The organism is Listeria farberi (genome assembly GCF_014229245.1).
Classification (GTDB): domain Bacteria; phylum Bacillota; class Bacilli; order Lactobacillales; family Listeriaceae; genus Listeria; species Listeria farberi.
Map to the genome: position 1 here is coordinate 57,672 of NZ_JAARZJ010000012.1, position 49,947 is coordinate 107,618.

General features: G+C 37.4%; 57 protein-coding genes, 1 pseudogene and 2 riboswitches (1 of these 60 cut by a window edge). Of the genes and pseudogenes, 5 read left to right on the forward strand and 53 right to left on the reverse strand.

Annotation, left to right across the window (positions count from 1 at the left end):
- The 31 genes from HCB45_RS11465 to pduA (HCB45_RS11615) all read right to left on the reverse strand — a co-directional run.
- On the reverse strand, window positions 1-59 hold the 5' portion of the coding sequence (locus tag HCB45_RS11465) for a cobalamin adenosyltransferase family protein (protein WP_185607697.1). The gene continues 697 nt to the left of window position 1, outside the view; only the first 59 of its 756 coding nucleotides appear in the window; it begins with the start codon at window positions 57-59; the stop codon falls past the left edge of the window.
- A 166-nt stretch (window positions 60-225) separates the two neighbouring features.
- Window positions 226-510, reverse strand: coding sequence for a BMC domain-containing protein (locus HCB45_RS11470; protein WP_003719393.1), 285 nt, complete (start codon window positions 508-510; stop codon window positions 226-228).
- 31 nt (window positions 511-541) lie between these two features.
- On the reverse strand, window positions 542-2,002 hold the full coding sequence (locus HCB45_RS11475) for an acetaldehyde dehydrogenase (acetylating) (protein WP_185619958.1): 1,461 nt from the start codon (window positions 2,000-2,002) through the stop codon (window positions 542-544).
- The gene (locus HCB45_RS11480) at window positions 2,002-2,523 is read right to left on the reverse strand and encodes a BMC domain-containing protein (protein ID WP_185619960.1); all 522 of its coding nucleotides are present in this window, start codon (window positions 2,521-2,523) and stop codon (window positions 2,002-2,004) included. The genes HCB45_RS11475 and HCB45_RS11480 overlap by 1 nt, the downstream gene beginning before the upstream one ends.
- A 14-nt stretch (window positions 2,524-2,537) precedes the next feature.
- Window positions 2,538-3,191 carry an ethanolamine utilization microcompartment protein EutL gene (eutL, locus tag HCB45_RS11485; protein WP_003724716.1) on the reverse strand — a complete coding sequence of 218 codons (654 nt, stop codon included), beginning with the start codon at window positions 3,189-3,191 and terminating at the stop codon, window positions 2,538-2,540.
- Between the two features lie 22 nt (window positions 3,192-3,213).
- On the reverse strand, window positions 3,214-4,095 hold the full coding sequence (gene eutC / locus HCB45_RS11490) for an ethanolamine ammonia-lyase subunit EutC (RefSeq protein ID WP_185318527.1): 882 nt from the start codon (window positions 4,093-4,095) through the stop codon (window positions 3,214-3,216).
- Between the two features lie 19 nt (window positions 4,096-4,114).
- On the reverse strand, window positions 4,115-5,479 hold the full coding sequence (locus HCB45_RS11495) for an ethanolamine ammonia-lyase subunit EutB (RefSeq protein ID WP_003761786.1): 1,365 nt from the start codon (window positions 5,477-5,479) through the stop codon (window positions 4,115-4,117).
- A gap of 41 nt (window positions 5,480-5,520) precedes the next feature.
- Window positions 5,521-6,942, reverse strand: a complete 1,422-nt coding sequence (eutA, locus tag HCB45_RS11500; RefSeq protein ID WP_185619962.1) for an ethanolamine ammonia-lyase reactivating factor EutA — start codon at window positions 6,940-6,942, stop codon at window positions 5,521-5,523.
- An 89-nt stretch (window positions 6,943-7,031) separates the two neighbouring features.
- Window positions 7,032-8,489: a GAF domain-containing sensor histidine kinase gene (locus HCB45_RS11505; RefSeq protein ID WP_185318525.1), complete on the reverse strand. Its 1,458-nt coding sequence runs from the start codon at window positions 8,487-8,489 to the stop codon at window positions 7,032-7,034.
- Window positions 8,482-9,063: an ANTAR domain-containing response regulator gene (locus HCB45_RS11510; protein WP_185318524.1), complete on the reverse strand. Its 582-nt coding sequence runs from the start codon at window positions 9,061-9,063 to the stop codon at window positions 8,482-8,484. The genes HCB45_RS11505 and HCB45_RS11510 overlap by 8 nt, the downstream gene beginning before the upstream one ends.
- A gap of 275 nt (window positions 9,064-9,338) precedes the next feature.
- Window positions 9,339-10,478 carry a 1-propanol dehydrogenase PduQ gene (locus tag HCB45_RS11515; RefSeq protein ID WP_185318523.1) on the reverse strand — a complete coding sequence of 380 codons (1,140 nt, stop codon included), beginning with the start codon at window positions 10,476-10,478 and terminating at the stop codon, window positions 9,339-9,341.
- Window positions 10,479-10,861: 383 nt separating this feature from the next.
- A riboswitch (adenosylcobalamin (AdoCbl) riboswitch) is annotated at window positions 10,862-11,011 on the reverse strand.
- A 55-nt stretch (window positions 11,012-11,066) separates the two neighbouring features.
- Window positions 11,067-11,942: a GHMP family kinase ATP-binding protein gene (locus tag HCB45_RS11520; RefSeq protein ID WP_185318522.1), complete on the reverse strand. Its 876-nt coding sequence runs from the start codon at window positions 11,940-11,942 to the stop codon at window positions 11,067-11,069.
- The gene (gene cobD, locus HCB45_RS11525) at window positions 11,932-13,017 is read right to left on the reverse strand and encodes a threonine-phosphate decarboxylase CobD (RefSeq protein WP_185318521.1); all 1,086 of its coding nucleotides are present in this window, start codon (window positions 13,015-13,017) and stop codon (window positions 11,932-11,934) included. Before cobD ends, HCB45_RS11520 begins: the two co-directional genes overlap by 11 nt.
- Window positions 13,018-13,030: 13 nt before the next feature.
- Complete coding sequence (locus tag HCB45_RS11530; RefSeq protein WP_185318520.1) at window positions 13,031-14,224, reverse strand: acetate/propionate family kinase; 1,194 nt, start codon at window positions 14,222-14,224, stop codon at window positions 13,031-13,033.
- Between the two features lie 63 nt (window positions 14,225-14,287).
- Entirely contained in the window at window positions 14,288-14,992 is a 705-nt protein-coding gene (locus HCB45_RS11535; RefSeq protein ID WP_185607695.1) for an MIP/aquaporin family protein, read from the reverse strand.
- Between the two features lie 27 nt (window positions 14,993-15,019).
- Window positions 15,020-16,138, reverse strand: coding sequence for a 1-propanol dehydrogenase PduQ (locus HCB45_RS11540; protein WP_185619964.1), 1,119 nt, complete (start codon window positions 16,136-16,138; stop codon window positions 15,020-15,022).
- Between the two features lie 15 nt (window positions 16,139-16,153).
- Complete coding sequence (locus HCB45_RS11545) at window positions 16,154-17,563, reverse strand: aldehyde dehydrogenase family protein (protein WP_185607694.1); 1,410 nt, start codon at window positions 17,561-17,563, stop codon at window positions 16,154-16,156.
- 6 nt (window positions 17,564-17,569) lie between these two features.
- Window positions 17,570-18,565, reverse strand: coding sequence for a cob(I)yrinic acid a,c-diamide adenosyltransferase (locus HCB45_RS11550; protein ID WP_185619966.1), 996 nt, complete (start codon window positions 18,563-18,565; stop codon window positions 17,570-17,572).
- Window positions 18,566-18,579: 14 nt separating this feature from the next.
- Complete coding sequence (locus tag HCB45_RS11555; RefSeq protein WP_185318515.1) at window positions 18,580-18,843, reverse strand: EutN/CcmL family microcompartment protein; 264 nt, start codon at window positions 18,841-18,843, stop codon at window positions 18,580-18,582.
- A 4-nt stretch (window positions 18,844-18,847) separates the two neighbouring features.
- Window positions 18,848-19,327 carry a PduM family microcompartment protein gene (pduM, locus tag HCB45_RS11560; protein WP_185318514.1) on the reverse strand — a complete coding sequence of 160 codons (480 nt, stop codon included), beginning with the start codon at window positions 19,325-19,327 and terminating at the stop codon, window positions 18,848-18,850.
- Window positions 19,324-20,163: an ethanolamine utilization protein EutJ gene (gene eutJ, locus HCB45_RS11565; protein WP_185607692.1), complete on the reverse strand. Its 840-nt coding sequence runs from the start codon at window positions 20,161-20,163 to the stop codon at window positions 19,324-19,326. Before eutJ ends, pduM begins: the two co-directional genes overlap by 4 nt.
- Window positions 20,164-20,183: 20 nt before the next feature.
- Window positions 20,184-20,819 carry a phosphate propanoyltransferase gene (locus HCB45_RS11570; RefSeq protein WP_185607691.1) on the reverse strand — a complete coding sequence of 212 codons (636 nt, stop codon included), beginning with the start codon at window positions 20,817-20,819 and terminating at the stop codon, window positions 20,184-20,186.
- A 3-nt stretch (window positions 20,820-20,822) separates the two neighbouring features.
- The gene (pduA, locus tag HCB45_RS11575) at window positions 20,823-21,098 is read right to left on the reverse strand and encodes a propanediol utilization microcompartment protein PduA (protein ID WP_003719364.1); all 276 of its coding nucleotides are present in this window, start codon (window positions 21,096-21,098) and stop codon (window positions 20,823-20,825) included.
- Window positions 21,099-21,123: 25 nt separating this feature from the next.
- Window positions 21,124-21,561, reverse strand: a complete 438-nt coding sequence (locus tag HCB45_RS11580; RefSeq protein ID WP_185318511.1) for a BMC domain-containing protein — start codon at window positions 21,559-21,561, stop codon at window positions 21,124-21,126.
- 12 nt (window positions 21,562-21,573) lie between these two features.
- Window positions 21,574-21,921: a glycerol dehydratase reactivase beta/small subunit family protein gene (locus HCB45_RS11585; protein ID WP_185318510.1), complete on the reverse strand. Its 348-nt coding sequence runs from the start codon at window positions 21,919-21,921 to the stop codon at window positions 21,574-21,576.
- A complete protein-coding gene (locus HCB45_RS11590) occupies window positions 21,918-23,738 on the reverse strand; it encodes a diol dehydratase reactivase subunit alpha (protein WP_185607689.1) in 1,821 nt (606 codons plus the stop codon). The genes HCB45_RS11585 and HCB45_RS11590 overlap by 4 nt, the downstream gene beginning before the upstream one ends.
- Before the next feature lie 44 nt (window positions 23,739-23,782).
- Window positions 23,783-24,295, reverse strand: coding sequence for a diol dehydratase small subunit (locus tag HCB45_RS11595; RefSeq protein ID WP_185318508.1), 513 nt, complete (start codon window positions 24,293-24,295; stop codon window positions 23,783-23,785).
- A gap of 16 nt (window positions 24,296-24,311) precedes the next feature.
- A complete protein-coding gene (locus HCB45_RS11600) occupies window positions 24,312-24,971 on the reverse strand; it encodes a propanediol/glycerol family dehydratase medium subunit (protein ID WP_185318507.1) in 660 nt (219 codons plus the stop codon).
- Between the two features lie 37 nt (window positions 24,972-25,008).
- On the reverse strand, window positions 25,009-26,673 hold the full coding sequence (locus HCB45_RS11605) for a propanediol/glycerol family dehydratase large subunit (protein ID WP_003761744.1): 1,665 nt from the start codon (window positions 26,671-26,673) through the stop codon (window positions 25,009-25,011).
- An 18-nt stretch (window positions 26,674-26,691) separates the two neighbouring features.
- On the reverse strand, window positions 26,692-27,495 hold the full coding sequence (pduB, locus tag HCB45_RS11610) for a propanediol utilization microcompartment protein PduB (protein ID WP_003736321.1): 804 nt from the start codon (window positions 27,493-27,495) through the stop codon (window positions 26,692-26,694).
- Complete coding sequence (pduA, locus tag HCB45_RS11615) at window positions 27,488-27,775, reverse strand: propanediol utilization microcompartment protein PduA (protein WP_003719356.1); 288 nt, start codon at window positions 27,773-27,775, stop codon at window positions 27,488-27,490. The genes pduB and pduA (HCB45_RS11615) overlap by 8 nt, the downstream gene beginning before the upstream one ends.
- Before the next feature lie 301 nt (window positions 27,776-28,076).
- On the opposite strand from pduA (HCB45_RS11615), the gene HCB45_RS11620 reads away from it, so the two are divergent.
- Entirely contained in the window at window positions 28,077-28,961 is an 885-nt protein-coding gene (locus HCB45_RS11620; RefSeq protein ID WP_185318506.1) for a PocR ligand-binding domain-containing protein, read from the forward strand.
- Window positions 28,962-29,113: 152 nt separating this feature from the next.
- Window positions 29,114-29,305: riboswitch (cobalamin riboswitch) on the reverse strand.
- Window positions 29,306-29,369: 64 nt separating this feature from the next.
- On the opposite strand, the gene cobC is transcribed toward HCB45_RS11620, so the two are convergent.
- The 9 genes from cobC to HCB45_RS11665 all read right to left on the reverse strand — a co-directional run bounded on the left by cobC (window position 29,370) and on the right by HCB45_RS11665 (window position 35,460).
- On the reverse strand, window positions 29,370-29,945 hold the full coding sequence (cobC, locus tag HCB45_RS11625) for an alpha-ribazole phosphatase (protein ID WP_185318505.1): 576 nt from the start codon (window positions 29,943-29,945) through the stop codon (window positions 29,370-29,372).
- Complete coding sequence (gene cobS, locus HCB45_RS11630; protein ID WP_185619968.1) at window positions 29,946-30,692, reverse strand: adenosylcobinamide-GDP ribazoletransferase; 747 nt, start codon at window positions 30,690-30,692, stop codon at window positions 29,946-29,948.
- 1 nt (window position 30,693) lies between these two features.
- Entirely contained in the window at window positions 30,694-31,251 is a 558-nt protein-coding gene (gene cobU / locus HCB45_RS11635; RefSeq protein ID WP_185619970.1) for a bifunctional adenosylcobinamide kinase/adenosylcobinamide-phosphate guanylyltransferase, read from the reverse strand.
- Window positions 31,244-31,987 (reverse strand): alpha-ribazole kinase, encoded by a 744-nt coding sequence (gene cblS / locus HCB45_RS11640; RefSeq protein ID WP_185318502.1) that lies wholly within the window; start codon window positions 31,985-31,987, stop codon window positions 31,244-31,246. Before cblS ends, cobU begins: the two co-directional genes overlap by 8 nt.
- Window positions 31,988-32,011: 24 nt before the next feature.
- A complete protein-coding gene (locus HCB45_RS11645; protein WP_185318501.1) occupies window positions 32,012-32,443 on the reverse strand; it encodes a EutP/PduV family microcompartment system protein in 432 nt (143 codons plus the stop codon).
- A gap of 5 nt (window positions 32,444-32,448) precedes the next feature.
- Window positions 32,449-32,799 carry an ethanolamine utilization microcompartment protein EutS gene (gene eutS, locus HCB45_RS11650; RefSeq protein ID WP_185318500.1) on the reverse strand — a complete coding sequence of 117 codons (351 nt, stop codon included), beginning with the start codon at window positions 32,797-32,799 and terminating at the stop codon, window positions 32,449-32,451.
- A 147-nt stretch (window positions 32,800-32,946) separates the two neighbouring features.
- Window positions 32,947-33,501 carry a BMC domain-containing protein gene (locus HCB45_RS11655; RefSeq protein WP_185318499.1) on the reverse strand — a complete coding sequence of 185 codons (555 nt, stop codon included), beginning with the start codon at window positions 33,499-33,501 and terminating at the stop codon, window positions 32,947-32,949.
- Complete coding sequence (locus HCB45_RS11660) at window positions 33,498-34,862, reverse strand: 4Fe-4S dicluster domain-containing protein (RefSeq protein ID WP_185607686.1); 1,365 nt, start codon at window positions 34,860-34,862, stop codon at window positions 33,498-33,500. Before HCB45_RS11660 ends, HCB45_RS11655 begins: the two co-directional genes overlap by 4 nt.
- A gap of 118 nt (window positions 34,863-34,980) precedes the next feature.
- On the reverse strand, window positions 34,981-35,460 hold the full coding sequence (locus HCB45_RS11665) for a precorrin-2 dehydrogenase/sirohydrochlorin ferrochelatase family protein (protein WP_185318497.1): 480 nt from the start codon (window positions 35,458-35,460) through the stop codon (window positions 34,981-34,983).
- A gap of 91 nt (window positions 35,461-35,551) precedes the next feature.
- Between HCB45_RS11665 and HCB45_RS11670 the strand changes: the two genes are divergently transcribed.
- The 3 genes from HCB45_RS11670 (at window position 35,552) to HCB45_RS11680 (ending at window position 37,088) form a co-directional block, all read left to right on the forward strand.
- Window positions 35,552-35,959, forward strand: a complete 408-nt coding sequence (locus HCB45_RS11670) for a VOC family protein (protein WP_185318496.1) — start codon at window positions 35,552-35,554, stop codon at window positions 35,957-35,959.
- Window positions 35,960-36,085: 126 nt separating this feature from the next.
- Entirely contained in the window at window positions 36,086-36,658 is a 573-nt protein-coding gene (locus HCB45_RS11675) for an ATP-dependent Clp protease proteolytic subunit (RefSeq protein WP_185318495.1), read from the forward strand.
- 64 nt (window positions 36,659-36,722) lie between these two features.
- Window positions 36,723-37,088, forward strand: coding sequence for a nuclear transport factor 2 family protein (locus tag HCB45_RS11680; protein ID WP_185619972.1), 366 nt, complete (start codon window positions 36,723-36,725; stop codon window positions 37,086-37,088).
- Window positions 37,089-37,106: 18 nt separating this feature from the next.
- On the opposite strand, the gene HCB45_RS11685 is transcribed toward HCB45_RS11680, so the two are convergent.
- From HCB45_RS11685 to HCB45_RS11700, 5 genes and pseudogenes are all read right to left on the reverse strand, one after another.
- Window positions 37,107-38,687 (reverse strand): leucine-rich repeat domain-containing protein, encoded by a 1,581-nt coding sequence (locus HCB45_RS11685; RefSeq protein WP_185619974.1) that lies wholly within the window; start codon window positions 38,685-38,687, stop codon window positions 37,107-37,109.
- A 290-nt stretch (window positions 38,688-38,977) separates the two neighbouring features.
- Window positions 38,978-39,313 carry a CPCC family cysteine-rich protein gene (locus tag HCB45_RS15415; RefSeq protein WP_312025796.1) on the reverse strand — a complete coding sequence of 112 codons (336 nt, stop codon included), beginning with the start codon at window positions 39,311-39,313 and terminating at the stop codon, window positions 38,978-38,980.
- A gap of 15 nt (window positions 39,314-39,328) precedes the next feature.
- Window positions 39,329-39,718, reverse strand: a pseudogene (locus HCB45_RS15420) (GNAT family N-acetyltransferase); the annotation flags it as partial.
- 303 nt (window positions 39,719-40,021) lie between these two features.
- Complete coding sequence (locus HCB45_RS11695; protein WP_185607684.1) at window positions 40,022-41,161, reverse strand: immunity 26/phosphotriesterase HocA family protein; 1,140 nt, start codon at window positions 41,159-41,161, stop codon at window positions 40,022-40,024.
- Window positions 41,158-41,532 (reverse strand): MerR family transcriptional regulator, encoded by a 375-nt coding sequence (locus tag HCB45_RS11700; protein ID WP_185619976.1) that lies wholly within the window; start codon window positions 41,530-41,532, stop codon window positions 41,158-41,160. Before HCB45_RS11700 ends, HCB45_RS11695 begins: the two co-directional genes overlap by 4 nt.
- A gap of 66 nt (window positions 41,533-41,598) precedes the next feature.
- Between HCB45_RS11700 and HCB45_RS11705 the strand changes: the two genes are divergently transcribed.
- Window positions 41,599-41,907 carry a putative quinol monooxygenase gene (locus HCB45_RS11705; protein ID WP_185619978.1) on the forward strand — a complete coding sequence of 103 codons (309 nt, stop codon included), beginning with the start codon at window positions 41,599-41,601 and terminating at the stop codon, window positions 41,905-41,907.
- 36 nt (window positions 41,908-41,943) lie between these two features.
- Here HCB45_RS11705 and HCB45_RS11710 read toward each other — a convergent pair whose 3' ends face one another.
- From HCB45_RS11710 to HCB45_RS11745, 8 genes are all read right to left on the reverse strand, one after another.
- Window positions 41,944-43,593, reverse strand: coding sequence for an amino acid ABC transporter ATP-binding/permease protein (locus tag HCB45_RS11710; RefSeq protein ID WP_185619980.1), 1,650 nt, complete (start codon window positions 43,591-43,593; stop codon window positions 41,944-41,946).
- 1 nt (window position 43,594) lies between these two features.
- The gene (locus HCB45_RS11715; RefSeq protein WP_185619982.1) at window positions 43,595-45,310 is read right to left on the reverse strand and encodes an ABC transporter ATP-binding protein/permease; all 1,716 of its coding nucleotides are present in this window, start codon (window positions 45,308-45,310) and stop codon (window positions 43,595-43,597) included.
- A 314-nt stretch (window positions 45,311-45,624) separates the two neighbouring features.
- Window positions 45,625-46,080 (reverse strand): MepB family protein, encoded by a 456-nt coding sequence (locus tag HCB45_RS11720; RefSeq protein WP_185619984.1) that lies wholly within the window; start codon window positions 46,078-46,080, stop codon window positions 45,625-45,627.
- A gap of 4 nt (window positions 46,081-46,084) precedes the next feature.
- A complete protein-coding gene (locus HCB45_RS11725; RefSeq protein WP_185619986.1) occupies window positions 46,085-46,519 on the reverse strand; it encodes a GNAT family N-acetyltransferase in 435 nt (144 codons plus the stop codon).
- Between the two features lie 49 nt (window positions 46,520-46,568).
- On the reverse strand, window positions 46,569-47,099 hold the full coding sequence (locus tag HCB45_RS11730; protein ID WP_185607677.1) for a hypothetical protein: 531 nt from the start codon (window positions 47,097-47,099) through the stop codon (window positions 46,569-46,571).
- Between the two features lie 84 nt (window positions 47,100-47,183).
- The gene (locus HCB45_RS11735) at window positions 47,184-47,474 is read right to left on the reverse strand and encodes an immunity 53 family protein (protein WP_149056251.1); all 291 of its coding nucleotides are present in this window, start codon (window positions 47,472-47,474) and stop codon (window positions 47,184-47,186) included.
- Window positions 47,475-47,587: 113 nt separating this feature from the next.
- On the reverse strand, window positions 47,588-48,268 hold the full coding sequence (locus tag HCB45_RS11740) for a uracil-DNA glycosylase (protein ID WP_185318484.1): 681 nt from the start codon (window positions 48,266-48,268) through the stop codon (window positions 47,588-47,590).
- A gap of 149 nt (window positions 48,269-48,417) precedes the next feature.
- Complete coding sequence (locus tag HCB45_RS11745; RefSeq protein ID WP_185619988.1) at window positions 48,418-49,833, reverse strand: leucine-rich repeat domain-containing protein; 1,416 nt, start codon at window positions 49,831-49,833, stop codon at window positions 48,418-48,420.
- Window positions 49,834-49,947 lie beyond the last annotated feature (114 nt).

Genomic DNA, 49,947 nt, shown 5'->3' on the forward strand with positions numbered 1-49,947 from the left:
GTTTTTAAATCGGTGTGTAAGTAGGCTTTTCGTAACTCATCTTCTGTCAAAATAGCCAAAGAACCACATCCTTTTATCCCATTTACAATTGGTGTTAGTAATGATGGGAAGCTTTGTCTTGCTTAAATCCGGTAAAAAGCGGAAGTTTCGGGCAATTTCTGAGTCTGATGGAACCCTTATGCCTTACGCTCACGCTTTTTTCCTGATTTATGTTAAAATTTCTTCTTATTCAGCACTTTTTGGTAGAATAGCATCTACTTCGCTGTGTGGACGTGGAATTACGTGTACAGATAGTAATTCACCAACGCGTTCTGCTGCTGCTGCGCCTGCATCTGTTGCTGCTTTCACTGCGCCAACATCGCCGCGAACCATAACTGTTACTAGACCGCCACCAACTTGTTCTTTACCCATAAGTGTTACGTTAGCTGCTTTCACCATTGCGTCTGCTGCTTCTACTGCTCCTACTAAACCTTTAGTTTCGATCATACCTAATGCGTTTGCGTTTGCCATTTTAAAATTCCTCCAATTAGTGTTTTATTTTTTATTTTAATTCTGCTAAAACTTTTTCGACTAAACTTTGGATGAGTGCGTCTGCATCAACCGGAAGTTCAGATGTTGCTTGGTTTTCTTCTTTACGAATATCTTCTAACTCTAAAACGCCTGTAGCGATGCGACGAATGTTGAAAAGATTTTCAGGTCCAATATTATCAGATGATGAACTTCCTCCAACTGCCCCACAACCAAGTGTTAAAGCAGGTACAAGATTGGTTGTTGCGCCAATTCCGCCAAGTGCTCCTGGTGTATTAACTAAGAGACGGGAAACTGGTTTTTTCAGTGCGAATTCGCGGATAATTTCTTTATCTTCTGAGTGGATGATTAAAGTATGTCCAGCTCCTTCATGATAAAGAATATCCATGCTAAGTTCGCAAGCTTCTTGCCAAGTATCTGCTGTATAGAAAGCCAAGATTGGAGCTAATTTTTCTCTTGAGTATGGAATTTTAGCACCAACTTTTGTTTCTTCAGCGATAAGTACTCTTGCGTCAGCTGGAACAGTTAGGCCAGCTAGGTTAGCGATATGTTGTACGCTTTTACCTACGATTGCTGGATTCATCGAACCATTTGGACGTAAGATGAATTTACCAAGTTGAACAGCTTCTGCATCGGATAAGAAGTGTGCTCCTTGTTTTCTAAATTCAGCTATGACAGCTTCTTTATTCACACGTTCCACAACGACAGATTGCTCAGATGCACAAATTGTGCCGTTATCAAATGTTTTGGAATCAAGAATATGTTTCACTGCGCGAGGAATGTTAGCGCTGCGTTCGATAAATGCTGGGCCATTACCTGGGCCAACTCCAATTGCTGGAGTACCAGATGAATAAGCCGCTTTTACCATTGCAGAACCACCTGTTGCAAGGATAACTGCTGTGTCTTTGTGTTTCATCAGTTGATCTGTTCCTTGGATTGTTGGAACAGTCATACAGCTGATAGCGCCTTTTGGACAACCAGCTTTTTCTGCTGCTTCACTAATAATTCTCACTGTTTCTAGAATTGCTTTTAGTGCGTTTGGATGTGGAGAAAATACGATACTATTTCCGGCTTTAATGGAAATAAGTGTTTTGTAAATAACAGTGGATGTAGGGTTTGTTGATGGAATTAATCCTGCAACTACGCCTAGTGGAACTGCAACCTCCATTACTTTCTTTTCGTTATCTTCTTTTAACATACCAATGGTTTTCATATCTTTGATGTAATTGTAGACGTGCTTGGAAGCGAAGACGTTTTTAATTACTTTGTCTTGCCAAATTCCAAAACCAGTTTCTTCATGTGCCATTTTTGCGAGTTTTTCGCGAGCATCATAACCGGCATCAGCAATCGCTTTTACAATTGTATCAATTTGTTGTTGGCTCATTGCAGCAAGTTCTTTTTGCGCTTTGTTAGCTGATTCAATGAGGTTACGAACTTCTTGGATTGAGCGTAAATCTTTATCTTCTAGTGCCACTAGTTTTCACTCCTTCCATAAATATCTTTTAATGCATGAACAAGTTTATCCTTGTTCGCATATTTAATCTTGCTTTTTGGGATAGGCACATTATCTAATGTGTAAGCAAGTTTCCTTAGATCAATAACTTTCATTGCGCGAAGTTTTTTCTCTGCACTTTTTGTGTTTGTGTTCACTTCTACGACTTGTTGAATAACTTCTTTTGGTTCTTCTTGTTCGACTTCTTTTGGTTGTGTTTTAACTTCTTCTTGAGGAACAAAAAGTGCTTTTGTATCTTCGCTCATTCTTGCGATAACATGGCTTGATACTAAACAACCTAAGTCTTCTGTTGCAGCTTTCCCTGCTTCGATAGCTGCATTTACTGCACCTACATCACCAGTTAATTCAACCGTAGTTAAACCACCACGAATGACTTCACATTGAATCAGTTCGACATTTGCTGCTTTTAAACAAGTATCAGCGGCAACTACAGCACCAAGGAAACCAGTCACTTCAATTAAACCAAGCGCTTCATTTGGCATCTTTTAGCACCACCTTAATATTGAAGTGGATTTTCAGCCACATTTTCTACTGCCATTTTGAACGCATCACAAGCAGCTTTACATGCAGATTGGCTACCTGTTAGAAGTGCTCCACCGAAGTTAGTTTCGGATGGTGGTCCGTAAAAAGCTCCGATTGTTACGTCTGCTGCTTTTAATGCTGCATCTAACGCATACATAGCTTCCAGTGGAGGGGCGATTAAGTAAGCAATCGCTTCACCTTCAGCAACATTCGCTTCTTTTGAAAGGAAAGTACCAGTTCTTGAAACACAGTGCGCGAAGTAAGGTACGCTATCATCTTCATTTGCACTAACAAAGCTAGCACCATTTTCGATGAAATCTACTGCTACAGAAAGACCACTTTTTACTTCCGCAGGGCTTGGTCCGGCAATAATACCGATTACTTCACCAGCAAATTTTGTGGATGCATTTCCAGCACCAGCATACATACTTTTCGCATAAACAACATCTACTTCAGCTGCTTTGGTTGCTTCGTCAAGCGCAGTGTATGTAACATCATCACAATCAGATGTAATAATACCCAGACTTCTTTGATGCGGTTTTAAGTCTAATTGTTTAAATAGACCATTATCTACATTTGATACAACTTTGACACTTAAAACGGATGCAGGTAATTTATCATTTTTCATGAAGTTTCCTCCTCTAACTAGCTTATTTTAAATCAATACCAGAACATTTTTTCTCAAGCATATTGTGAATTAATTCAGCAATGTATGCTCCTGCTTCAACTGGTGGAGTTCCGCCACTATGAATGTTAGAAATAACAGTACGACGAGCTTCTGGCATACCAATTGTTGGTTTATAAGCAATATATGCACTCATGGATTCAGCTGTTACTAGACCTGGACGTTCACCTACAAGTAAGCAAACTACATCTGCCCCAGTAATTTCGCCGATTTGATCCATAGAAGGTACTCGACAATGTTTAACAAAAATAATGTTATCAAAATCTAGGTTATACATTTTCAACCCTTGTTTAATGGAAGGTAAGATGTCTTTGATATTAGCTTCAACTGCCGCTGAGCTAAGTCCATCACCGACAACGATTTGTAGTTTCGCATTTTTCGTCGTATTCGCACGAATTATTTCTACCATTTCATCGTCAAATTCACGGCCTAAGTCTGGGCGAGTTAAGTATTCATCTTTATCATGACATTTTGTGTTAACTGGAATAAAGTTCATTTCTTTCACTAAATCCTCAGAAACATAAGAGAACACGGAATCTTGTGCAACAGCGTGGTCCGCACGGAAACGAAGAATTGTTTCTGTTTTATAACGTGGACCAGCGCGCCATAAACCAAGTCGAGCTGGGGTCATTTGTTTCATTTTCAAATAGCCTTCGCGGTCAGCTGGTTCTGGTACTAGTAATTGTTTTTTAATATCAACTTCTGTAATATCAGGGATAGTTCCTTCAGTTACAACAGTTTCAGTAACGGCTTTTGTTGGTGCCGCTGCTACCGTTTCAGTAGTTTTAGCCCCTGACATTTCCGTTAAAATGCCTTCAATCATTTGTTTTAATTCTTGTTCGTTCATCGCTTAGTTCCTCCCTTCCTTATTTTAGGAAAATAGATGCATCTCCAGCACGGCTTGTTAATTTACCATTTTCACTGAATCCCATTTTTTCCATCCACTGATCAAATTCTTTAATTGGTTTTAGGCCAAATAATTCACGTAAAGTGGCTGTTTCGTGGTAACCAGTTGTTTGGTAGTTAAGCATAACGTCATCACCATGAGGAATCCCCATGATAAAGTTACATCCTGCTGCTGTTAGAAGTACGGATAAGTTTTCTACGTCGTTTTGGTCGGCTTTCATATGGTTGGTATAGCAAACGTCACAACCCATAGAAATACCAGTTAATTTACCCATGAAGTGATCTTCTAGGCCGGCGCGAATTACTTGTTTGGAATCGTATAAATACTCAGGTCCGATAAATCCAACTACTGTATTCACTAAGAATGGATCAAACTTCTTCGCAAATCCATAGCAACGAGCTTCCATTGTTACTTGGTCTACGCCGAAATGTGCGTCAGAAGAAAGTTCAGAACCTTGTCCTGTTTCAAAGTACATTACGTTTGGCCCAGTTGCAGCACCACTTTGAAGAGCTAATTGTCTTGCTTCTTCAATAGTTGCTCCGTCAAAACCGAAAGCTGTATTACCTTTTTCAGAACCTGCGATAGATTGGAATACCAGACCAGTTGGAGCACCGCGACGCATTGCTTCCATTTGAGTCTTCACGTGCGCTAGTACACAAGTTTGTGTTGGCACATCCCATTTACTGCGGAATTCTTCAAATTTATTAAGTAAACGAACTACGCTATCAGTAGAATCATCTACTGGGTTAAGTCCGATTACCGCATCCCCAATCCCGTAAGTTAATCCTTCCATTAAAGAAGCAAGGATACCATCAGGATCATCAGTTGGATGGTTTGGTTGTAGTCTAGCGGAGAATGTTCCTGGAAGACCGATTGTTGTGTTCGCATGTGCGATAACACGAATTTTTTTCGCGCCATAAATTAAATCTAGGTTGGACATTAATTTTGTTACAGCAGCAATAATTTCTGATGTTAGGCCGCGTGCAACACGTTTAATGTCAGCATCTGTTGTTTTATGGTCTAAAATCCATTCCCGTAATTCTTCCACTGTCCAGTTTTTAATGGAATCATGAATACGTTCATTTACTTGGTCTTGAATAATACGGGTTACCTCATCTGTTTCATATGGGACAACCGGATTATTACGTAAATCTCCAAGCGTCATTTTAGAGAGCACCACTTTAGCAGCTACACGTTCTTCTGCAGATTCAGCAGCAACTCCGGCTAAACGGTCGCCCGATTTTTCTTCGTTTGCTTTTGCCAACACATCAGTGATGGATTTGAACTGGTATGTATGGCCGAATAAATTCGTTTTTAAAATCATTCGATAAATCCTCCTCTCAAAATTAAAGCTATTTATATGGATCAGTTAAAGACTAAGGTTTTTACTACTACTGGTAGCACTTTCCCGTCAGCAACTGGTTTTCCTATATCAATATAATCACCATTATCAACTTTGACACTATCCAAACAAATTAGTGGATAGCCGGCTGGTAAATGCCCGAAAATACTTTGTCCGAGGGCTTTTGCCATGTCGTGCCAAGTAATGATAATTAGCGGATGACCAAGTGCGATTGGTTCTTTCATTCCCTCACAAATTGCCTTTGCATATTCTGTTACTTGCTCGAAACTAGGGCTATTCTCCCCTTCAATTGCAAGTGCAATCCGTTCCATATCTTCATCTATTTTGAACCAGTTGAGTTTTTCCTTGATGACTTCTGCCATATTTTCATTTTCTTCTTGTTTGGCAAGTTTCAAAATCGGAATGTTTTTTACTGGGAAAATTTTCTCGGTATAAGTGATTGTGCTACCGCTAATTTCTGCTGTGTGTGAACCGGCTCCTACCACAGTTGCCCGTATGGTTTCGACAGATTCGATATACTTTTTTTCGGTCATCAAGCTAGATTCAGCTATTGACTTTCCGAGTAAAAGTCCGATGTCTCCATATCTAAATGGATCACTTAGCGCACCAGTTGAAATGCAGTCTGCAACGCCTCCGGAAAATGATATACATTCAATTTCAGTAAGAAATTTCAATCCTTTATTTGTGATGATTGTTTCGTAAAAATCATTCGGAGCGCCTAGGCCAACACTGTTTTTAAGTAACTCTACCATTTCACCTAGAATTGGTTGTAAATTTTCTGGCGAGGTTTTCTCACCTATCGTGATTGGATAACCACGTTTTTCTATTAAAGCTTGAATTTTTGGCGCAATATAGGTGATTTTTCTTGTTTCACGGTCCACTTTGATTAACCGACCACCAATATCAAGGCATGCTGTATCAATAAGTTCACCACGATCAAATAGCGATAAATTCGTTGTTCCGCCGCCAATATCCAGATTCACAACAGAAGTATTATTTTCTTTGGCGTAGGTATGTGCACCTGCACCTTTTCCGGCAATGATACTTTCTAAGTCAGGTCCAGCTGTTGCTACAACAAAATCCCCAGCGAAACCACTCATTGCCTCTAGAACGTTACTCGCATTATCTTTACGAGCCGTTTCACCTGTAATAATAACTGCCCCCATGCCAATTTCTTCTTTTTTAATTCCGGCATTGGCATACTCTTTCGTTACAAAATCACGAATCGCCTCTACATCAATCAAATTATCAGCAAGAATCGGTGTAAACAGAATCTCACTTCTAAAAATAATCCGCTTATCTGAAATAACAATACGCGGCACGGTGAAGCTTGATGCCATATTTTGAATTTCTAACTCGGATAAAATGAGTTGTGTTGTCGACGTACCAAGGTCAATCCCTACACTTAAAATCGTTTCCGCCAAAACCCTCACTCCTTTCTAGCAAAAAGAAAAAGCTTAAAGACAAATAACAGTATCGTTACTTGGCTTTAAGCTTCATCGCTTTTTTACAGCTACTTCTTTGTAGCATGGATAGAATTGTATTTAAAATCAAACATTGTTTTTGTTCCGTGTTCATTCGATTCAATGGTTACTTTGCCTCGAAGTTTATCTTTAATATAACTTTTGACAATGGAAAGTCCTAGGCTTTTTTCGGATACTTTTCGAACATTAAAGCCATGACCATTGTCCGTTACTTCTGCGTGAATGATATTTTTTTCTTCTTTTATTTGTAGTAAAATTTCGCCTGATTCATTTGGATGGAAAGCATGGTCATATGAATTTTGTAATAGTTCATTCATGACAAGTGCCAGTGCCACAGTGCGATCACTATCCAAATAAATCCGTTTATCAATATCCATTCTAACAGCTACTTTTGGACAGTCAGTACAACATCTTTCAATATTGTAGGCGACTGTTTCTATGACCATATAAAGGTTAATCCCGTCTTCCATTTGCTTCGACAAAAGTTCATGAGTCGCTGCAATCGCAAGGATTCGGCTGACACTTTCATTTAGAATTTTTTGTGCCTCCATGCTTGTTGAACGTCTACCTTGAATTCGTAACAAAGAAACAACGGATTGCAAATTATTTTTGACACGGTGATGAATTTCACGAATGGCTACAGACTTAGAAACAATTTCTGCTTCCTTCACCTTAATATCCGTTATGTCATGCAAGATAAGAATAAAACGACATTCTTGTTCGTCTTCTTCTTTCACAAAAATCTGCTTCATAATAAAGTAATTCCCGGCAATAACCACTTCTTTTTTTAATTGAATTGGTTGTTTTCCTGTTTCAATTTGATACATAATTGCATCAAACATTATCTGGTCGAGGGATAAATTATCATAATGCATTCCTTGAATGTCTTCCATGTAACCAAGTCGTTCGTAGTACTGATCTGCAGCACAATTCTTTTGCTGTAAAATTCCATTACGGTCAAAAATCAAAATAGCATCATCTAGCTGATCGGTAATAGAATCCGTTAATTTACTCATAGCAGACAATGTGGTAGAAACATCACGATAAGCCGTTTCTTCATTGTCGATTTCAAAATGAGCTTTAATTTCGGCGCTAATATCATTTTCTAGAATTAGCACAGCTATAACTCGCTGTTTATTGCGAATTGGATAGACTTTTTGGCGAATAAGTACGTTTTCTTGTGTTTTTGCAAGTAAGTCATTGGAGTTCATACCCGTTTCTAGTGTTCTAAGTACACCTGGTTCATTGGAGCGTAGGGCTGTTTCTCCGATTACATTGTTTTTGTAAAGTGATTTGGTTGTTTTTGGCGGTGTATGATGAATGACAAGTGCTTCACTAGTTAGTTTATTATACACATCAATGAAAACATCTACATCTTGATACATCGAAGACTCGCTTAACGATTTTGCAGTATGTATTAATTCATCAATATCATATTCTGCCAAGTCCGTATAGCGTAAACACATTTCTCGAATCGTTTTAGTCATCGCTCATCACAATCGTTTCTGCGATTTCCATCATCGGACAACGTTTATCCATACTCAGATTACGAATCATGTTGTAGGCTTCTTCTTCTGTGATGTTGTTCTCAATCATAAGCACGCCTTTTGCTTTTTCAATTACTTTACGCTCTTCTAATTTTTTTGTGAGCTTTTCTAATTGCTGCTCTAGTTTTCTTGTTTCTCGCCCTTTGGCAATACTCATTTCAACTGTTGGAATCAAACTTTTTTCATCAAGTGGCTTTACTAAATAACCTAATGCTCCAAATCCTTTTGCTTTCTCCGTGTTTTTCGGATCACTAAATGCAGTAAGTAAAATAATTCCGCCAGCAAGACCTTCTGAAATAATTCGTTTCCCTGCTTTTAAACCGTCTAAGAGTGGCATTTGAATGTCCATGATAACAAGGTCTGGCTGATGGCTTTTGCATAGTTCGATTGCTTCAAAACCATCTGTCGCTTCCCCTACAACATTGTAGTTCGCTTCTTCTAAGATGTCTCGGATGTCCATTCTTGTAATAGGTTCATCATCGGCTATTACAATTCTTCCATTCATTCTTGTCACGTCCTCTTCTTCTGCTATTGATTGATTTGTCACAATGAAGGACAAAATCATTCTATAGAAGCATTTACTTGAGCGAAAGAGTAAAAGAGCTAGAGAAAAAATTTCTCCAAGAAAATAGAAAGAGCCCCTTAAAAATATTGTGCAATATTTTTGAGGGAGCCCCGTTGCTCTGCTATATTTATAATTCCACACGTCTTTGTGCTCGGTTCTATTATAAAGTAGCATGAAAACGATGTCAATAGGTTATTTGATTCCTGTTGTGAAATAAATAACTTTTATGCCAACATTTTTTCAAGAATAGCACTAACATCGGTTTCTGTCGGCGTTCTTGGATTAGTTGCAGTACATCCATCGTTTAATGCACCTTCTGCGATTTGAGCAATATTTTCATTTAAATCCGTACGGCTAACTCCACATTCTGTTAATGTAGTCGGCATGTTGAGTTTCTTTTGGAGTTGTTTAATGGCGTTAATTAAGCTACGTACACCAAGCCTTGTATTGGAAGCTGGCATTTTTAGTAATTTAGCAATCGCTGTATAACGTTCTGCTGCGCGATTATCTGGATTGTTACCAAAATCACTTGTAAGGCCAGCGTTATAACTAATTACATGTGGTAACAGCAATGTGTTCATACGACCATGAGGGATTTTAAATTTCGCACCAGCTGTATGCGCAATACCATGATTTAAGCCAAGAGAAGTAATGTTGAATGCCATCCCTGCAAGACAAGATGCATTATGCATTTTTTCGCGAGCTTCTAAATCATTTCCGTCTTTATAAGCACGTTCTAGGTAAGTGAAAACTAATTGGATAACTTTTTCCGCCATCGCATCTGAATAATCATTCGCTTTTGTAGATACATATGCTTCAAGCGCATGTGTTAACACGTCCATACCAGTATCCGCAGTAATTGCAGGTGGAACAGATTTCACTAAATCCGCATCTAAAATCGCTTCATCAGGCAAAATAGCATCCGTAATTAGTGGGTATTTAATCGCTTTTTCTTTGTTTGTAATAACGGAAAAACTAGTTACTTCCGAGCCAGTCCCACTAGTTGTCGGGATGACGATGAAAGGCATTGCGCGCACCGTACCAAGTTTTTGACCAAAGAATTTCATTGCTTTCGCTGCATCAATAGCTGAACCACCACCGATAGCAATCATCAAGTTGGCATCACATTCATTTAAAACTTCAATTCCTGCTACGACATTTTCAATCGGTGGGTCTGGAATAATTTCACTAAAAATCGTATATGTATTCGATTGATCAATTTTTTCCGTAATAGCATTAATCATTCCTGAACTAACCATAAATGGATCTGTTACGATGAAAATTTGTTTGTCTTTAAAATCAAGTAAACGATCTGTTGCTCCTTGTCCAATGTAAAGATCTGTTTTAAAACTAACTTTTTGCATGAGATTACCTCCTAGTTTTTTAAAATAAAAAAAGAAGCCTTGAGTAGAGAAATTTTCTCTTCCAACTCAAAGCTTCTTTGCTAAGTAAACAGTACGCCTTTGTACTGTAAAATATTTTATTTGTCCACTTTATTAAAAACCAAACCTATCGAAATGTCAAATCTTTTTTTGTAAATAGGCAATGAAGATACTTTCCTTGTATCACTCTTTTCGTCGTTGAAAAGATCATTGCCCACCATAAAACTAAGCGGTGCACATCTTTGTGCGTATGGTGCTTGATAAAACGTAGCTCGTTCAGCTTCTCGGCACCAAACCATTTACAGTGGGCTTATTTGTTATAAAAACAAATAAAAAAGCCCCAGTGAGACAACTACACTGGAACCAAGAATTATACATGCTTTGCCTCGAAGCAGTATAACCAGTTAAAACAATTAGATAAAAGACCTGACTTAGAGTGACTAACTCCTTACAGTGGCGGGACCGTGCTGGACTTTCACCAGACTTCCAGTATCTAACTGTTTGTATGAACGAATTCGTTTATCAAAGTTATTATAGCATAAAATAATCCGCTTGCAAGAAGAATTTGCTTTACGAAATAATTTGAACACCACCACGCGCGAACTCCCGGAAATAATATCGGCTATAAAAAGTCATGACATAGCGCCGTTCTAACTCAAATAAAATTTCGAGTGGATCCGTTTTTTCGAGTTCATAAAGTATACCGACAACTGTGCCACTATGCGAAACATTTACCCCCACTAAATCCAAGTTTTCAGTCACTTCTTGAATTTCTTTCCAAAATGGCTTTGGTAAAATAGTTTGATTGCACGCTGCGCTAATCGATGCTGCTTTTCCAAGTAAGCGGATTGATTTTTGTGTCACAGCTTGATGAAAATAGTCCAACCCTTTAGCTAGTTGTTGTTCGTTTTCCAGTAATTGCGCTTGATGATTATCTTGCCGGTAAGTAGCTGTTTCTAGAATGGTAAGTGGTTCTAACACAACAACGCCTAGTTTTGGCATCCATTTCGAACTTTGAATCACATCACCTTTTAAGTGATCAAACAAAGTTAACGACTCAAAAATAGTGCTATCGGTTGGCTCTAGTTTTAAAGATAGCTTGGCGATTTCTATTTCTGTAATGGATTTATTCAACCATTTTGCAGTTGCGCCGATTGTTGCGGCAATATCCGCAGTCGAACTCGCCATCCCTTTCGCGACCGGAATAGTTGATTTCACTTGTAAAGATACTTTCGGGAGCTCTCTTTTTACCGCGCCAAAATACTCGCAAGTTAACTGGAACGCATGCCAAGCTTTTGTATGCCCGGAGCTATTTAGTCCTTTTTTATCAGATAAAGTAACTTCGGAATACCAGTCGATTGGGTAAGAAATCAACTTCTCCCCGCCTAGAATAAAACCTTGCAAAAGCTCCCCACAAGAAGCTGGACATGTCGCTTTAATTTCCACTAAAAATCACCTCTAGCGCTGTTAAGAGTTTGCTATTATCAGCTCTACTTTTCACCGCAACCCGGTAATAATTTTCTGTGAGTCCTCGGTAATTAGCACAACTTCGAATAAAAATTCCTTTTAAAAGCAATTCTTTTCGTAAATCAAGAGGTTTCTCAAGATGAAAAAATATGTAATTTACACTTGGTTTGTACACGGTAAGTTCTGAAAATTTGCTTAAACCTTGGTATAAAAAGTCTCGTTCGGTGTTAATCCAATCGAATGTTTGTTTCATATAGGTTTCGTCTTCTAATAGAATTTGCCCTGCTAAATCAGCAAATGTATTAATAGACCAAGGTTCACGTATTTGTAATAAAGCTTCGGCTAAAGTATTATTTTTCGTCAGCAAATAACCGAGTCTTAGGCCTGGAATCGCGAAAAATTTCGTAAAGGCACGAATGATTGCCACATGCGGAAATTTTTCTAAATAGTTAATCATCGAAATTGTTTCATTTTCTTCTAAGAAGTCCATAAAAGCCTCGTCGATAATTAAAAATATGTTTCGTTTTTCACATAAAACTGCAATTTTTATCATTTCTTTTTGTGTAATAAGTTGGCCTGTTGGATTGTTTGGATTGCACAAACAAACGGCTTCAATATCCGTTTCTCGTTCGAGCATTTCTAGTACGATTTCCGCCGCAGCAAAATTGGTTTCTTTCGTTAACTCTGCATAAACAATTTCGGCATCGAAAAAAGCACGTTCATATTCCGCAAAAGTAGGCGCAAGTATAAGTACCTTTTGCGCCTTAGTCACTTTTGCGATTCCGAAAATCAGCTCAGTAGCACCGTTTCCAGGAATAATATTTGCTAGGTCGAGTTGATGAAACGCGGCAATTCGCGCACGGAGCGCTATGTAATCTGGTTCTGGATATTCTACCAGTTTGTCCAAATTAGTTATTATCGTTTGTTTCAAACTAGCTGGCACTCCTAGTGGATTAATATTCGCACTAAAATCAATCACCATTTCTTTTGCCAAGCCATGTTGTTTTGCTAGTTCGTTATAGTTGCCACCGTGAGAAGCCGTCGTTATTTTCACATCAAATCGCTCCTTAACTTATCGTTTGTTTTGCATACTTTTCTACATCGCGAGCAATCATTAGTTCTTCATTGGTTGGAATAATACACACTTTGACTGCTTCATCGTCATTGCTAATTATCATATCACCCGAATTATTTTTTGTCACATGGCACGTTACACCAAGATAACTTAACTGTTCAGTCACCATTTGGCGGATTAACGGGGAATTTTCACCCACTCCCGCTGTAAATAATAATGCATCGCAACCATTCATTGCGGAAGCATAAGCACCGATATAATTGCATATTTGCCCAGTGAACATACGAAGGGTTAGTAACGCTCGTGCATCGCCTTCTTTAGCAGCCATTTCAATATCTCTAAAATCACTTGAAATTCCCGATACGCCAAGAACACCTGATTCATTCGACATCATATGCATCACTTCATCCAAGCTATAGCCTAATTCATCAACTAAATATGGGATGATTGTCGCGTCAATTGTACCAGAACGGGTTCCCATCATCAAGCCGGCATTTGGTGTAAATCCCATCGAAGTATTTACTGATTTTCCAGCTTCAATCGCACAAACACTTGCCCCGTTCCCTAAATGACAAGAAATAATTTTTAATTTTTCTAAAGGTTTCTCAAGAACTTCTGCTGCTTTTCCAGCCACATATTTATGACTTGTTCCATGAAAACCGTATTTTCGAATATGGTGTTTTTCGTAAAGCTCATAAGGAAGCGCATATAAAAAGTTTTCTTCTGGAATCGTTTGATGGAATGCTGTATCAAAAACTGCTACTGAAACAGCATTAGGCAGTAATTCCCGGAATGTTTTGATACCAATGATATTGGCTGGATTATGTAGTGGAGCAAGACTTGTTACATCCTCAATGCCTTTCACTACTTCATCCGTTACAACACATGACGTGACAAAAGCTTCTCCGCCGTGCGCAACACGGTGTCCCACTCCAACAATTTCACTAAGATCATTAACTACTTGATGCTCTTTCAATTGTTCTAGTAAAATTTTAACTGCTTCTCCGTGATTATTTATCGCGCGTGTCTCTTTGATTTTTTCATTTTGAAAGGACATGTTGAAAATGGCGTCTGGTAATCCGATTCTTTCAATCAAGCCTTTAACTAAAACTTCTTCTTCTGGCATCATAAAAATTTGGAACTTCAGTGAAGAACTCCCTGCGTTTATCGCCATAATTTTGTGCATATAGCTCAGTCCTTTCTCATTTTTAAAGGAGCAAACAAAGTCTTTTTTGTTTACTCCATCTTTTTATAATAAAATATTGAATAGTCCAATGGCTAGCAATCCACCAATGATTGGCCCGACAATTGGAATCCAAGCGTAGCGCCAGTCCGATCCACTTTTATTTGGTACTGGTAGTAAAAAGTAGGCAAGTCTTGGTCCCAAATCACGCGCTGGGTTAATTGCATAACCTGTCGTTGGTCCAAAACTCATTCCGATTGCAACTACTAGAAAACCAAGTATTAATGGATTTAACCCATCTGTGAAACTATTTGCTCCAATCATCAATAAACCAAAAATGAAAGCGAATGTTGCGATAATTTCACTGATTAAGTTGAAAGGTGTATTTCTGATTGCTGGTCCTGTGGAAAAAATACCATGTGTATCAATTTCTGGGGGAGTTGCTTTAAAATGCGGATAATAGTGTAAAATAACAATCGATGCTCCGACAAATGCTCCAGCGATTTGTGCGATAATATACGGAAGAACATCTGCCCAAGGGAATGATCCACCAACCGCAAGCGCAATGGTTACAGCTGGATTTAAGTGCGCCCCGCTATATGCTCCAGCGACATAAATACCAATCATTACAGCAAACCCCCAACCAAATGTAACAACTACCCAGTTCGCCCCTTGTGATAATGATTTATTTAGTGTTAATCCTGCTAAAAGGCCATTCCCAAACATAATTAAAACCATCGTACCAATAAATTCCGCCAAATATGCTGACATAGTTTATCCTCCTTTTTAACGTACATTCTAAATAATTTGTTCTAAAATTTCTTTTAGTTCTTGATGTGTCGGTGTCGTTGGGCTAGTTGGTAAGCAAGCATCTTTCAGCGCATTTGTTGCAATTTCGTCCATTTTTGCATAGACTTTTTCTTTTGCTACTCCAGCATCTGTTAACGTTCGTGGCATTTGCATATGTTTCATCATCGCTACAATTCTTTCACGAAGTAAGCGAACTGCCGTTTCGTTCGAGTCAGATCTGGAAGCAATTCCGCAAATGCGCGCCATCTCAGCATATTTTTGTTCTGTTTCGCGATTTTTAAAGGCGTTAAAACGAATAACTGCATCCAGTAAAATCGCATTTGCTAAACCATGTGGTACGTGAAACTGCGCGCCAAGTTGATGAGCAATACTATGATTCAAACCTAAATTGGCGCAGTTAAAAGCCATTCCTGCCATAGTAGAAGCGTTATGCATTTTTTCGCGATTCGCTAAATTACGCCCATCATCGTAACAGCTCGTTAAAAAACGTAACGTTAATTGCACACTTTTTTCGCCGAGAGCATCGGTATAATCACTCGCATCTTTAGAAACATAAGCTTCGATTGCGTGTGTTAATACATCCATTCCCGTATTTGCTGTTATGGCTGGTGGCACGGTGACAACCAGTTGCGCATCTAAAATAGCCACATCTGGAATAAGTTCATCTAAGAAAAGTGGGTATTTAATTTTCGTTGTTGGATCCGTTATAACAGTTGCGGCTGTAACTTCGGATCCCGTACCACTTGTAGTTGGAATCGCTATAAAAGTGCTAATATTAATTTTTTCCAAGCGTTTTGCGAAGTAGTAAATTCCTTTTGCCGTATCAATCGCTGAGCCACCGCCAAAAGCAATCATGACTTGCGGTTGAATTTTGCCAGCTTCACTAACACCGCCAGCTACTTTTGAAATGGGCGGATCTGGAACAACATCGGTGAAGATGTGCACATTATTGGATGTATCTAATTGTCCAATTAATCCTTGAAGCCCCTCTCCATCAGCTAAAAAACGATCACAAATAATCCAAACATTTTTATTTTTAATTTCTTTTAAAACTTGTAAACTATTCGTACCAAAAGCTACTTTTGTTTTAATTTGAAAGCTATTCATTCAGTTTGCCTCCTCTTAACGAATCGAAAAACCATCTGTTAAAACACAACGGCGACGTCTAGCAAAATGACGTGCTGTAGTCGTTCCTTCTCCGGTAGGCGTTGCAATAGTGAAAGTTGTGCTACCTTCGCCTCTAAAACCTAATCCCGCAAAAGAAGGACCATTTTTTACAAAGATGGATGTTTGCATGTCTCTTGCAGCTTTGTTTAATCTAGAGATATTTTGTGAATGCATGGTTGCTGTATGATGTAAGCCTTGTTCGAGTTCAATAGCAACTTCAAGGGCTTCGTCAAAATCAGGCACTCTTACAACAGGAACGATTGGCATCAATAACTCTACTGTTGCAAATGGATGAGATTTCTCCGTTTCCACAATGATTAAACGCGGTGTAAAATCACAAGCTATTCCTGCTTCTTTTAAGATTTCTGAAGCACTTTTTCCAACTAATTTTTTATTTGTTACACCTTTATCCGTGACAGCTACTTTCTCCAATTTGTTAATATCACTTGGATTGGTTACATGTAACGCACCATTTTTTTCCATTTGGAACATTAAGAAATCTGCAATACTATCAACAGCTACAATACTTTTCTCTGCAATACAAAGAATATTATGATCAAAAGATGCACCGTCTACGATGTCAGCAGCTGCTTTTTCGATATTTGCTGTTTCGTCAACAATAGAAGGCGGGTTCCCTGCACCTGCGCCTATCACTTTTTTACCTGATTGCATCGCTTGAAGAACAACGCCTGGACCACCTGTAATAACAAGTAGTGGTACTTTTGGATGGTTCATCATTTCTTGCGCTGCTTGAATGGATGGTTTAGCCACGGTGACAATTAGATTATCAATACCACAACTTTCGCGAACAATTGTGTTTAGTTTTTCAATCAACCACAGTGAAATGTTTTTTGCCCCGGGATGAGGACTATAAAAAACGGCATTTCCAGCTGCAAGCATACCGATTGAATTACAAATCAATGTTTCCGTTGGGTTTGTGCTCGGCGCTACTGCACCAATTACACCATATGGAGAGAGTTCATACAGTGTCATACCGTTATCACCAGTAGCTACTTCTGTATATAAATCTTCTACCCCTGGCGTTTTTTCAATTGCTAACGTGTTTTTCAAAATTTTATCTGCCACATTACCCATTCCGGTTTCCGCAACTGCTCTTGTCGCAATTGTTTCAATTTCTGGATAAAGTGCTTCACGAATTGCTTTTACAACATTGCGGCGTTCTTCAAGTGATTTTTCTTTATAGCAATTCTGCGCTACAACTGCTGCTTGAACAGCCTCGTCAACTGTATCAAAAACGCCACTTTTCGCGCCTTGTGTAGTTGTTTTTGTTGGTACTTCTTTTTCTTCTGCTAATTTTTCTAAGAGAACTTTTTTCACCAGTTTTTCGAGTTCTAATGATTCCATACAGAATTACCCCTTCTCTATCATTGATAATGCTTTTTTTGCGATGTGGATGTCTTCTTCCACTGATCCACCACTAATTCCCATTCCACCAATAATCGCTCCATCTTTTCCATAGATTGGAACACCTCCGCCAAAAGTAACAATGTCACCATTTGTCAGTGTTTCTAATTGATAAAGTGGGGCTCCTGGCTGAACTGCTTCTGTTAAATTTTCTGTACTTGTTTTCATCGCTACGGCGGAATATGCTTTTTTCGTTGCTAGTTCTGCACTTACTAAGAGAGCGTGTTCCATTCGGTAATTAAATCTTGTATTGCCATGCGCATCAACTATTGCAAGTGTGATTGGAACGCCCACTTCTTCTGAGACGCTCTCCACTTGATGCATTAGTTTTTCACAAAATGAAAAAGATAAATCGCTTGTAACGGCCTTTTCTTGCCTAGTTTGCTCTAAGTATTTGGCAACAATGAGTTTTGTCGCTTTATCAAGCATTTCTCTGAAATCTTCTTCTCTAGCAAGGATATATAAGAAATCAGATAAGCGATTTACGAATTTTAATAACTCTTTTCGGATAGCTGTTTGTTCTGATAAACGAACAAGTAATCGCTCACCACGTCTAGCAATAGTCCTTGCGCTGTGAAGAAATGCTCCGGCTGTGCTTGATCCAGGAAGAACAAAACTATCGACTTTGGGCAATTTTGCGGTGTATGCATCAATGACGTCTTCCAGTCCATTAATGTCGTTTTCCGTAATGATAATTTTACTAGCAAGCGCTGATTCGTTTTCTGTTGCAAGTTCTGCACAAACATAAAACAACTGGCGCTCAATATTTCTTAATAACGTTTTATTTTCAGTAGAAGTAACGAATTTTTCTGCTACACTAATTTCTGCATTAAGCTCATCAAACGAGCCATATGTTTCAACACGGTCATCATATTTTTTCACACGATTTCCATCAAATAGTGCAGTCGTTCCCTTATCACCGGTTTTTGTATAAATACTCACGAGTTATTCACTCCCTACTTATCAAAACTATCGACAATTGCTATAATTGCCGAATCAATCGCACTATTTGGTTCTGCAAAAACACTTCTAGCTGCATTTCCACGAGCAACAAGCACATACTCTCCAATCCCTGCACCGACAGAGTCACATGCTACTTCTTCTGAACGCACATCTTCTCCATTAGCATCAACTGGTTGTACAATCATCAACTTTTTACCAGTAAGCGAATCTTCTTTTTTTGTAGAAACTACGCTTCCAGTAATTTTCGCCATAAACATAACGTCACTGCCTTTCCCGCACTGCAATATTATTTTTAGTTAAATATTCATTTGCAAGCGGTGTAATAAGCTGCTTTTTATATTTGCAAAGTGTACTTCCGCTTGGGATTACTGCGCTATCACTGTAACAAATCACTTGACCACTTGAATGAAAGAGTCTCTCACCATTACTTGTAAAAACTGGAAACATTAGTTGACTAAGCATTGTATAATCAATCCAAGGTTCGCCGTTATCGTACAGTTCAAGTTCAATCGTCACTCCATAATCGGCGGCTTTTTCAAACCAAACAGTTAGTGATTCTGCTCGATTTCCACCGAGAATTCGCTCAAGAAAATGTTTATTTACTTGTGTTAACCGAACCGTTCCGCTTTCCATAAAAATCGCGACTGGATCGTATGGAAGTTTGCTAATAGCGATAGTAGTTTTACTTGTTGCTCGAAGTTTCAAACGCTGGACAATGATTTTGACTAATTTTTCTATCATAAATTTCCGCTCCCTGAACTCATAGCAATACCAAGAGGCGTGACATACTGCGGATAATTAGGTTGAAAAACAGGCATCTTCAAATAACTTTCAAACGTATCTTTAAACTGGCTATAAAATGAAGCCCCGCCAACGATATAAAGTGGTTCCGAGGGAGATATTTCGAGATGAACACGGGTGATTTCTGCCATTTTTTCCACGACAGGACGCATCACAGAAAAATGCTCACTAGAATCTTTTTTCGCGCGTTTATTCTGCTCAGCTTCTTCTACAGGAATACCATAATATCCGGCTAAAACAAGCGTCATATGCGTTCCTCCTGTTGGTTCGTCCGCAGTATAAATCACTTCGCCATTTTTAAAGACACTAATACCAGTTGTACCCCCACCAACATCCACTACTGCACCATCTTTTAAATCAAGTACTACCGCAGCAGCGGTAGGTTCATCAATCGTGGAAAGTGCTTCCATTCCCGCACTCTCGATGACATTTGCAACTACCTTTTTATTGTTCCCTATCGTACCTGGCGGGATGGCTCCAGAAGCATGTGTCAAACTTATTCCTAAGCATTTTTCTGCTCGCTCCTTCAGTCGTGTCACAACTTCTACTGACTCGCGGTAATTGACAACAAGACCATCGCGAACAGCGTCAGCAAATTCAAACGCTCCAAAAAGTGGTACATTATTCTCGTCTAACACAATAAACACGATGGAAGAAGTACCTAAATCAACGCCAACTTTTACTTTTTGATCAGCTGAAATTTTTTGTTTGGTATCTTGATTCATTAGTGCTGCAAGCTGTTCCATCCGTTCGTTAGCTATTTGTAAAATATCCATTTCCACACCTCCTTATCAGGTCACGACTTGATTATTTTTGCAAAGCTCACGCCAGCAATATCTGCCGCGTTTGCTTCATCTGTATCAATATGCATTTCTGGGATAAATTGATTATTCACCCGAATCGTACAATTATTTAACACGAGACTACGTATTTCTGAACCTACTAAGACAGAAACTTCATCACCTTGTTTCACACCGTATTCATTCGCCACACTTTCTGGTAAATGGATGTGACGTTTCGCAATAATTGCTCCTTTTGGCAAGAAAATTTCGCTATGTTTAGAAACAAGTTTGATCCCCGGTGTTCCTTCAATATCACCAGAAACACGAATTGGAATCTTCATCCCTAACATCCGTGCATCCGTTTTAGAAAGTTCTACTTGCGAAAATTTTCGAAGCGGACCTAAAATACGAACCCGCTTCAATTCGCCTCTTTCTGAAACTACAGTGAGAGTTTGCTCAGCAGCAAATTCGCCAGGTTGCTTTAACCATTTTTTCACTTGAATAGGTTCATTTGGAAAAAGCTGGTTATAGTCTTTTTCTGTTAGATGAATGTGGCGGTTAGAGACTCCAATAGGAATCTCTGTTTCCGCACCGTTTAATCTTTCTGTTACTATTTGTTTAATTATTGCTTTTAATTCTTCTCTTTCCACGACTTATAAACCTTTTGGTAGCAAAGTTTCTACATCATTGTGTGGACGTGGAATAACGTGGATAGATTGTACTTCTCCAACATTACGAGCTGCTGCTGCGCCTGCATCTGTTGCTGCTTTTACTGCACCAACATCACCGCGAACCATAACAGTTACAAGTCCCGAACCGATTTTTTCATAACCTACAAGAGATACATTGGCTGCTTTCACCATTGCGTCAGCTGCTTCAATTGCTCCAACAAGTCCTTTAGTTTCAATCATTCCTAGTGCGTTATTCATTATTATTTCCTCCTCAAAATTAGGTTTATTTCTCTTCTTCAAAATGAATACAATCTTGTCTTGGATCACCTTTTATCCGTGGACAAAGTGGATCATGACATAAATTGCAGGTCGCTTCTACTGGTGATTCAGGTTCCGCGACTTCTTCTGTTTCAACAATCAATCCGGGTTCTTCTGGCACGATTTCTTCTTTTGGCCAAAATACTGTAAAAATCTCTTCCCCTGGTCGAGGAATGACTTTTTTCGCAATAAAACTGTCTGCGGCTATGGCGGTTTGTTCTCCTGCTTCAAGCGCCGCGTTTACAGCTGCAACATCACCTTCCACTTTCACGGTTATCCAGCCAAATCCTTTTGCCTTTTCCGTGTCAATAAGTTGGATATTTGCTACTTTTGCCATTGTATCGGCTACGGTTATCGCTGAAGCAAGTCCTTTAATTTCAATAATTCCAATTGCTTGATGCATTCCTTCACCTCCTTATTTAAAAGGTACGCCCTTGACAAGTCGCGCTGCATTCATTCCCATATTCCGCTGATTTTCCAGCGTGGCTGCGCAAAAACGATATTCCGAAAATAGCGGCTGATCTGGCGGCAAATTACGATAATGAATCACTAAATGATCATTTTTGAGCGTAATTCCAACCAATAGTGGCGAACTCGCTGAAGCTCGAAATGCCGCTTGTACTTCGTCTTTTAAAGGCATAATTTCTAATTCACATGGAATGCCTTCTTCTTCTATTCCAAATAATACTTGTTTAATGCAGTCTGGATTCGCGCTTTGATCTGCATGAAAATAAATAGCTGGTTTATTTACAACCGGAATCATACATTAGCACCACCTGACAGAATTAATCCTGTTGCAACTGCATTTCTAGGCCCTTCTTGTCCGCGAATATTTCCCCGCCCCGCAACTAAGGAATAATGAGAAAGTGCATCTGTAATTAATTGCGGAATCTCAAAATCAAGGGCTGATCCTCCGACAATTACAACAAATGGAATATCACGAATGTTCCCAGTTGGGCTGACATATTTTAGTGCACGGATGGTATTCGTTACAAAAACGCGCTCTTTAGCCGAACGACGAATTAATTTAATTTTTTCAATCGAAACGTCACCAGGAATTGGTACAAATCCGTCTGGTTTTACAATCACTACTTTCGCAAAAACACTTGGAGAAAGCGGCGTATCGAAAAATTGAACCGTACCATCTTCATGGCGAATATGGAAAATGCTTTCGACTTTAGCAAGCGGATATTTTTTTATATCTTCTGCTAAATACCGATCTTCAAGGCCAATTTCTGACTGGATAATCATCGTTACCATATCACCTGCTCCAGCTAAATGAGTAGCAATGATTTCACTTTTTCCATTTATGATTGAAGCGTCTGTTGAACCTGCTCCTAAGTCTAAAATAGCAAGTGGTGTATTGGTTCCTGGAGTAGTAAGTGCTCCGAGAATCGCTGCCTCTGCTTCTGCGCCACCAATTTTGACCGTTACATTTAGCTCTTGTTCGATTTCTGAGGCAATTGCAGCCATTTGTAAATGATCACTTTTTACCATTGAGGCAATTCCAACAGCTTGCTCCATGGAAAATTCGCCCGCCAGACCACCTTGCACATCTACTGGAACAAACGTATCTACAGCCAGCAGATCTTGAATAAAAATATCTGCCGGTAATTTATTAGTGAGCCCAGCCATAGTTTGTCGTACTTTTTCTAACATGCCGCCGATATTGGTTCCTGGTTCACCGCTTGCATTATCAAGTTTTGGCAGTGACATAATCGCTTGCATGATTTTCTCAGAACCTTCTGCCACATTTACACGTTGCGTTCTAGTTCCTGATTGAAGTTCAATATGTCCGGCTGGAATTGTTCTAGCTTTCACATCGCCTTCTGGTGTTTTAATCACAACTGCCGAACGATTACCAATTAATGCTCGAGCTACGGGAATGATGTTCTTTGTTTCATCAGAACTCAAATGGAAAACTGTCGCAATACCATACGGATTAGAAATCGTTTCTATGACTTTACCCGGAGCCGCAACTTCAACAGCCGCTAACATATCAACTGGAACTTTATCAATAAAACCAACTTCATCTACAATCGGGATTTTATGGTTTAATCGATTATGAACGAGCACTCCGTCGTCTGCTTGAAGTATCGCAGCAGTTATTTGATAACCAAGTTCGGTATAATCATTAATCAGCTGTGCGGCATCTTCAAAGTCAACCATTTTTGGGATAATCACGATATAATCAGTATCTTTTGATTTAGAAGCCACTTCATCCAAATGTACTGTAATTCCTGAGCCCATTCCAAGCCCACCTGGTGTTTTAGGATTATGTCCAATCATGGTAGACTCTGTGATAATTGTTTCAGTAATTGTTTCCATTGCTACGTCACCGATCACGGGGGTCGCTTCATTAATACGAATTTCAGCCAAATCCGCAGTTGTTGCATTTACTTTTTCTAAAGCTAATTTTAACGCTTTAAAAATCCCATGAAGGTTTTGTTTTGTTCCTTTGATACCAGTTGTGTCTGTAATAGCGCTAGCAACAAACTCTGTTTCCCTCTTGGTGTTTGCTATGGCAAGTGCCACTTCTGTTGTTGAGTTTCCGATATCAATACCTGCAATATACTTCATTCATTTCACCGCATTTCCTACATAATCATGAGCAAAGTTGAATTTTAATTATCGCCTTTTAATTTCTTACGCTCTTGATAAAGCTGTGCTGCTTCACGAACATAATTAGAACAAATCGTTGCTTGATAAACGCTCTCTAACTCATCCGCAATCGCAAGTAATTCTTCTTTTGAGGAACGGTATGGACGCATCGCATTGTAGATTTCTAAAATACGCTCATCCGGAACAACAGTTAATTCTGCTGCACGTTCAAAGTTGTTCGCGAGTGTAGCACGTCCAGCATCTCTTGCTACTTGCGCTTGCATTCTAAGTGTTTCTGCTGTTACACGAACATCTTCAGGTTTGATTGTGCCATCTAGAACACTTTTTAGCGTAATATCATCCAAAGATTTAGATGATGCTGTTTTTACAAGTTCTGGACGTTTCGTACCAAGTGGATAGTCGCGAACAGTGAGTGTATCTCCGCTTACTTTTTGAGATGTGGTTGTTGTTACTGCACCACTATTTACTTCTTGTAAAATATTTCTAACCATATTTTCTAGTGCTTCTTGATTCATCATTTTCACCTCACTATTAATTTACTTGTAGTTCGACTGCATTTTTCCCTTGAACAACATGTTTCGTTTCTTTGATATGAAGTAAAGCTGCTTTTGCTTGGAATTTCGGACGAGCCATTTGGTCATTTACCATTGGGACCGGATTTGGTGATTCACCTTTTGCATATTTCGCAGCATTTTTACCAATCGCACGGTAAGTTTCGAGTGTGATTAGTGGTGCTTGTGGGAACAACTCTAGGTTCGATAGTGGTTGTAAATCTTTTTGGTGGATTAATGCTGTACCACGCGACTGAATCCCGATACAAATACCAGAACCACTTAGTTTATCGCCTTCTACTGCGACGAAAGCTACGTCAGAAGAACGGAATACACGAACAACTCGTGCTTTTAACCCTTCTTCTTCAATGCCTGCAATCACTTCTCGTAAAATTTGTTTATGCGGAACGCCAACAATATTTTTCGTTTGATATTTACCAAAAGCTGGTGCGACCGCAATGACAACTTCATCTTTTTGTCTTCCTGGTTTCGCATCACCAACTTCTGTTAAAAAGCTTTCATCTGAAACTACTGCACTTGGCTGTTCTTTTTGGAAAGAAACTTTATCTTCTTTTAGCTGTAATTCATCTAGTACTTCTGAGATAATTCCACGAAGTACTTTTTCGTTAATTTCAACCATGTCTCTTAATCCTCCTTTATAAAAAATGGGAAGTAGCTTAGTCTAATTCGTTTGCATCAACTGCAACAGCAATATCTTTTAATTTTTCCCAGCGTTCGCCTTCTAAACGATAACCAGTTCCTGGGCCTGCGTAATCATTTAAATCGTTGACGGAACTAATGACATTCCAGTCTTTATCAATGATGGCAGATGTATGAAGAAAGTCCCCAGACACGCGTTGTTTCAGCATGTTTAGTACGCTTTCGGCAACATCATCAAATCCACCAGCAGATAACGCTTTTACGACATCCAGACCAGTAACACCACGGTCCATCATTTCAGCTGCTGCTTTAATATCTTCTACCATGTTACGTTCTGGCATATCTTTACTTCCACGTGCATACGTTGCTGCTTCTACTTCCTCATCCGTTACAGCAGGAAGACCTAATTTATCAAATACAACTTGGATTACTCGTGCAGCTTTATTTCTAACCGCTACAACTTCTTCCTCCGTCACTGGTGTTAAACCACCATCTACTTTTAAATCACGTTGTAAAATATTGTAATCATCAAAATCATCTGCATCAAAATTGGAACCCGCAAACATATTGTCATAGTTTGGAGTCGCACTATATCCAGAAGAAATATAATCAGTTCCTGGTAAAAATTGCATCAGTAAACGAGCTGTACGACGAATATCCGAGTGAGAGAACGTTTGGTCATTACCAGAAGCTACTTCTAGATCTAACATAACGGCAATTAAATTCTCTGCAAGAACTGCTCTAATACCACTTGGTACAGCTCCCGGAATTCCAATACAACTAATCGACCCATTTTGTAAACCTTGAACACCAGCTGCTTTTGTAATAAAAATACAACGGGATTCAAGATATAGCATAGATTTTCCTTCTGCATAACCCATTTGAACCTCAGAACCAGTTCCAGATGTGAAACGCATTTTTAGACCACGAGAAGCATATGCACTTGCCAAAATACCTTTAGACCAAGGTGTATCATCCCCGTCTGTAAATACAGGCTCCGTACCATAAACAGAAATCGTTTCAGCGTAACAAGTTAAGCCGCGCATACCAAGCTCTAATTCTGTTGCTTCCTCAAGAGAACATTGCGTTAATACGCCACCACGCCCTGTTTGCGAACCTACTAATAAGCTAAGTGCATTAAAAGGTGCATAACGAACTACTGCAACGGTTGTTTCTTGCTCGTCAAAACCACGAATTGCTGCTTCTGCCGCATCTGCTGCAATTTGAACAGGATTATCACGCAAGTTAGTTACGTGAGCTTGGGTTGTCGGTGTTCTACGTGAACGCATTTTTTGCATGGACATCATCATTTCGACAACGTTCATTTGCGAAACTACTTCTACAATTTTTGCCGGTGTCATTGCTGTTGTAAGTAAAACGATTTTTTCCCGCGGTACGTTTGGATCACATAGCATGTTAGCGAGCTTCACAGAGTCCATTTTCATAACTTCTTCTGCACGGGATAAATCAACGCCATACTTAGCGATGAAATGGTCAATTAAGTCAAAATCAGCTAATTTTTTGCTGTCCATTTCGACTACTTTTCCATTTTCTATTTTAATGCTTGGTTTTGGATCATTTGGACTTTCCATTGCGATTAAGCCTTCTTCAATCCATTCTTTTACAAAACCATCTTGATTAACCGGGCGTTTTGCTAACTCTTCAAAGCGTTTTGATTTCATCAGTCGTTACCCTCCGTTCTAAATGTAGGATGGACGATCATTTTTCGGTTCATCCCCTAAAGCTCCAAGTAATTTTTTACCAATTTCACGTGCAGAAATAACTGCTTGACGAACTGCGCCAGAATCTCCTGAAATACAAAGAATAACTTCATTGGAGAAACTTGTTCCATCAGCTGGTGAAGAGTAAGCAACCACATCTACATTCGCAGATTTCACCGCAGTATCAGCCATAACAACGCCAATCCCAGCTGGAGCACCAACCATAAGTCCGAATGCTTTACCTACTGGTGCGCCAAATGCAGTATTAAGTGCGTGGCTTGCGCGTGCAGTATATTGAAGTTCAATATGTCCTGCTTCGTTACCGTATACATCTCCAAAAGTTTTATCTAATTCATTCAGTGCAACTTCCACTGCACGTTTCACATCAGAAACATCGTCACCACCAAAGATAATTAAAGAACCGTGACCTGCACCGCCTTTTGTATCACGTGGTAATTCAATTTTTACTACTTCTGTATTTGTTGCTTTTACAGCTTCATCTGCTGCCATAATATGTGGGCCTGCACCAGTACGGGCTCCTAAAATACCTATAGAACGGTAAGACTTCTCAAGCTTCATTGCTTCTAAAAGTTGTCCGTCTACATTCGCAATCACTAGGCCGATTGTATCTCCAATCGCTGTTCCTACAAACTCTGTTAATTGAACTGCCTTTTCACTCATTTGACGTGATCCTCCATCCTCTACTATTTTTTCCGGGGCATCATTGACCGTTTCCATTACCTGTTTTAGAATTTCGTCAATCAGTTTATTTTGCTCACTCATCTGACTTCACCCTCACTGGTAAAATTTCTTCCACATCAGTATGCGGACGAGGAATAACATGTGTACTCATCACAGTACCTACATTTCTTGCTGCCGCCGCTCCTGCTTCTGTCGCTGCTTTCACCGCACCAACATCACCACGAACCATGACAGTAACCAGTCCAGATCCGATTTTTTCGTACCCTGTTAAAGTTACATTAGCTGATTTAACCATGGCGTCAGCGGCTTCAATGGCGCCAACTAGCCCTTTAGTTTCAACTAAGCCTAGTGCTTCTTGCATGGGTGTACCTCCTTCTCAAAATAAGTATTTTACTCTCTCAGTATAGGCAATCTAATATATAAATAGTTGCCGCTTCCAAATAAAAAAAAGAAGACGCGATTCGTGTTTTAACACAATTTTGCGCCTCCAAAAAAAATAACCACAAAAAGCCATCCAGTAATGCATGGTTTGGGCTTTTACATATGAAATTAGTCTTAGCAATATATTGTTATCTTCATGGCAAGAAAATGTAAGCGCATTATAAATATGCTATACTAAGAGCGACAGAAACATGCCAAGTATTGCCGAAAGGGGAATAGCTATGTTACTACAGTCCAAAAGCAACGAAATGCTCATTGAAAAAGTCATGGATGAGTTCTCAGCCGCAACTAGTTTAGCCTCAGTTGTTGTAGATATACACGGTACCGAAGTTTCAAGATTATGTAACTTTACTCCTTTTTGCCAACTCATTCGATCTAACCCTAAATATCGCTCCCTTTGCCAAAAATGTGATATGTTTGGTGGACTAGAAGCCTCCAAAACCGGAAAACCTTTAATTTATCGATGTCATGCTGGATTAACCGATTTTTCTGTCCCCATCGTCGTCGAAAATCAACTTAGTGGATTCTTACTCAGTGGTCAGGTTATTTGTGAAGAAAATAGTGAAGTTGGTAATATTCAAACAGAAGAAACGGATTGGAAAAACGATAAAGAACTAATATCCGCATTTCGCTCTGTCCCTGTTTTCAGTTCTAAAAAAATCAACTCTTCTGCAGAAATGCTTACAATTATCTCCCAGTATTACTTGAAATCTGAAATGGAAAAAAGCCGCGAAGAACAAAAACAAAAGATCGCCTTCCACCATACGAAAATAGTACATCATGAAGATAATAAAGAAATTCGGAAAGCACTCAAATATATCGAAAAAAATCTCAACCGTCCTATTACACTTGATGAAGTAGCAAGTCATGTATATCTTAGCTCTTATTATTTCAGTAAATTATTCAAAAAAGAAATGAATGTGAACTTCATTAATTATGTGAACCAAAAGAAAATGGCACTCGCTAAAGAAATGTTGAAAAACCCACGCTTGTCCATTGATAATATCGCTCGTAATCTTGGCTTCACTCAAACGAGCTATTTCTGTAAGGTCTTCCGAAAAGAGTTTGACGTCACTCCAAAAGGCTACCGCGAAACTTTAAAATAAGTATTTCTCAAAGTCATATTCTATATTATTTTAGAGTATGACTTTTTTGTTCCTGAAAAGCAAAAAAACTTTCATCCATTATCGAATGAGAGTTTATGCACAGCAAATAAGCTATACTACCCGCATACGCTTTTTAGGACCCCGAAAAAGAGTTGCTTCCGTCTTATTTGGCGAGTATCCTGACTTGGCTTCATCCAACTATCGAACCTTCCCATACGCTAAAAAACGTACAGTGGCTATCTCGATTTTTGTCCACCTTACAGTTGCGGGGGCAGTTCCGGCTTCACACCGAATTCCTCTTTCAGAAATGCAAACACATTCCACCAACATAAGACCTATTTAACTACCTACATCTTAACACAAACGATTTACAAAAAAAGCGTTTTCACCTGAAACAACAAAAATCTACTATTGATTGGAAATAAGAAAACGTTGAGATTTGTTGTCCCAGAGCGAATAACACCCTTGCTTGAAATCGACATCCCAAAATTGTGCTATTTTTTGATCTTGTAGAAAAAGTGCAATAGCACGTAACACACCAAGATGCCCTACAAATAACACCGTATCGAGCTTCTGCCAGTTTTCCCATTCAGCCTTAAATGTAGCTATCACACGCTCATAAAAAACCGGAAAACTTTCCCCATTTGGAAATGGAGCTATTTGCCAGTTACTACAGTAATCATCCCAAGCGACAGGAAACTTAGTACTAATTTCTTGATATGTATATCCTTCAAAATCGCCAAAATTCATTTCATTAAATGCAGGAAAACGAATTGTCTTTCGGTTACTTAATAATGCTGCAGACTGAATTACGCGCATTAAATCACTGGTAACTACTAAGTCAAATGAGTAATTAGTAAGTCTTTCTTGTAGTCGTTTCATTTGTCTTATACCATTGTCATTTAAAGCCACGTCCATTTGACCACAATATTTTTTTAGTGCATTGCAGTCGGTTTCGCCGTGCCGGACAAAAATAAGTTGCAATTACATCAACCCCCAAATTAATACTAAACAAAATAGACACACAAGTTGCCCCATCTGCCCCCCTGCACCTAGCGTATCTCCGTTCATTCCACCAATTCGCTTATATACAAATAACCGGTAAATGATTGTAAATATTAACACCCCGGCGTAAGCAATTAGCCCCACATAAGAGAAAAACAGCGCTAACACAATGAGAACAATCCCTTGGGCAATCATAATCGGCCACCAAGGAACACCTAGAAAAATCGAACCAAGTCCCTCTTTAGAACCCGCATAGGTCATTTTTGCAAAAAGCAACATTGTCACGCCTTTAGCAACCATTGGTAAAACGAAAAACAACCAGCTAATCTGCTGTATGTTTGGAACAGAAAAAAATAAAGCACCATAAAAAAGAAAATAAAAGCAAATCGCAATCACACCATTTGCGCCAACTCGACTATCTTTCATAATTTCTAGCATACGCTCTTTTTTACGCGAAGAAAATAATCCATCAGCTGTATCTGCAAGCGCATCAACATGGAATCCGCCTGTGATGATAATTTCTGCAAAAAGTCCTGCGATAATTGCAACCGGCAAAGGCATAACAAATGATACTAAAGAAAAAACAAGCCAATTCCATGCACCTATAACAATTCCAACAAACGGAAGAAGCGCACTCCCTTTTTTCAAGTTAATCTCGTCCATATTTATTTCGATAGGTAGCGGAATTCGCGTAAAGAATTGAATTAGTAAAATCAATGTTTTCATATTACTTCCACCTTTTCGGAATGCCACTCATGACAAAATAGACTTCCTCTACTTCCATTGCAATTTGCTGATTAATACGACCAATAATATCTCGAAAGACTCGCGTTAACTTATTTTCAGGTACAACCCCTAAGCCGATTTCGTTCGTAACAAAAATAAGTTTAGCGGTGGATTGCTTTCCCGCTTTTAAAATTGCGCGCACTTCCGATTGAATCGCAGCTTCTATTTCATCAGCAATCTCATTTGTCAACTCGCGCTCGCCAAGCAACGTAAAAAATAAATTAGTAACTAACATCGTTACACAATCAAGCATTATTACATCATATTGATTTCCATGTTGCTCCAAATGAGCGGCAATCCCTTTAAAAGCTTCAAAAGTATCCCAGTGTTCTGGACGCGTTGCTTGATGTTTTTTTATCCTAGCTTGAAACTCTGTATCATTTTGAAATGCAATTCCGGTCGCCACATATAAAACACGATTATATTTAGCAGCTTCTTTTTCAGCAAAACTACTTTTACCACTTCTAGCGCCGCCAGTTACAAGCATCATTTCACCCATGGTAATTCCTCAATTCTCCTAAACATTTAGCAGTCGGCAAGTCCTGCTCAAATGTTTTTACTTCACTTGCTTTAACCGCTACTAAAATAACTGAAGCTGGCCCCGCAGTTTTATTCATGGTCGCTTCATTAAAAATGCCACTAGCTTTGAAAACACAATCATTAATTCGTGCTAAAGTATTTGCTTCATAAGCCATTCCTTTCGATCCAACCGGCACAACTTCAAGTACTCTGCTGTCAGAAACTAACTGTTTGACCAAATGATAATCTGGCATCTCCGCCATCCTCTGCAAAACTTCTGCTCCTACAATCGGTTCGCCAAATGCAAATAAGACCGCAGCTTCATGCACATTTATGAGCTTGAGTGCAGCTTTAGTCGCAAAACCAGTTACAAGAACGCCTACACTAGTTTGTGTTACGTTCATATTTTCTTCAGTACTGCCATTTAATTCAATATGACCTAAATCAGCCTTAATAAGTTCGTCTTTTAGCCCTGCGATAACACGTTTACCAGTCGGATTCATTTCCGCTCCGATAACATCACTCACAGCCACTACTACAGCACCTGAAGCAAGCATTTCTAGTAGAGCAACTCTCAAAGTCAACTGAGCCGTCACTTCTGGCGCAACCCTTAAGCCATCATGCACTTTCTCACCAAACCCAGCGCTAATATCACAACTCGTCAAAACACAACCACCAGGCACATCAATTATAGATAAATCCCTCACTTGAGGCATAAAAACCCCCCCACTTAGTTAAAATTAATCTTCCAAATATGCCCGAAGCTCTTCTATTCCAGTTTCCTCTACCGAAGAAATATAAAAAATATGCTTCGCGCCGGCCATGCGTAATGCCCGCTCTGCTCGCTCAATGTCTTTGTCCGATTCCGCCAAATCCACTTTTGTAACAATCCCAATAACCGGTTTAGCAAAAATACTGGTAAACATCGGTGAAAACGTCTGCTTCTTCTCCGTTACACTCTGTAAAATCGCGATTACTGATGCATCAGCCGCAGTCACAGTGAGCGCACTATATAGTTGCCTATGTTGTACAAATTCGCCTGGCGTATCAATCATTTCTTGAAAATACTCCACCGCTTGTGTTTTTTTATATAAAATATCATATCCGTGCAATTTCTGGCACAGCGTTGTCTTACCACAACCAACTGAACCCATTACCATCATTTTCTTCAAGTAACTCAGCTCCTAGTGATTTTTGGAATTGAGAAGTCCAAAATTTCGTGTAATGAAAAAACGACTTGTTGTAAAGCTGATTCAACAGAAGAAACATCACCTGTAAGTACAACGGAACCACTAAAACGATCAATGAAGCCAATTCGTACATCTCCAGATTTAGTCGCGATGTCACTTGCGATAATCGAAGCTTCACTTGGTGTAATGGTTAAAATTCCAATCGCACTAGCACCTTCTTCTAAACCTAATTTCGTATAAATATCACGGTTTGGATTCGCGATTAAATGCGCGAGTGTCACCTGTTTACCTGGTACGTATTCTTGAATTACGCGTTCTTTATTATCCTCAAAACTCATTTTTCCCACTCCTCATCTAGACAAACTATCTCAAAATAATCCTATCATATTTAGGCGCCACTATTTTGTCAAATTGTTCAAAAGGCACGCAACCACAGTCAGTGCGTACCTTTCTCAAAAACTCTATGACAATATATTGTTATCTTTTTAATAGATTAAACTCTCAAAAACTTCTTTACGAGGTCTTGGTATAACTACTTTATTAATTAATAGTGCTTCTTCTTTAGCTGCACTAAGGCCTGCTTCCACTGCCGCTTCACAAGCTGCTGTATCACCAGTTAAAACGACAAATGACTTACCCGCAATCCCAGTCGCCAACCGAATATCCATTAGCTGAACATCAGCTGCTTTTACTGCGGCATCAGCTGCTATAATTGAACCAGAGCACGAATAATATTCCATCACACCTACTGCATTCATCTCATCTGGAACTTCCGTTTTGTTAATTGCTTTGATTACTTGGTCAGACACGCGAGGAATGACTAAGTTCCCGACGATATTTGCCGCACCTATCTTCGTTCCAGCTTCAATTGATTGAGCTACAGAATCCACTGTGCCTGCTATTAAAATATAATATTTCCCTGGACAGCTTGCTTTAGCATAAATTAATTCGGAATTGGCTGCTTTTAGCATTGTGTCAACCGCCTCAATGCCTTTCGAAATACTATTTAATTCGAGAAATCCTAATGTATCCATTTTCATGACATCACCTTCTTAATATGAACTTGTTCTTCGGTTATACGAATAATTTGACCGTCAATACTTGCATGGATATTAGCCCCAAGAGCTGTATCAGGAATCTTCGCAATCAAATCACCTTTTCTCACAATATCCCCCTCGTTCACAACCGGAATAGACGGCGCTCCAATATGCATTTTCGTTGGGATAAACACTTCATCCACATCTAAATAATGCATTGTTTCTAAATGAACATCTGCATATTGCTGTAAGCCCATTTTGATTAAAATATTTTTGGGGGCAATCGATTTATATTCGCGCATCGGGTCAGGCGTAAATTCTTTTTTATCGGTTTGATAACGAACACCTTGTTTTAGAAGTTCTTTTTTCACATGAATGTTTACTTGGCGCGGAGATAATCCCATCGGACACGCAATCACCTCACAAATACCACATTCACAACAAATCATCGCTTCTTCCCAAATCGGATCTGGTTTAATATCCGTTATATCCTCTGCAACCGCAAAATGACGCATAACTTTATGCGGATGAATATCATGACCTAATTGCTTTCTCGGGCATAAATCCGAACAAAGCGAACACTGAATACAAGCTGATTTTGTTTCATTGAAAATTTGTTCCACTGTTTGGTAATGTAACTTGTGCAGATAACCTGTATCCTCTGCAACAATCAAGCCAGACGTAGTTTTTGTCACCACTTTTTCAGAAATGGTGGATTGGTCATTCAATTTACCCATCATCGGTCCACCATCTAAAAACAAGTACTCTTCCAAATTAGTTCCGCCTGCCGCTGCTAAACAAACCTCAAATGGCGTTCCAACAGGGACATCCAACAGCTTTGGTTCTCCTACCGCTCCAGTTACTGTCAACTGTTTACGAACGACCGGCGCGTCATCTTGAATCGCATGGAAGACGTTCCACATTGTCGAGACATTCGATACAATACAGCCAACCATTAGTGGAATACCGCTTGGTGGTACAACACGGCCTGTCACTTCAAATACCATGACTTGTTCATCACCAGTCGGATAAACATTATCCATCTCATGAATTGTCACGCTTGCATCTAGTTCTGTAATTGCTGACCTAAGAGCCGCAATTTCTTCTGTGTAATAACGTTTTGTCGCAATAACGGCAAATTCTGCACCTACTTGGCTTTTAACCATTTCAATTGCTTTAATCGTTTCTACTGCATGGTTTCTCATGACAAAATGATCGGTTTTTAGTAGCGGCTCACATTCCGCCGCATTAATAATTAAGTATTCCACTTCACCGCTAAACTTGGCATGGGTCGGAAAACCCGCTCCACCACAACCAACAACGCCAGCATCTTTAATCTTTTCTAAAATGGACATTTGGCTCAACACCCTCTTAATAGTTTTTCAGTATACTTCAATGATAGAGCGTTTACATTTCAAAATCTATAGTAAAATTTTGCAACCTAAAAGAGAGCAATATAATAGAATAAAAAACCTACTAAAATTAGTAGGTTTTGTCTGTTTTATGTCGATTGGCAATTTCGTCTGTTTTTAAATTTTCAATTAGCTGGCTTACTTCTCTTTTTATTTTCTTGGCGTATCCTGGATTGCCACCATCCGTTGAAATACCGACTAGCAACTCATTTTTTGATACAGTTGCCATATTGAAAAAATCGGAATTCTTTTGCTCTGTCGTATCATTCACTAGTTGCTCTGGCAGATGATCTTTCAGTATCATTTGATTGACTTCTGGGTTATTCGTACAAATGAATATCAGAAAAGCGCTATCAAGATGCTCTGCCCGGTAAGCTTCCTCTTTTACCTGTACTTGAAGCTCTTTAATCTCTGGCAAAACATCTAACCCAACAATTAAAATATCAGCACCGGTATGAAGCAGCCCCTTTACTTTACGAAGTGCTACCTTCCCGCCGCCAATTATGACAACCCTTTTCCCTGTAATATCAAGCATTATCGGATATTTCATCATCAAGCCCCCGCACATTTTTCTTCATTTTAACACATAATTGAAACATTTTTCGGGTATAGTTAAAATAATTCAAAAGGAGGTAGAATAAATGTTTAATCAAGCGAAACGAATCTCCACATTTTTCACTTTTAATGGAAATGGTGAGGAAGCATTTCAATTTTATTTAGACACTTTCCCTGATGCAAAAAAGGTCTCATTAACCTACTTCACAAAGCCTGAGCAGGGCGGTGATATTGGCAAGGTTCTAAATGCTACTTTTGAAATAAAAGGAGCTTCATTCATGATTATGGATATGACAAATAACGCCTCGCCAGCCTTTAGTTGGGCTACTACAACACTTTATTTTGCAGATACAGAAGAGGAATTTGATTCCCTTTTTGAAAGATTAGCTAAAGAAGGAAGCGTAATGATGGGCCCAGAAGAAGTGGAAGCCCTTCGAAAAGTCGCCTGGGTTACAGATAAGTTCGGGATTACCTGGCAATTAGTATTGGCATAAAAAGAACACGAAAACGCCCTCTAAAGCGTTTTCTTTTTTAGTTCAAAACGTTTGACCATTTTCGACCATTATGATAAGATACCTATATTACAAATAAACGAAGACTTTTCAAGGAGGAATTTTTTCATGGCAGACAATAAAAATAATGAAAATATCGCGAATATCCTTACACAAAAATTAATTGATACACGAACAGTTTTAATTTATGGAGAAATTAATCAAGAGTTGGCTGAGAACGTTTCTAAGCAACTTTTGCTACTAGAATCTATCAGTGACGAACCAATTACAATTTTTGTAAATAGCCAAGGTGGTCATGTTGAAGCAGGCGATACCATTCATGATATGATTAAATTCATTAAACCTGTAGTGAAAGTCGTTGGGACTGGATGGGTTGCAAGCGCAGGCATTACTATTTACCTAGCTGCTGACAAAGAAAACCGCTATAGCCTACCTAACACTCGCTATATGATTCATCAACCAGCTGGCGGTGTTCAAGGTCAAAGTACAGAAATCGAAATCGAAGCAAAAGAAATTATCCGTATGCGCGAAAGAATTAATCGCTTAATCGCAGAAGCAACTGGTCAAACATATGAAAAAATTTCTAAAGATACCGACCGTAACTTCTGGCTTTCTGTCAATGAAGCAAAAGATTACGGCATCGTTCATGAAATTATTCAAAACCGTGATGGAATAAAATAACACAAAAAGGTTCACTTCATTTTGTAAGTGAACTTTTTTATTATCTTTCAAAAGGAGTATCAAAATGGAATTAACCAAAACAAATTTTCAAAAGCTTGACCAAATACATTTATCCTTCGAAAATCGTCATTCAATGGCTGAAATCATCGCTATTTTAAGTGAATCATACATTGAAATCACTAAAAACGGAGTGATTAAAGACTATGCTTATTACAAATCGCTTGAAACGCTTGGAGATAACACTTTAGAAATAACAGATTATTACATAAAAATTTTAGATGAGACTAAAGTCTTAACCTATTATAGATTGAAAAATATAAGTGAAAACAGCTATACAATGCGAAGTAATATTTGGATATTCGAAAATGGTTCATGGAAACTTACCTTTCATCAAGGTACAAAAATCACACTAGAAAAGGAATTTGACTAAATGCCAAATTCCTTTTGTTTATTTTCTTTTTCGCAATAAAATCACACTAGAAACAGCTAACATTATACCGCCAACTAAACTAGAAGTCATTCCTCTATCCCCTGTTTTTGGTAAATTTCTATTTTCTTTCACTGCTATCGAATTAACAGAAGAGGTCTGTTTTATTAGGGCTGGTTGAATATCTCGCGTTATTGACTTTACTGGACCAGTTGAAGGGACTTGATTTGGTGGATCCACCGGGTTTACCGGGGCAATTGGATCTACTGGTTTTACTGGATCTACTGGGTCTACCGGGTCTACCGGGTCTACCGGGTCTACCGGGTCTACCGGGTCTACCGGGTCTACCGGGTCTACCGGGTCTACCGGGTCTACCGGGTCTACCGGGTCTGGGTCTACTGGATCTACCGGGTCTACTGGGTCTACTGGGTCTATGGGTTTATCAAGTAAAGGCTGAGTAATTTTACCGGAATATGTTGTTGTTAATGAACCAATAGTTACTGGGATGTTGTAATTATAATTAAGGATATTGTTACTTTGAAGTCCTTCCCAAGTAATCTCTTCATTTGCGTAGATACCCCCATGGCTAACTGTGGTTGGTTTTACCCTACTACCATTTTCGTCAATTACTGGTGCTGGTAAAGTAAGTGGATTATCTACTTCGACCGCTTCCAACACACGAGTTTGATTATTAAGTTCTAACCTAGTTAAATTAGTCAAATTTTCCAGTGGAGAAATATCAATAATTTGGTTGGAATTTAAGGATAAAGTTTCAATATTTGGAAGTTCTGCTAAACTGCTTATATCTGTAATTTTATTGGTTTGTAAGCCTAAATCTTCAAGGCTCGTAAGGTTTTTAACTACAGTTATATCACTTATTTGGTTACCATATAAGCTTAATCCAAGTAAATTAGTCATATTTTTAAGAGGCGTAATATCATTAATATTATTACCTCCAGCCCAAAACATCAACATATTTGTCAAGTTTTCAACAGGCGTTAAATCCGTTACTTCACAATCTCTCATAGTCAAAAATCCTAGCTGTGTCATATTTTTAACAGCACTAATATCCGACACTGGGTTGGCGCTAAGATTAAGATCAAGCAAGTTTGTTAAATCCTTAATTGGTTCAATAGTTTGCAGATTATTAAATTCAAAATCAAGCGACATTAATGAAGTCAAATTCGCAATAGGAGTTAAATCACTAATTTGATTCCTCGCCAAACTAATTATTTCTAACTGAGTTAAACTACTTAATGGCGATAAATCACTCACTTGGTTGCCATAGCCAAAAATCTGATTAAGATTTTGCAAATATTCTATTCCTTCCAAGCTTTGAACGCCTTTTGAATTGAAGTGTAATGCTCTCACAGTATTCAATTGACTTTGTGTAACTGTGCTAGTTACAGATGGTAGTTTCAACCAATCCGCCACTACTTGTGCAAGATTTGGATCTGTAAAAATTTCATTAATTGGCTTTGGCGTCGTAAGGATATATTTTGTCTCGGCTTTAACTTGTTGTGGCTTCGTTAAATCCCCCATACTAAAGACACAGGCTAAAATTAAAAGTAAACTAGTTGTTAATTTAATTATTTTTTTCATATTGTCCTCCTTGATTGTCAAACCATATGATACACCGCTCATACAGTTAAATCAATGGAAGAAGGAGGCAATATTTCCTGTTTCATAAAGATTTAAAATAAATATTTCCGTGTTATATTTCCATCTTATTTCTTACATTTAATCCTAGTAAAGAAGCTTTTAAGAGATTTCCTCTAACGAATAGATAATTAATTAATTGTGACTAAATAGTGAAACAATGCATAGAAAAGTGAAGTTTTACTACTAAAAAAACAACTGAAACTTTTAAATCTACATTGATCTGTTAATTTTTATAACTCGTTTGGCTTAGGTGCTCTAACATGCTTCTTCATTGAAAGTTCACATGCACCAAATGCTTGGAAATTTTTACGTGCTTCTAATAAAGTTAATCCATTATTGGCGCCAGAAGGAATATTTAATAATCCTTCTATCGAGGAGATATTTTGATAGTAAGAATAAATCTCACCATTTTTTAAAGCAAAATAGCCATCATCTTCCCAAAAACACACGGGGCAAATCTCAAATTCTCCCCTCACATCAATCGTTAAAGAATTACAACAAACACATCTCTCTTTTTCAGTATTGTCTGGCCATTTAAGTAATAGCGTTCGTTCTTTTTCTTCTATTATTTTAAAACCATATTTTAAAAGAAAGGAAATCCCAGCCACATTTTCTCGTCTTACTTCATCGAAGATAACTCTTCCTTTACATTCATTTTGAAAAAAATCCAAGAACAAGTCCAAAGCCTTTCGAGCTATTTGTTGACCTCTATACTTTGCGGCAACTTTAATATTTAAATAAGCTGTCTCATTTTCCAAATCTCGAAAACTGACTTCTCCAACAGGTTCCATATCTTTTTTGATAATAAAATACGCATTAGTTTCTAGTGACTTAGACTTTAACCAATCCATTCTCGTTTCTTCTGGAAAAGAAAATGGCCCGCCAAGCACTTCTGTTGTTGCTAAATCTCCCCATAACCATTCAATAAAAGGAAAATCAGCAGTAGTAGGTTTTTGTAATGTGATATTGATAGAGCATCCCTCCCATTATATCATTTCATTTATTAAATCGTTATTGACATACTATCATGACTTTCAAACTACTTCCCATTATTTTAGAAACAATAGCATTATTCTCGCTTATTGAAAATAAACTTAAAAAATCGACTGCACCACTATTAGCAGCAATAATTTCATTAAGTTAATTAACTATTTGGAAGCTAAAATGGTATTGTTTAAGAGGAGCTGTTAGTTCATAGCTACTGCTTTTTTTAGTGCAATTATATTTGCTCTATTAAATTTCACACTTTGGATGGGACGAGATTTTATTTTTCGTTAAATTAATAACATGTTTTGAGCCGAAATCCCATTGTGTTTTTCATTAAAATCATCAAACGACATTTCCCCATCTATCTCTAAAACTTCATAAATTTGTTTTAGTTCTTTTGTAGTGAATATTGTTTTAGGAGAAACTAGCTTTTTCGAGTAACTAGCAAGTGGCGTCATTCCTAATCCTGAATAAGGAAGAAAATATTCCTTTCCATTGCTTCTCTTTAAGAACTCTTTCGCGGGCATTGTCTTACTTCCAAATCCCCAATCAAATCTAATAGTAATTTCCTCTTTGTATCTTTTAATAATCTCCTTATCTGGCGCGTCTATTGTTCGATACCCTGCATAAGTTGTAGATCTTCCATTAAAAGAAAAATTCATTGGAAAGAGGATATCCGTTTCTTCCAGTATAACCTTACCAATAATTGGGAAGGCTCCTCGCAACACTAAATCATCCATAATAAATTCCGGATTTAATAGTTCCTGTTTTTTCAAAAGGGTTAAATCAACTGAATTTTGTTTACTTGTATAGTTAAAGCTCCGTATCACAAGTGGAACACCCATCATCAAACGGAGATAATGCGAACTATCTTGTGGCAGTATTTTTTGTTTCCGAAACGTCTGAAAACAACCAATTACAAGTGCAAATCCATACTTATTTCCTATAGGATAAGAAAAAACAGACCCTTGCTGGATGACTTGTCTCATTTTTACAGTCCGTTTCGCTTTGGCTAACATGCCCAACCAGTCACTACCATAATTTCCCGTAATTTTTGCTTGGACATTTTCCTTGGTAAAAACCATGTCTTTCTCAAAATATATATTTTCAAAATGCCGAACGCCTAATTTTAGCTCTATTCGATGACTGACTTTATTTATTTTTAGTCTTAATTCTTTTGTTTTTGCTTTTAAAATTGCGTTAAGCGTCAATGCTTTTGGTTTTGCTTTTTTTCGTCCAACTAATTCATTGGTATCCGTAAGCTCTATATTATAATCGATTTCTTTGTAACAATCAGCTTGATTTAGTATCAATTTTATCAGCACACGATTTCTAATAATCACTTCTGCATTTTCCACAGTCAATTTTTGATCATTTTCAAGAATTTGATGTAACCCTACTATTTCTCGTATCTCATTATTAATCATATCTGTTCACCTTCCTGTTGTTTTTTAAGCTTCTCTCGGTATCCATCCACTTTTCTAGCTACAAAAGAAATCGTTTCCGCCAATTCTTTTTGTTGTTCATACAAGTTTTCCATATGATTATCTAAAATCTTTATCCGTTTTGGTAGCGATGCATCTCCTTGTTTTTGTAATGCAGCAAAATTTTTAATATTCGTTATCGTCATGCCTGTTTGTTTCATTTTAAGCAAAAGCTGTACCCAGCAATAATCTTCTTCCGTATAAACACGATAATTTTTTTCATTTCTAGCTGGTATTAACAATTTTTCTTCCTCATAATATCTAAGCGTATCAATTGAAAGACCTGTTTTAGTAGCAAAATCTTTAATAAGCATCTAATTCCTCCTTGCTATCGGGTATACTCCATACCTTAAGCTTAACATATATGAAGGAGGGGGAAAATGTATTTAAAAGAATATCCTAATTATTTATATTGCACAGCAGTTATTCAAACTACCGGAAAGGCTTCATATGAACTGCTAGTAGAACACTTGGAAGAGTTACGCGCTAAAACCATAACTGAAAAAGGATGCATTTTATTTGAAATAGTTCCTTTAGAAAAACAACATGGCAGGTTCGCATTGTGGGAGATTTGGCAGAGTCAGGAAGCTTTTTACTATCATCATCAACAAAACTATACGAAAGAATTTTTTGCAGCAAAACTTGATACTATTGAATTTTTCGAAAGCTCAAAGAAAGTGGATTTATAAATAAAAACAGCTTGTAATTTACACAAGCTGTTTTTATTATTTTGCTACGCTTTTCAATGTACCATTTTCTAAAAATAATTGTTCTTCTGCTAAGTCTAATGTTGTAGCCCGGTGAGAAATTACAAGTACTGTTTTATCTTGAATTTCTGAACGAAGCGTGTTTAAAATCGTTTGTTCATTAATATAATCTAAATTGCTCGTTGGTTCATCTAATAATAAAAATGGCGCGTCATGAAGGAATAATCTCGCTAACCCTATACGTTGACGTTCCCCATCTGATAAATTTCGTGATTGCCCACCGATAATCGTCTCATATCCTTCTGGCAAAGTTTCAATCCACTTATCAATCGCCGCTTTTCGCGCAGCCTCTTTTACTTCTTCCAAACTCGCATTTTTTTTACCTAGACGAATATTATTACTAAGTGTATCTTCAAATAAAAACGTACTTTGCTCCATTACACCTTCTAGCCGGTGAAGCGAAGACTCTGTAATTTCAGGAAGTGCGTTATTATTTAAATTAATCTGGCCTTTTGCTGGATCCCAGTAACGCATCAGTAGTTTTACTAAGGTGCTTTTCCCGCTGCCACTTTCTCCGCCGATGCCAAGCCATTTCCCTTTAGGTAGAATAAGCGAAAGTTCGTTTAAGATTTGCTCTTTCCCCTCATGGCTAAAACTCACTTTAGCTAGTTCTGCACTTTCGAAATCAGTTAATTCTAGCGATCCATCAAATGATACGACTGGCTTTTCTTCTGTTAACGCATATAATCGCTTGCCACTAGCAAAAGTGTTTAACAGCGCCGTTCCTAAAGCGTTTAGTGCCAATACCGAGCCAAAAGAACTTAAACTAAGCACAGTTCCAATTAATACCGTTTCAAGTGGTAATTGCCAAAAACTACCTAACATTAAAATTAAAGTCGCCGTACCAATTAGCACCCATTCACCAAATATTTGGAGCTCGCTTCCTTGTCGTATTCGTTTCTGATACTGCTTGTTGAGCTTTTCGCCCCGTGCTTCTAGTTTTGCTAAACGTTCTTCTCCAAATTTAAATTGGAATATATCTTGTAAACTTGCAATGTTTTCCATGACAATTTGATTAAGTCCAACAAATTCTTTTTGATAAGCTGTTCCGATTTTTTTATTTCGTTTATAACTAATTATTGGCAAAATAACCCCGACCAAAATTTGGCCTAACAAAAGTAGGATTGCTAAACCAACATCATAGCTTGCCAAAAAGCCAACTGTTACAACCGTCGTACCAAGTGCAATAAAAACTGGTGAAATCGTATGCGCAAAAAATACTTCCAAAGCCTCGACGTCCGTTGTAATCGCGGCAACTAAATCACCACTTTTCTTCCCCGACAAACGAGCTGGTCCTAGTTTTCGCAAAGTCGCAAAAATACGTTCTCGAATAATCGCGAGTAGACGAAAAGCAATATCATGATTTAAATACTGTTCTGCATACCTTGCAAGTCCGCGAACTACACCACAACCAACCATGACAAGGAGCCATTTATACGGATTCAGTGGTTGCTGTAAAACCACCGCAAGAATTCCATATGATCCTATTAAAGAAATCATAATAACGGATAAATTACTAATAATACCAAGAAAAATCGCCAAAACCATCTTGCCTCTTAACGGTTTAACAAATTTTAAAAGCCAACCAATAAGTTTCCATTCCGACATATTAAGCTCCCCCTTTCAGCAACGCTTCTTCTTCTAAAAAGTAATTTTTGAAGTAGTTGGATTCTTGTTGCAATCGTTCTGGACTCGCCACTTCCACCAATTTTCCTGATTCAAAAACGAGCACCTGATTCGCCTCCAAAACATTATATAAGCGATGCGAAATAAAGAGCACGATTTTTTCTTTAGCTAATTCCTGCAACACCAGAAGAATAATTTTTTCACTTTCCAAATCCACCCCAGAAGTTATTTCATCAAAAACATATAGTTCTGCTTGACGCAGCAATGCTCTTGCTAGTAACAAACGCTGTCTTTGGCCACCAGATAAATTACTACCATTTTCCTCTAAAGGCTCGTTTAATTTTTCTGGTAATTTTTGTACAAAACCTGCCAAGCTAACCTGCTCCAATACTGTCCAGAGATCATTATCATTCGCAGCTGGATTACCTATTAATAAATTTTCTCGAATACTATTTGCATAAAGATAACCATGATTATCCACTAAAACACCTTGTTTTCGAATAGCTTCTTCGCTCAAACTAGCTAATGGTACATCATTCCAAATAATTTCCCCTTGATAGCCTGGCAATTGATTTAATAGTACACGTGCAAAAGTACTCTTCCCTGAACCAGACTTACCAACAAGAGCAGAAAAACTTCCTTTACTGAAATTAGTTGATATATCTTGAAGTGCTTCTGCTTTCCCTGCTTCATATGTATATATCAAATCGCGCACCTCTATTTTTTCTAAAGGTTTGGCTAGTTCTACTGAGCCGTAAATTTGCTCTTTTAACTCAAAATAAGCAAATAATTTGCTACAAGCACTGATTCCATTCATCGCTACATGGAATAAAGATCCCAATTGGCGCATTGGAATAAAAAATTCGGCACTTAGTAATAAGAACATTAGCATGCCAGTTGTACTTATAGTTCCATTTGTGAACATAATTAAAGACATACCAATACCAAGTGCTGCCCCACTGTATGAAATAATATCCATAATCGTAATAGAGTTCAGCTGCATTGACAACAAACTCATCGTGGCTTTACGAAAACGCTCCGCATCAGAAACAATTTCCTCTTGCTTATATTTATCTTGATTATATGCTTTTAAAATACTCAAACCACTTAAATTTTCATGAAATTTAGCCCCTAAATTCGTATAATCTGACCAATAACCACTCAAAATTCGTTTAGCAATTTTCATTACTGCCATAATAACAATCGGAATCATAGGCATACAAATTAATAACACAATCGCCGGCTGCCACGCAAAACCAACTAAACTTCCAAAAATCATGAAAGAAGCGATGAGACAATAAAATAATTGCGGTAAAAAACGTGAATAATAAATTTCTAATTGTTCAATCCCATCTACTGCAAGTTGTGTTAATGTAGACGCCGGTAACTGTCCTTCGTTATTCCCTAATCGAAAAGCTTTTTTCATCACCGCCCGCCGCATTGATAATCGTAATTCTGCCGACGCTTGGTAAATTTGTTTTTCCGCTAATTTGGTGAAAATAGCTTTGCCAACTAAAACAAGGAAAACCATCCCAACAAGACGTAACCAATCAACACTTTGGCCTTCCAAATAATACGTTAATTGTTGAGCAAAAATAAACCAAAGGCCAATCATCAGCCCCAAACTTAATACACGAAAAAGGATTAATAATATTAAAGATTTCTTTTCAACTAGTTGAAACAAACGCTTATCAATCATTGTACTTCCTCCGAGTTATATTAAGGTTTATTTTAGAAATCCTAAATACTTTCTTTGTTATTTTGGCAGTATGAGCCATTTTTAATACTACTTTTCCCATTTGATTGCTAACCTCCATCAATAAATCTTTGTTTATTATATCACAAAAAACACCATTTGATAACGATTATCATTATCATTTGTTTTTTTATGAGAAGGAATTTTTCTTCCAACTGGAAAAATGCTGATTATTATTTGGAAGGAATAGATATAGACCATATGATTAACTTAATACAAAGTTGCATGTTGTTTTTAAACAATAAAAGAAGACCAAATTAATGATCTCCTTTAATGATAGAATAATTTTTAAAATACACCTGTTGCCAAGCTTGCGTTTTTTTCGCTGTTTTATTTAAATCTTTACACCACGGTGGGTAAAATCTAGCAGCCATTTTCCCCTTTCTAGCTTCACTAGTTAAAATCCCCTTATCAATTAAACATTGTCTTGGAAAAACAAATAAACCATCCAAATCACCATCAATGACAACAATACATAAAAAATCAGCACTATCTGACTCGTCAAAAGAGCGATTTTTCCCAAATTCATTTTTCTTCCAAAAAGCGACAAAGTATCCTTCTTTTTTATCTGTTTTCATCGCCAAACGAGTACGAATCAATGTGTTATTTTTAGCTGTTTTTATAACCATTCCTTGATATTCTTTATTTTGTGATTCTTCCCGAATTACTACCAAATCACCAAACTCTGCTTGTAAAAGCTGTTCATATTTCAATAGATTATCCCTTCTGCTGTAAATGGAGAATGGGGTAAGGCTTCCCAAATCCATCTATATCGCTTTTGGAATAAACCACAAATCCATGCTTCAAATAAAATCTTGTCGCAAAATGGTTCTGTTCATTTACATCTACTTGATTTATCCTTTTGTTCTCAAATAACCACAAAAGAATCTTACTCCCATAACCTTTACCTCTAAAAACTGGATCAAGAAATAGCATTTCCAATTCCCGTTCACTCGTTCCACTAAAACCAACAAGCTCTTCACCAGAAAACCACAAAAGCAATTCCACATTAGCTAAAAATCCCGGAATTTGTTTTTTGTAAAATAGTCTATCTTCTACAGTCAAAAAGTCATGCGTTGTAATTACGGACTTTTCCCATATAGTTAAAATAGTTGGGAAATCTTGTTTTTTTGCTTTTTTATTGATAAGCATTTTTTACCAACTTCCCATTTACATAATTCTTTTCAAATCAATACAATTTCTAAGCAAGTTCTTCCATCAAAATCAATAAAGACTTTTCATTTTGATTCTTCACATTAATCTCTAAGTAGTCAAAACCATCTGTTTTAACTTGTTCCCAAGGTATACGTCTGCCATCAATTAGAAGGACATTTCCATTATCATCAAATTCATAATCTTCTTTTTCACTTTCATAATCAATTCCAAGACCAATAGATAAATTAATTTTAGAGACATTGTTCACTGGAAATCTTTTAAGTTCTCTACTTTCAATTACAGTCTTATCATATTCATCACAAAACATACTATCATATCCATAATATGCACCATCATAAAGTAATATTTCTTCTTTTGTTAAATTATTTTTTGCTATGATTTTTAATGGGACCTTAAAATCTGCGGCTGTAATTAGTTGATCTCCCTCAATTTCTTCAAGCGTTCCACAATAAAAAATATCAAATGTTTCCTCACTATTTGCAGTTGAAATTTCTAAATTAAGATAATCATTGATACCTATTTCTTTTGCAGTATTTTTCAAATATGATGGAATCAAATTTTTTCCTCCTTAATTATATTAATAAGCGATTATAGCATATATTACTACCTTAAAACATCTTTTTTATAGCTTGTTTCGTATTTATTCACTTAGAGCAAATTCTTTAAAATAACTAAGAATTGTTATTAGCTTATGAGGATCTCCAAAACCTTTAAATTCTTCATTTTCTTTAACTATTTTTATCCAGTCTTCCTCACTATCCATCAAATCGACATTTTCAAATTTTTTATTTAATAAAGTGGTTTCTTTAAGGTTAATTCGGACAAACCAACCAGGATTATCAAGGGTTTCTATAGTCACACCATAGTCATGCTCCCAAGCTCCATCACACTGTTCTTTATACCATTTTTCTATCCACAATAAAATATCCATGTTTCACCTTTCCTTATGCTCTAAAGATTGCTTATTTGATAGGTGGCTCTCACTTATTAACTCTGAACAATCCAGAGTTTTGTGCTTTTACTTTAACTATTCCACGGGCTTTTTTATTTCATTTCTTCAATATTAGGAATAGCCCAATCAATTGCTTTGCGTCCATTCTTTTCCAAAAATTCATTAGTTTTAGAAAAATGCTTGCACCCGAAAAAGCCTCCGCCTGCTAATGGTGATGGATGCGTACCTTTTAGCACTAAATGTTTAGGATTATTTATCCCTTTTGCAGCATCCATTGCATGATTTCCCCAAAGGATAAAGACTAATGGCTTATCATAATCATTCAGCAAATCTAAAACATGACTAGTAAATTTAGCCCAACCAAATTTCTTATGACTACCAGCTTTTCCTTCTGATACAGTTAGGCTTGTATTAAGCATCAATACTCCTTGTTTGGCCCAAGAAACTAAATACCCATGATTCGGAGCTTCAATATCTAGGTCTGTTTTTAATTCTTTATAAATGTTTTTTAAACTCGGAGGAACTTTTTCTCCAGGCTTAACAGAAAAACTTAGTCCGTGAGCTTGTCCTACTCTATGATAGGGATCTTGTCCAATAATAACCACTTTAACATCTTCATATGGACAAAAATCAAAACATGAAAATAATTCCTCTCTAGGCGGAAAAACTGTTTCTGTTTGATAGGCCGTTTCAACTTTATCCATTAATTTTATATAATAATCTTGTGTTTTTTCTTCTTCAAAAAAATCATTCCAATTTGTTATGTTATTCATGTTTGTTTTACCTTTGCCCTTCTTGATTTTTTTATTAAATTGATTGATAGTTCACTTATAATAGCAAATAAAATGCGATTATGATGATCTATTTCTTGAGTTTCATCCATATGATCAACTATCTTTAAGTGATTTTATATATAATCTTTTTATTTTATTAATTTTTTTATTTTATTAAATTTTTTAAATGCTGTTCTTTCAGATAATAATGTATTGCTTACATTCAAATATTTTAATTTGTCACATTCAGTTAATAAGCTAATATCAGTAATTCTTGTATTACTCAAACTTAGTCGTTCTAAATTCTTCATACTTACTAAACTTGAAATATCTTCAATTGGATTAGAATCCAGATATAAAAATTGCATTTTTATACAATTTTTTAGGGAGGAAATATCCGTTATCTTATTTCCTTTTATTTCAAGATAATTGATATTAACTAAATCATTAAAAGCAGTTAAATCTTTAATTTTATTATTTGATAGAATCAAGTCCTTAAGTTTAAGTAAATTCTTTATAGGTGTAATATCTTCCAATTCATTACCACCAAGATTAATTTCTACTAATTTTTTCATATTTTTCAAAATAACTAAGTCCTTAAGTCCACTATATTCTGCACTCAATAATTTAAGTGTAGTAATATTTTCTAATGATGTAAAATCTTCAATTATAGAATAATTTAAATATAATTTTTTTAACTTTGGTAAATTAGCTAATGTGTTGAGCTCTTTAATCTTACAATCAATTAGATATAATTCTTTTACTTTTTGCATATTCGAAAATATCTCACTATCTTCAATAATAGCTCCTCTGATATCAAGAATTTCTACATTTCCAACTTTTTTGAATACATCTAGATAGTTACAAGCTGTTGGTATCGGTCTGTGTTCGTCAGTTGAATACGCACAATGAAAGTCAAAGCTTTTTATTAGTGAAAAATCCGCATTTTCTTTTTCTTCCACTTCTCCTCTTAGTATGGCTAATAAATACTTCTGTTGTTCCCAAGCTGACTCGACTTTTTTCTCTGCTTCTTTTATAATAGTTAGTTCTTCATTAGAATATCCATATAGATTATCGTCTTCAAAAACCCAATCTGTATCAATTTGACATTTGGCAAATGACCACAATGTTTGCATCAAAAAGCGACTATCAATATTATCTTCTATGTTTATTTCTGTATGAGTTCCTGGAATAAAAAAATATTCCGTTGTTTTAGCGATTTCTTCATAAGGATCGCCTCCACAATAAACAGTCGGGTTTTCACTACTAATATCTTTCATATTAAATCCATATTGGCATACTCCTTGCATCTCTGAGGCAAACATCAACAATTCTACTGGATTTTCATCCCCATCGCTAATATAAGAAAGTTCATTAGGTGAGAAAACATGAAACTCATGATCACATTCGTCTTCAATCTCCCCTATTTTTTCATAATATTCTATCAATAATTTCGGTATAGTATATTTTTTTAAAGCTATATCTATTTGCTCTTTCGTATAAGGTTTTGTTTTATACCCTGCTTCCATCCAAACTTGTTTTAGATCATCAATTGTATGTTTCATTTTCTGTTATAAACCTCCCACTATTTAGTAAAAATCATCTGTCCTAAGTTTATGTAATAATTATAAAATAATTATTACTCTAATACGACATCTACCAGCAGGAATCTCTTTTAT

Coding starts and splice junctions, on each gene's coding strand:
- HCB45_RS11470 (WP_003719393.1), bottom strand. CDS start 510: ATGGCAAACGCAAACGCATTAGGTATGATCGAAACTAAAGGTTTAGTA.
- HCB45_RS11480 (WP_185619960.1), bottom strand. CDS start 2,523: ATGCCAAATGAAGCGCTTGGTTTAATTGAAGTGACTGGTTTCCTTGGT.
- eutL (WP_003724716.1), bottom strand. CDS start 3,191: ATGAAAAATGATAAATTACCTGCATCCGTTTTAAGTGTCAAAGTTGTA.
- eutC (WP_185318527.1), bottom strand. CDS start 4,095: ATGAACGAACAAGAATTAAAACAAATGATTGAAGGCATTTTAACGGAA.
- HCB45_RS11495 (WP_003761786.1), bottom strand. CDS start 5,479: ATGATTTTAAAAACGAATTTATTCGGCCATACATACCAGTTCAAATCC.
- HCB45_RS11505 (WP_185318525.1), bottom strand. CDS start 8,489: ATGACTAAAACGATTCGAGAAATGTGTTTACGCTATACGGACTTGGCA.
- HCB45_RS11515 (WP_185318523.1), bottom strand. CDS start 10,478: ATGCAAAAAGTTAGTTTTAAAACAGATCTTTACATTGGACAAGGAGCA.
- HCB45_RS11530 (WP_185318520.1), bottom strand. CDS start 14,224: ATGCACAAAATTATGGCGATAAACGCAGGGAGTTCTTCACTGAAGTTC.
- HCB45_RS11535 (WP_185607695.1), bottom strand. CDS start 14,992: ATGTCAGCATATTTGGCGGAATTTATTGGTACGATGGTTTTAATTATG.
- HCB45_RS11540 (WP_185619964.1), bottom strand. CDS start 16,138: ATGAATAGCTTTCAAATTAAAACAAAAGTAGCTTTTGGTACGAATAGT.
- HCB45_RS11545 (WP_185607694.1), bottom strand. CDS start 17,563: ATGGAATCATTAGAACTCGAAAAACTGGTGAAAAAAGTTCTCTTAGAA.
- HCB45_RS11555 (WP_185318515.1), bottom strand. CDS start 18,843: ATGTTTATGGCGAAAATTACTGGAAGCGTAGTTTCTACAAAAAAAGAA.
- pduM (WP_185318514.1), bottom strand. CDS start 19,327: ATGATAGAAAAATTAGTCAAAATCATTGTCCAGCGTTTGAAACTTCGA.
- eutJ (WP_185607692.1), bottom strand. CDS start 20,163: ATGGATATTTTACAAATAGCTAACGAACGGATGGAACAGCTTGCAGCA.
- pduA (WP_003719364.1), bottom strand. CDS start 21,098: ATGAATAACGCACTAGGAATGATTGAAACTAAAGGACTTGTTGGAGCA.
- HCB45_RS11580 (WP_185318511.1), bottom strand. CDS start 21,561: ATGCATCAAGCAATTGGAATTATTGAAATTAAAGGACTTGCTTCAGCG.
- HCB45_RS11585 (WP_185318510.1), bottom strand. CDS start 21,921: ATGATTCCGGTTGTAAATAAACCAGCTATTTATTTTCATGCAGATCAA.
- HCB45_RS11590 (WP_185607689.1), bottom strand. CDS start 23,738: ATGAAGTATATTGCAGGTATTGATATCGGAAACTCAACAACAGAAGTG.
- HCB45_RS11595 (WP_185318508.1), bottom strand. CDS start 24,295: ATGAATCAAGAAGCACTAGAAAATATGGTTAGAAATATTTTACAAGAA.
- HCB45_RS11600 (WP_185318507.1), bottom strand. CDS start 24,971: ATGGTTGAAATTAACGAAAAAGTACTTCGTGGAATTATCTCAGAAGTA.
- HCB45_RS11605 (WP_003761744.1), bottom strand. CDS start 26,673: ATGAAATCAAAACGCTTTGAAGAGTTAGCAAAACGCCCGGTTAATCAA.
- pduB (WP_003736321.1), bottom strand. CDS start 27,495: ATGAGTGAGCAAAATAAACTGATTGACGAAATTCTAAAACAGGTAATG.
- pduA (WP_003719356.1), bottom strand. CDS start 27,775: ATGCAAGAAGCACTAGGCTTAGTTGAAACTAAAGGGCTAGTTGGCGCC.
- HCB45_RS11620 (WP_185318506.1), top strand. CDS start 28,077: ATGTTACTACAGTCCAAAAGCAACGAAATGCTCATTGAAAAAGTCATG.
- cobS (WP_185619968.1), bottom strand. CDS start 30,692: ATGAAAACATTGATTTTACTAATTCAATTCTTTACGCGAATTCCGCTA.
- cobU (WP_185619970.1), bottom strand. CDS start 31,251: ATGGGTGAAATGATGCTTGTAACTGGCGGCGCTAGAAGTGGTAAAAGT.
- cblS (WP_185318502.1), bottom strand. CDS start 31,987: ATGCCTCAAGTGAGGGATTTATCTATAATTGATGTGCCTGGTGGTTGT.
- eutS (WP_185318500.1), bottom strand. CDS start 32,799: ATGAGTTTTGAGGATAATAAAGAACGCGTAATTCAAGAATACGTACCA.
- HCB45_RS11655 (WP_185318499.1), bottom strand. CDS start 33,501: ATGAAAATGGATACATTAGGATTTCTCGAATTAAATAGTATTTCGAAA.
- HCB45_RS11665 (WP_185318497.1), bottom strand. CDS start 35,460: ATGAAATATCCGATAATGCTTGATATTACAGGGAAAAGGGTTGTCATA.
- HCB45_RS11670 (WP_185318496.1), top strand. CDS start 35,552: ATGTTTAATCAAGCGAAACGAATCTCCACATTTTTCACTTTTAATGGA.
- HCB45_RS11675 (WP_185318495.1), top strand. CDS start 36,086: ATGGCAGACAATAAAAATAATGAAAATATCGCGAATATCCTTACACAA.
- HCB45_RS11680 (WP_185619972.1), top strand. CDS start 36,723: ATGGAATTAACCAAAACAAATTTTCAAAAGCTTGACCAAATACATTTA.
- HCB45_RS11685 (WP_185619974.1), bottom strand. CDS start 38,687: ATGAAAAAAATAATTAAATTAACAACTAGTTTACTTTTAATTTTAGCC.
- HCB45_RS11695 (WP_185607684.1), bottom strand. CDS start 41,161: ATGATTAATAATGAGATACGAGAAATAGTAGGGTTACATCAAATTCTT.
- HCB45_RS11700 (WP_185619976.1), bottom strand. CDS start 41,532: ATGCTTATTAAAGATTTTGCTACTAAAACAGGTCTTTCAATTGATACG.
- HCB45_RS11705 (WP_185619978.1), top strand. CDS start 41,599: ATGTATTTAAAAGAATATCCTAATTATTTATATTGCACAGCAGTTATT.
- HCB45_RS11710 (WP_185619980.1), bottom strand. CDS start 43,593: ATGTCGGAATGGAAACTTATTGGTTGGCTTTTAAAATTTGTTAAACCG.
- HCB45_RS11715 (WP_185619982.1), bottom strand. CDS start 45,310: ATGATTGATAAGCGTTTGTTTCAACTAGTTGAAAAGAAATCTTTAATA.
- HCB45_RS11725 (WP_185619986.1), bottom strand. CDS start 46,519: ATGCTTATCAATAAAAAAGCAAAAAAACAAGATTTCCCAACTATTTTA.
- HCB45_RS11735 (WP_149056251.1), bottom strand. CDS start 47,474: ATGGATATTTTATTGTGGATAGAAAAATGGTATAAAGAACAGTGTGAT.
- HCB45_RS11740 (WP_185318484.1), bottom strand. CDS start 48,268: ATGAATAACATAACAAATTGGAATGATTTTTTTGAAGAAGAAAAAACA.
- HCB45_RS11745 (WP_185619988.1), bottom strand. CDS start 49,833: ATGAAACATACAATTGATGATCTAAAACAAGTTTGGATGGAAGCAGGG.